Origin of the sequence: Microcystis sp. Msp_OC_L_20101000_S702 (assembly GCF_007095705.1) — a bacterium.
In the GTDB taxonomy this organism is placed as follows: domain Bacteria; phylum Cyanobacteriota; class Cyanobacteriia; order Cyanobacteriales; family Microcystaceae; genus Microcystis; species Microcystis ichthyoblabe_A.
In genome coordinates, this window is record NZ_SFBO01000123.1 from 1 (window position 1) to 44,763 (window position 44,763).

The window sequence follows — 44,763 nt, forward strand, 5'->3', positions numbered from 1 at the left end:
AAAGAGCCGTAAACTTGATTAACAATCGTCCTCGAAAATGTCTTGACTATCGTACCCCGAATGAGGTATTCTATAAAGGTAGATCAGACAGTGATGCAATTCAGACTTGAATTGGCCCTCTTTAATGCTATCTTTAATTTCTTTCAGGACAGATTCGAGAGAATAGGTAACGGTTTCGCCAGTTTGTGTCATAATTAACAACCTCTTACAAATAACTACTTTCTTGACATAAAAAATTAAGGTTTATTACCAAGAAAAAAGCCGCGCAATCCTAAAGTTACCACGGCACTTAAAAAAGCTACGACCATGGGGATAATCAGGGATTTAAACCCTTTTAAGTCCGCAATATCTTTAACTAGGATTGCATAACTATCTTCAACTTTTTCCAGTCGTTTATCTATTCTTTCGACTTTCTGGTCAAGAGTTTTAATATCTCCCTTGGTTTCTGTGACTTCCACCTTTAAATCATTAACGTCTTTTTGAAGACTGTCAAATTTTTGATCCATATCTCTTTGGAGACTGTCAAATTTTTGATCCATATCTCTTTGGAGACTGTCAAATTTTTGATCCATATCTCTTTGGAGACTGTCAATTTTCTGATTAACATCTCTTTGGAGATTGTCAATTTTCTGATCCATATCTCTTTGGAGACTGTCAAATTTTTGATTAACATCTCTTTGGAGATTGTCGATTTTACTCTCGATCCTTGTTAGGACAGATTCGAGAGAATAGGTAACGGTTTCGCTAGTTTGTGTCATAATTAACAACCTCTGGTCGATAAGGCCAAATATAATTAGGTTATACTGAAAAAGTTTGGCGTTGGTGTGGGGTTTTACCCATTTTCAGGGGAAAAGTCCCTGAATTTTCCCTCTGATCACTCCAATGGCCGGCACTGTTTGATTTGAAAAAAGCCTAAAGATATTATCCAACAAAGTTTTTAGATTTATTCAGCCAGCCCTAAGTATTCCCCTATTGCCTATTGCTAGGGACTAAGGACGATTACGCTACCGAAAAAATTCCATTGTGGCCAGAGATCGATCATGGTAATTTAAGAAAGCGATCGGGGAACTCTAACAGGGAAGATCCCGACCCTAACCAGGGAGTGACTGTTTAACCGTCTGTCCTATGTACAAGTCTATTACTGTTTTAACGCTGCTGACGGGAATTATCGCCGTTGACGTGGTTTTTGCTCAATCCACTGTTAATCTTCCCATCACAGTTCAACAGGGAGAATCCTACGAAGCATTATTGACTAGAGCATCGCAATTAGCCGAGAAAACTATCATCAGTCGTTTTAATCAACAACAGGGTATTAATAAAATTGATTTATTAATAACCGCCGAAAAATCAGGTGCGATCGCACCTCTCCTCTCGGTGAAGGTATCCCGTCAAGATTGGTTTGGTCATCCCAATATTCAACGCTGGAGAAATGTTTTTCCCTTTGGCAAAGATCTCCTCGGTTTTAGCTCTCCCGCACCCGTCGTCACTCCGAAAAGTCCCCCCGCTGCCGTTAATCCCAGTCCATCTCCAGCAGCATCTCCCGGCGCTACCACTCCTCCTCCTCCCCCTACTTTACTCTTCGAGGATGAGCCGAATAATGCTCCCCCAATCCCCATTCCTAACCAAAGATTAACCACTCCAGCTAATCGTTAATTGATAGGAAAAGGACGGGCTTTCGGAAGATATATTGACTTTTAAGTAGCAAAACGGGGCTGAAACCAGTCTAGGGGAAAAATATCATCTTCTTGGGCGGTTTCTGTCCAACCAGTGACACTCTCAAAACAAGTCCCCGTCAAGTTAGCACCCCTCAAGTCCGCTCCCTGTAGATTTACCTGTTGTAAACGCGCTCCCGCTAGATTAGCACCCGCTAAATTGGCCCCGCGTAAATCACTACCCGTCAGACGTGCCTCACTAAAATTAGCCCTTTCTAAATTGGCCCCTTGAAAGTCCACCTCTTTCAGAAAAGAGCCCCTAAAATTGGCTTCCCTTGCGGAAATCTGACGACATTTAGCCCCACTTAACCGCGCTTCCTGCAAATTGGCCCAATTGAGATTGACTTTATCTAGGGTTGCCTCCAAGAGATTAACTAAGTATAAATTCGCCCCGCATAAATTCGCCCCGCATAAATTCGCTCCCCGGAGATTAGCATGGGAAAGATCCGCCCCACTTAAGCGCGAGTTACGCAGGTTTGCCTGTACCATAAAAGCCCCGGTGAGATTGGCTTTGGTTAAGTCCGCTTCCACTAATTGCGCTTGACTTAATTTGGCATAGGTTAAATTCGCCCAATTCAAACTCGCTCCCCGCAGATTTGATTTAGTCAAAAAAGAGCGACTCAAATTAGTTCCGCGCAAATTGGCTGCAGCAAAATTGACAGCGATTAGAGTCACTTGTTGTAGATCTAGACTCATCAAGTCAATGGCTAAAAAATCCCGCTCTCCTTGTTCGTAGAGTCTTAGTAACTGATTAACTTTCATCTCCCTTCTTCTACTTATAAGATGGTGGTTAAGAAGTAATCAACAAAAGCACCTAAAAACTTTGTCCGATAACTCACTCTGCTTTTAGATGAGCAATTTACGATGCCCTCCTTTGAGTTTATGTAAAGTTTTTTTTCGATTTTTTAAGAGAAGATAACGCGAACAGCAAGTTAATTTTCATCATAGTTAAGTAGCTTGGCTAAAACAGTTGGACTGGTTTTTCCAATTCTACCCCAGTGCATCGGGTAATTAGTATCTAACACTACTCTTGTTAAAAAACTTATCTATTGTTTAAACTCGATTATATTTAACCCAGCCAATTCTCCCTATTTTCTCGGATCAGGGCGGTGGAGCCGAGAGGACTTTTAGGGTATTTTTACCCAAATCATATTAAATCCGGTTATTAAAGACTGATTATTCATTGCCCCTTTTGCCTATTGCAAGAGTGCTTTTTGCCTGTCCTGATATGTAGCCTATACTCAACGGATTTAGTATCAATAGAGACGTTGCTAGGCAACGTCTCTACAAAAGTGGTATTTAATCAAGCTACTCAGGAACAGACAGAGGGGAAACCTTTTGGGCTTGAGCGAGATAGTACCATCCCGACGGGACAAATACCAGTGCGCTTAGGGTGGTTCCGATTACCCCGATGGAAATACAGATAGCGAGGGGTTCCCAAAAAGCGCCGCCGTAGAGGAATAATGGCACAAATCCCGTCACGGTGGTTAAGGTAGTGGTGAGAATGTGACGGGTGGAAGCAATGACCACTTCCCGGATTGCCTTTCGTTGGCGTTGAAGATGGGGAGGTAAAGCTTGTAAAGCCGCCACCACGACAATAGAATCATTAACGGAAACCCCAACTAAGCCGATAGTGCCTAAAATGGACATGAATCCCAAGGGATATTCAAATAACCAGAGGGAAAATAAGGCTAGTCCAATTGAACTAATACCGACGACAGTAACTAGGGCAGCAAGACGGAAGGAGTTAAAAGAAAGAACAAGGGTTGATAGCATTAGAATCGCCAAGACTCCCACACTAGCAATTAGATTAGCCACAGCCGTATCTCTTTCTTCTTCCTCTCCGCCAAATTCGAGCCGATACCCTGCCGGAAGGGAAAATTTGCCCGATTCTAAGTTTTGGCGAAATTCGTCTAAAACCGTTGCAGCGATCGCATCAGCTTGAACATAGGCCTTCACCGTATTAATTCGCTTGCCATTTCGTCGAGGAATCGTGGCTAATTCGGGGAGAAAATCAAATTCTGCCACGGAGGAAAGGGAAATATTCGCCCGTTCAGCAGTGGCGGAATTACCGAGAATATTTAAAGAGGCAATTTGTGGCAGTTGCTCGCGATCGCGATTAGCGACTCGGACTCGTACGGGTAATTCTTCCGTTGCTTCTAAAATCGAGCCACCCACAGAACCTTCTAAAAGGTTATCCAATTGACTTGCGATCGCCGCATTATCCAAACCAATCAGTCGAGCTTTTTCTTCATTAATTTTTAAGGCTAATTTAGCTTGAATTTCACTTAAATCAGCAACAGAATAGGTTATTTCGGGTATTTTTGCCAGTTCTTCCCGTAGGGACTCGCCAATTTTCCTTAACATCTCCAATTCTGAGCCATAAACCCTAATTTCGATCGGGGCGCCCACCGGTGGACCCTGTTCTAGGGGGCTGACTAATACCCTTGCCATCGGTAGAGCTTGACTTAATTGTTTTTGTAAGGTTTCGATCAATTGGGGTTCATCAGAAACTTGCCGAAGTTGAATCAATGCTTGGGCAAAATTAGGAGAGTCTTTGACGCCATCGGAGAGATTATAGTAGAAGGGGGGAGCATTACGCCCTAAAAACCAGTGAACTTCCCCAATTTCTCGATGATCTAGCAGTATTTTTTCAGCTTGAGCCACTTTTACCTGAGTTACTTCTAGGGTTGTGGTGGGGGCCAGTTCGATTTCTAGGGTTAACTGATCTCGTTCTGCCGGGGGAAAGAATTCTTCTGGGAGAGTGCCAGCGACAACAAAGCCAGTAATTGGGATAATCAAGCCAATAACCAGACCTAATACGGGAAAATAGAGATTTAACTTCAAAATTTGGCGATACAAACCCGTTAGGAGCGGTAAATTAATTCCCGTATCCCACCAATGGGTTTTTGTCTGGTGCGAGCGATGAGTCAGTTGATATAAACGTAAACTGAGGACAGGAATAATCGTTAGGGACAAAATTAGAGAACTAACCAAGGCTAAGATCACTGTTTGGGCGATAGTACGCACGAATTCGCCAGTGCCTCCTTGCAAAAGAGCGATCGGCATAAAAGACAAAATCGTGGTTAGGGTAGAAGCTAAGAGGGGAATCCCTAACTGTTTAACGGTTTCAGCAACAATATGTTCGTGAGCTATTCCGGTCCGTAGTCCTTTTTGCAGTTCATCGACAATCACAATAGCGTTATCGATCAAAAGTCCCAAAGCAATAACAATTCCTGTCACCGACATTTGATGTAGGGGGATTTGCCAGAGATTCATACCGGCAAAGACCATCAGGATCGATAAAGGCAAGGATAAACTCACCACCAAGGCGGACTGCCATCCCATCATCACAAAAGCTGTCCCCATGACACAGAGTAACCCTAGGATCATGTTGCTGAATAATCCATCGAGTCGGTTAGCCACATAACGATTTTGGGCAAAAATTATCTTGAGGCTCACACCTTGGGGGAGAGAGGGTCGAAACAGGTCTAACTTGGCCTGGGCCGCCGCTGTCCATTCGTCTATGCGTTGGCCCGATTCCATCATAGCGGCCACCACAATAGCGGGTTTACCGTTAATAATGGTTAGTTCTGGTGGTGGTTCTTGAATTCCCTTGGTAACTAGAGCGATATCTCCTAAACGGGTAAATTGTCCCTCATTACTGTAACGAATCGGAATGGCTCGAATCCGAGAGAGTGATTCTAAACTGGTATCGACTTCCAATAATAAATTATTGCGATTACTGCGAAGTTGTCCGGCGGCAACCTTGGCATCACTGGTTTGAATTTGTTGGGCAACTTCGACGGCGGTTAGGCCCAGGGAGGATAATTTCACCGGATCGATTTCGACTAAAATTTCCTCGGCCGGAACCCCGACTAACTCGACCCTTTCGGTTCCCCAAAGGGCTTCTAATTCATCGAACAGTTCTTGGCCAAGTCGGCGTAAAATAGCGTAATTAGGAGCGGTATCTAGATCCCAAAGGATGGCAGTCAATAAACTAAAGGCTTTACTATATCCTTCTTCGTATAAGGGTCTTTGGGCTTCTGGGGGTAGTTCCGGGATGACATCGGTAATCCGATCGCGAATGCGTGACCAGACGGGATCCACATCAGTCACTTCATCTTTAAGTTCAATATTGACCGTGGAACGCCCTAATTCTGAGGAGGACTCAATCAGGCTAATTTCTTTGATGCTAGAGAGAGATTGTTCAATTTTTTCGGTCACTAGGGATTCGACCCGATAAGGACTGGCACCGGGTAAATTGGTGGTAATGGTGGCACCTCGATTAATTGTTTCGGGATCTTCCATGCGCGGCAAAATTTGAAAGGAAGACAATCCCCAGACAATAATCAGAATTAAGGTAAGAATTAGTAATCTAGGTTTACGTTCAAATAAGTTATTCATCGGAGATTATTAGGGATAATAAAGCTGATTAATGACCGCTGACTACCAAATTTCCACCATTTGCCCGGGTACAATGCGGTGAACCCCTTCGACGATCACTCGATCACCGGAGGTGAGAGTCCCGCGCACCAACAAGCGATCGCCTTGAATCGCTAGAACTTCTAAATCTTGGCGTTTGACGGTAAACTGTCGAGGATTATCGGGATTAGCTTCTCCTAGAACATAGGAAGACCATAATCCTCTCGTGCCTTGTACTAAAGCTTCTGTGGGCAACCAATAGCCCGATTGTGGAACTGATTGAGATAATTCTAGGCTGACCACTTGCCCCGGAATCAGGCCCTGAGTCTGATTTAAACTTAAAATAACCGTGGCGGTACGGGTAGTCGGATCGATTTGGGGCAAGGTTGAAGTGACTTGTCCTGTTAATATTTTGTTACCAATTTTTAAACGATGTTTACTCCCAATTGGTAAGTTTTCGGACTGGTCAATGGGAACCCCTATACGCGCTTCCAGTTTATTACTTTCCACTAAACGAACGATCGGATTACTTGCAGAAACAACAGTGCCAATATTGACGTGAAGGAGGGCAATAGTGCCATCGTAGGGTGCTTGAAGTTGGCTTTTCTCAATCTCTAATTTAATATTCTTCAGTTGGGCATCAAATTGGTCAATAACGGCTTTTTGCAGAGAAATCAATTCGGGACGAGTACCAGCTTTGAGTTCATCTAATTGACTTTGGGCTTCATCAATTCTCGCTTGTTGTGCATTAACATCTGTTTGCACTTCTTCGAGTTGTTCTCTAGTAATTGCCCCTTCTTGATACAATCCTAGCCGCCTTTGGTATTTAGATTGGGCTAAAGCTAATTGTTCCCTGAGATCTCGGACTTTTGCTTGGGCTGCGGCGATACTTTCTTTCCTGGAACCAGCTTGTAATTCTTGCAGTTTAGCCGTAGCTTGCGATCGCTGGGCGATGAGTTCTTGTTTTTGTGCTTCTAAATTGCGTGTATCTAGAGTAGCAATTAAAGTACCTCGGCGTACCTCTTGACCCTCTTGAACCAATAAACTAATTAATTGTCCCGAACGCTCAAATCCTAGTTCACTTGTCCGTTTAGCCACAATATTACCCGTATAACGGCGCGGTTCTTGGTGATGGGTGACAGGACTTAAAGTTAAGGTTCGCACAGGTAAGGCTGCCGTCTTGCTCTTATCGATTGCTAACGAAGCGGTTTCTTTTGAGGTGGTGGATTCAGAGGTGTCTTCTAAGAGGACATTACGCAGGGTAGGATAGGCAAAAACCGAGGTGGCCGCTAGGATCCCAGTAATAATTAATCGCCAAGGCAATCGCAGTTTTTTGATAGCAGTTTCTTGCTGTTTGGTGATGGGATTGGGGGAAGTCATAATCCAGTTCCAAATTAGTAGGGTTTTGTCAAGAGTAATAACAGATTAGCGAGGAAAGAACTATTTTTTTATGGCATAAGACCGTAGGGAAAAAGCCGCTGCTAGGGATAATATACCAGCGGACAAAAAGGCAATTTGTACCCCCCAGGGGTTATCAGGAGTTTTCCCGAAAGAAAGGATTAATCCTGTTAGAAAAGACCCCGCACCTTGGCTAAATTGAATTAGTAGCCCCCTGGTACCAAAAAATATTGCTTCTCGTCCCATTCCCTGTTGCTCCGCATCTTGATCGATAATGTCCGATAACATGGCATTCGGCAGACTAAAAAAGCTGGCTAGGGCTAAATTAGCGATGATCGAAAGGATTAACCAGGGAATCAAAGAATCTTGCCACCAAAAACGACCACAGGCCATGGCAATCATACCCAGACCAACCCAGATTAAAGAACCTTGAAAAACCAGTTTTTTGCCATATTTTCGCGCTAAGGGTAAAACCAGGGTAAATCCAGCCAAGGCACTACCGACGATAATAGTATTAATCACGGCGGCAAAACTTACCTCTCGTTTGAGGAGAGCAATTACTAAAAAAGTCGGAATCACCGAGATAATACTAATCACCATCCACGCCAAAATCATGGTGATCATATAGATACAAAAAGTCCGATTGGTAAAAGCCGCCGTTAAGGTGGTTTTAAAGTTAGGATATTTCCCCTTAGAAGGACTATATTCTTCTTTTTCTAGCAAGGGCATAGCTAGAGTAATTAGCCCAATAAGACTAATAGCAATACCCATTCCCTGAAAGCCATAGCTATCAGTTAACCAAGGGGCAATAATCCCACCAATGGTGGCACCAACTAAACCAAAAATTCCGATTTGAGTTGATAATTTAACCCTTCCTTCTGGGCTTTTAGCGAGAGTGGGCAACCAGGCTAAATAGGGAACATGATAGGATGCCATACCCACATAAAACACCCAAAGCATGGTGACTAAATAAATGAAGTAAGTGGTTTGATTTAAGTTATTAGGGGGATTAAACAACAGGATAAAACCACCAATTAAAGGGACTAAACTGGCCAGTATAAATGGTCTTCTTTTGCCCCAAGGACTCCAAAAGCGATCGGAAAAATAACCGACTACTGGCTGCACAAAAGCCCCAGCAATACGGCTAACCATTATCGCTATCCCCACTAAAGCAGAGGGCAATAAAATGGATAAGTTATAGTCATTGGGAATGCCGGGGTCGTAGCGATAGATTAGCATGGTTAGAAGGGCATTATTAACGATAAAGTTACCAAACCAACCAGTGATATAAGGGAGATAATCTATTCGGAGATGTTGCCATTTGCTAGAAGTGCTAGAAGTCATTATAATTGGGGGAGAGATGGGCAGTTAGCAGTAGATTGTTAGGCTTATTTAAAGAAATTCGTAGCGACCGGGTGAGAGAATGCGATGGGGATCCAAGCTGTCTTTAATTTTCTGGATTAAGCAACTATAATCGTCTTGGGCTGCGGGTAAACTATTCATAGAGTGGGTACTAAGACGGTAGGGATAATAACCTTGATTGATCAATTCTGCCAACATTTCATCGTGACAATTTAAGGCTTTTTGGTCTTCGCCTTCTAGCAATCGATCATAAAAAATGGCAGCATTGATGTTGATATTGCGCTCGGTAACACAGTTAATGCCGATATTGGGTTCATAACCATATTTTTGAGCGATGCTGCTGATAATATTGAGAGCATTTCTGAGATGATTTCCCAGAAAAGGAACAGCGGGAACACACCAAATCATGCCACAGGCATCCAGGTCTAAATTCAACCTATCGGTGGGGGGCGTTTTTTTGCGCCAATAGGCCATCTTCAGCACTTTTTCGGTAATCATTCCTCGTTGGGGATTTTTGTGATAAATTAAATCCACCTTGTCCTTAATTTCCACACCAGTAAATACTTTAAAAATGGGACTCATTTTGCTGGCCATTTTGAACTTATTTTCATCAAAAAACATAAGTTTATTGACAATTCCTTTCAAGGCTTTTTCAATTAGGTTTCTTTCGACTTTTCCCTGTTCTGGTGAAGCCGAATATAAAGCTCCTTCTCCTATCCAAACACCGCCACCCCATTGATGACTTAATTGTTCTAATAAATCGGGGGGTAAAGGAGTTTTTTCTTGGCATTCCTGCCAGGGATATTGTTGTTGAATAGACAACATTCGGTAGTTATTATTAATGTGGAAGGTGGTTTTAATTACCCCTGCCATTTTCAGTTGACGTAGTTTGTCGATCAATAACTCTAATTTATTTTCCTGATCGATGCTATAGAAAAAAGCCTGAAAATATTCAGGATAGGGGGTTAACCAAAAAGTCATTTTGGTGACGATTCCCAGGTTAGATTGGGTAAAAATTCCATCAAAATAAGGACCGACTCCCCAACGATTGACCGCCCCTATTTGGGAGTTTTCAAAGCGATTAAATCCCGTATGAACACATTCACCGGTGGGCAAAACTACTTCCATTCCACAGACATGATTAAAGCGATCTCCCAAAGGTCCTTTGGCTTCACCTCGTTCGAGAATATTGCCAATAATACTAGAATCAGGAGTCGAACCGGTGACACTCATTAATAATTTATTGCCATTTTTCTGCAAAAAATCGTAGAGTTGTCGCTGAGTAACACCCGCTTCAATAGTTACATAAGCTAGGGTTTCATTATAATCCAAAATCTGATTTAATCGACTCAAATCCATTAAAACCGAACCGGTGCGGCTAGGAACTCGCGAACCATAACCCCAATTTTTACCCGTACTAATAGGATAGACAGGGGTTTGATAGCGATTAGCAATTTTTAGAGATTCTTGGACTTCTTGACGATTACCTGGGCGAATAATTGCCGGGATTTTAGCATGGGTTTCGTAGGTAGCGGTCTCGGCTTCTAGGCGTTTTTTGTTATCGGTGCTGACATATTCGGAGCCTAATAAATTTTCCCATTCTTGTAGAGCGTTAGTTAAATTGTCGCTAATAATATTTTCGGAAACAATTAGAGAGTCCATAGTATTTTTTTTCTCCTTGAAATTCAGGTATGAGGGGTAATTAAAGGGCCCTAGGGAACCGGCCCTGCTATCCGTGGCAATTAACTTTTAAGCGGTTGCTGTTTGCGAGAGAAAATTGCGCTAAAACTAGGAATAAAACGGGGAGTATTGGCAAAAACTGCTTGATAATTGGTGTCTTGACTCAAAGCTTCTTCTTCAGATGGAATGCGTTGGATTAATAACCAAGCATTCAGGAGACTAAAGACTATAGATGTCAGATAAGCGGTATGAAACAAGGGAACCACCGCTAATTCCGTGATCATGGCCCACCAGTTAGGATGACGGATATATTGATAAATGCCATTGTCGATCACGGGTGTCTGAGGAACCGTGACCACCTGATGAATCCAGCGATCGCCCAAGGCTTCAATGGAGGCATAGCGGAGCTTTTGAGCTAAAAAAGTAGTAATTAGCGAAAATAAAGCCAATGCTGGAATAAAAGGTCGATCGAGCAGATAAACTTCCCCGATCATGCAAAGCATCCAGCTAGATTGGAAAATCTTGACGAATCCCACATAATTAGAACTATGCAGTTTGCCACCTTCCGCTAAGACTTTGGCCATATTCTGTTTACTCAGACGAGTAACGCGCACTCGTTGGACAATAATGTAACTAATCAGGGCAATGAAAACTATTTGGCTTAACATCCTTAAATATCCTTAGAATTGAACTAAAATGGCTTCTTGAGCAAATCCAGGCCCCATGGAAATTATTAATCCGTAGGAACCCGTGGGAGGATGGGGACGGGAGAGGGTTTCATCGAGAATGCAGAGGATAGTAGCAGAGGCAATATTGCCAATTTCTGCCAAAATATCCCAACTAACCTGTAAAACATCCGGTTCTAACTGAAATTCTTCAACTATTGCATCGAGAATCTTTGGACCCCCCGGATGCACCATCCAACAGACAATTTCCTCGAGGGAAACTCCTGTTTTTTCCAGTAAAGATGTCACCGCTTTTCTCACCCCACCCTTGACGTAATCAGAGACTTCTGGGCGAAGAATTTGGCGAAAACCGTAGTCTGTTAAAGGTAATGCCATTAAATGCTCTGTGTGGGGCATTAACAGCGATTGAGTGCCGATAATCTTCAGTTTTGCTTTACCTTGCTTGACTAAGGGATGTTCATCTCCCGCTAAGAGAACCGTGCCGACTCCATCGCCAAATAAAGCCGCTACCACAAGGGTCATAATGATATTGCTATATTGAGACGGATCTTCGGGTAATTGTCCCAATAATTCCGTTAAATCGCTATGAATTGACCCTTGCCAAAGGCCAGAGGAGGGATCGGTGGTAAACAAAATCGCTGTTTCGGTGGGATGTCCTTGCAGATAATCGTTTACTCTGGCTAATCCTTGGGCGCCTCCCAAACAGCCGACACCCGATAACGCTTGCCGCTTGATATCGAGGGAAAAATCTAGACGATTGAGGAGTAAACTTTCTAGGGAAGGAACGGAAGGAAGAACAGTAACGGAAGTAACTAGGGAGATTTCTTTGGGAGAAAGAGCGGCTTTTTTGAGCAAATTAGTTACTGTCGATGTTACTAAATCCATAGTTAGATCGACCATTTGACGAAAGGGTTGGGCGATTCCGGGAGGATTATCGGCATCGAATTCATCTAGGGGAATAGTGAAGTATCGCCCTTGAATTTTGACATTACTGAAAAAACGATGAATTTGTTCTAAATCAAAAAAGGTTTGTTCCTGGAAGTCGAGTTGATTTTCTCGGCAATAATCTTGAAGAAGATTAGCACAATGATTTCTGATATTGACTTCTAGAACTTCTTGGGGATAGTAATGTTCTGGAAAACCAGTAGCTGTCTCAATAATGTAGGGCATTGGAGTTAAGATAGAGGGATTTCAGGGGGTTAATTATGGTGGGAGATTTAAGCCAGTAATCGGCGAGCTAATCCTTGGGCTTGCCGTATATAACCCAATTTGTCAATCACTAAGGAGTGAGTACCGCTATGGTGTTTATTGTCGGCGCTTAAATTGGAGCTAATTTGACGTTTTAGCTTTTCAAATTTATAGACAAACCGGGATTTTTTATCCTGAGCTTGTAGATAAGCGGCCACTAAATTACTTTGTTCTTCAAATACTCGCCAGTGGGTGCCAGTGGGATGAACCATTCCGATGACAAACAGGTTATTTTCCTCTGGGTGAAAAACATTCATATAGAGGTTAGGCTGGGTGGTTCCTTCTTGCCAATTTAAATCAGATTTGTCAATAAAAGAAAATTCAATTTTGTAACCAGTGGCGTAGATAATCAGATCAATTTCTTCTGTACTGCCATCGGCAAAAATAACTTTCTTTCCGTCTAATTGTTGAATATTAGGCTTATGGGTGACATCTCCATGCACATAATAACGATAGATTTGTTGGTCACTATTGGGAATAATTAGACCGTTACTTTTACAGTCTGTAGGAATATTGAGTTTTTTGAGATTAACTCCTTGTAAGAATAGAGCTATTGGTGATAATAAAGCCATCATTTTCATGTGTTCTTGGGCTGGAATTAGATTCATGATTGGCGTGTTAATCATCACCCATTCTGGGGGCAAACCGAACAAAAATTTCGGCATACAGAGAAAGCCACGACGGGTACTATGGAAAGTTTTACTGCCATTAATAGCCGCTTCGACGACTAAATCCATGGCTGATTGTCCCGCTCCAACTACTAGGACTTTTTTAGCATTTAGTTGAGCGGGATTATCATAATCTTTTGAATGGATAATTTCCCCGTCAAAATGCCCAGAAAATTGAGGAATATTCGGTTTACTATGATAACCACTAGCGATTAAAACCCCTCGGTATCGTCTGGTTTCTTGGTTGCTAAGGGTGACATCCCAAAAGTTACCCACCTTTTTTGCTTTCTCCACGCTGAGATTAAATTCCATGAAATCATAGAGATTAAAATGAGCGGCATAATTGCGAAGATATTCATAGACTAACCGATGATTGGGATAATCTGGGTAATCTTTTGGCATGGGAAAATCGGAAAAAGGTTGTGTGGTTTTATGACCAATCAGATGTGTATTTTTATACATTGGACTATCGGGACGATCATAAATCCAAATACCCCCAACATCCTGGGCAGATTCGATAACATTAAAGGGAATTTTGGCTTTGCTTAAGGCTCTAGCCGCCGCTAATCCTGCGGCACCAGCCCCAATAATACAGTATTGCTCTTTGTAATCTAAAGTCATGATTTTTCTCCCTTGAATAGTTGGTTGATTAGGCAGTCATTTGTTCAGGAAACTCTCGTAAACTTTGGCCAATTATTTTCATAATTTTCTCCGTATGTTGATTGATAAAGAAATGTCCTCCCGGTAAGGTATGCAGGACAAAATCTTGATTGGTTTGCAGTTGCCATTGTTGTAATTGATCGGCAGAAACCTTGGCATCGTTGTGGCCTCCAAAAACGGTAATAGGACAATTTAAGGGTTGACCTTGTTGATAAGAATAGGTCTCTAGGAGTTTGAAATCTGCTCGTAAAATTGGCAAAAAAGCCGCCATTAAATCGGGATGTTTGAGGAGAGTTTCTGGGGTTCCTTGAAAATGACCTAAAGCTGCTAAAAATTGCTCATCTCCCAGACGATGAATGGGTAAATCGGGATTGACAATTTGAGGCGCTCGAAATCCAGACATAAATAAATGTTGGGGTAGATTTTGCCGAGTTTTAGCTAATTCTCTGGTTAATTCAAAACTGATTAAAGAACCCATGCTATGACCAAAAAAAGCATAAGGTTGGTCTAAATAGGGAGTCAGAATCGGAATGAGACGATTAATCAGGGATTTTAGCGATGTAATCGCAGTTTCCTGAAGACGCGTTTCGCGTCCGGGTAGTTGAATCGCCCACAATTCCACTTGCTTGGGGCAGTAATTCAGCCAATTTTGGAATAGGGAGGCACCCCCACCGGCGTAGGGAAAACAAAATAGACGAATGCTGGCGTTAGGATTAGCTTGTTTGCGAATTAGCCAAAGTTTCGGATCATTAGAGATATTTTCGGCTTTAGTCGTCTTGATTGGTTTTTTCTGTTTTGAGGGGAGAGGAGTTTTGTGGCTAGTTGCAGGTTGGGAGTTTTGGGTGATTAAGTTGAATATTTGCGGTAAAAACTGCTCAATACTCAATCCCGCTAGGTATTCCACGGGAACAATAATTTTTAAATCCTCCTCTAGTTGACGTCGTAATTGACTGGACATGAGAGAATCTAAGCCTAAACTAGAGAGCGGTTGCTTGGTATGTAGCTTGGCCACGGATAAACCGGTAATCTGTTCTAAAACACCGATAATGTAGGTTTCTAGTTGTTTAAGCTGTTTCTCTGCGGGTGTGGCCAAAAGAGAGTCAAGGGTAATTAGATGACCAGAAGATGATGCGGTGGTGGTTTTGACAACTTCTGGCGGTTGCGGCGGTGTTTCTAGGAGATATTTCGACAATTTAGGCAATAATTGCGCTTCTTCTGGGGTCAAGTCGCCTGTTTTTAGCCAATAACTACTTCTTTCAAAGGTGTAGGTCGGTAAGATACAGGGTTTACTGTCTTGATTGGCCGTTATCTCTTGCCAATTCAGGGCGAATCCCCGCAGATAAAGCTGACTGACACTCTCGAGGATTTGTTGTCGGTCAGAGGTTTGACGACGCAAACTGGGCAACCAAAGACAAGGATAATTTTTATCCAGTAGGCTGCCCATGGCCGATAAAACGGGATGAGAGCCGCATTCGACAAATAGCTCATAACCGTTGTCCAGTAAGGTTTTTATCCCATCGGCAAAGCGAACAGAAGACCGGAGATGACGACACCAATAATCGGGAGTAGTGACCTCAAAATTGACTAACTTGCCATTAAGGTTAGAAATTAAGGCTCGTTGGGGGGGATGATAGGTGATAGTTTCAGCAATTTGTCGGAACTCGTCTAAAATCTCCTCCATCAGAGGGGAATGAAAAGCTTGAGAGACATTTAACCGGGTAATTTTCAGATTTTTGACCTGAAGCTGTTTTACCAGGGTTTCTATGGTCTCTGCAGCACCGGACAGGACAATATTATCCTGACCATTAATAGCGGCAATAGCGACCTGAGATTGATAGGGGGCAATTAAGGGACTAATTTCAGCTTCACTAGCCGAGATAACGACCATTGAACCACTTTTTCCCACAGAATCCATCAATTTAGCCCGATAGAAGACTAATTTTAAGGCATCTTCTAAACTAAAGACTCCAGCAACACAGGCGGCCACATATTCCCCTAAACTATGACCCATAACCCCATGGGGGCTAATTCCCCAGGATTCCCAGAGTTTAAAAAGGGCGTATTCGAGAGCAAATAGGGCAGGTTGGCTGTAAAAAGTTTGATTGAGATGATTTTCTTGGTCAATAATCTCCGTTAGGCAATAGTCCCCATATTGACGGAGAATCTCAGCACAGCGATCGAGTGTTTGACGAAATAGAGGATAGGATTGGTATAGTTCCCTTCCCATACCGGGGTATTGAGAACCCTGTCCTGGAAAGAGAAAGGCAATTTTTGCCCGATTTTTGCCATTAAATTCACTTTTTTGGCGAAAAGAACTGGGTTCACCTTGAACGAAAGCGGTTAATTTTTCTTGAAGTTGGCAGTGACTAGAGACAATACAGGTGAAACGATGGGGTAATTGGGAGCGACTGCGATTGCTAGTGGCACAAATGGAGCTTAAAGCAATATTTTTCGCATTTTCTAGGTAATTTGCGTATTTTTGGGCTAGTTTGATTAAAGCCGATTCGCTCTTGGCTGAGAGGGTGAACAGATAGGGCGATGAATCAGGTGCCGCAGTCGTTTGAGGTTCGTAAGGGTATTCTTCGAGAATAATATGGGCATTAGTGCCATTTAAGCCAAAAGAACTAACTCCAGCTAAACGAGCAGAATTTTCACTAACCCATTCACGGTTTTTAGTCGGAACTTTCAGCGGCTGATTTTCCCAGTCTAGATGGGGTGTCGGTTGCTGGAAGTGGAGATGGGGGGCAATTTGTCGATGTTGCAAGCATAAAATCACTTTCATCAGTCCGGCAATACCAGCGGCCGCTTCTAGATGGCCGATATTGGTTTTGACGGAACCAACCCAAACCGGTTGGGGATTTTTAGCAAAAACTGTCGATAATGCACCTAATTCAATGGGATCGCCCAAAGAAGTGCCAGTTCCATGGGCTTCAATATAGCTAATATCCTCTGGCTTGACCTGAGCATTTTTTAAAGCTTGACGAATCAATTGTTCTTGACTAAGTTGATTGGGAACTGTTAAACCGCTACTCGTACCACCATGGTTAACGGCCGAACCTTTAATTAGTCCTAAAATCAAGTTATTATCCCGAATAGCCGCAGATAAAGACTTTAAAACTATAATACCGCCGCCTTCTCCCCGCACATAGCCATTTGCTGTTCTATCAAAGGTTTTACAACGACCGTCAGGAGACAACATCTGGGCGCGGGATTCCATGATAGTAACGAAGGGAGTTAACATTAGGTTGACTCCCCCGGCTAGGGCAACTTCACACTCGTTATTGCGTAAACTTTGGCAAGCTAAATGAACAGCGACTAAAGAGGAGGCACAAGCAGTATCAACCGTTAAAGTTGGGCCATGAAATCCAAAAAGATAGGATAAACGTCCCGAAGCTACACTTTTAGCATTTCCCGTTCCCGTATAGGCATCAATCAGATCGGGATGATGGCTAAAATGGGAGTAATCTTGAGTCATCATGCCGATAAATACCCCCGTTTGACTTCCTCGCCGATTTAAGGGTGATATTCCCGCATTTTCCAGAGCTTCCCAGGCTAGTTCCAGCAGTAATCGCTGTTGCGGATCCATTTGTGCTACCTCCCGGGGAGAAAGACCAAAAAAATCAGCGTCAAATTGATCTATCGGTTGATTTAAGAAGCCACCGTGACGGGTATAGACTTTTCCCCTTGCATCGGGCTTAGGATCGTAATAATTGTCAATATTCCAGCGTTGCGGCGGAATTTCGCTGATGGCATCGGTTCCTGATTGCAATAATTCCCAAAAAGTTTCCGGTGAATTAGCTCCCTGGGGAAAGCGACAGGACATACCAATAATTGCAATTGGTTCATTCTTAGCTTTTTCTAGGGTATGTAGCTTAGTTTTTAAGACCTTAATTTGATTTAAGGCATCTTTTATTAAGCTCATTTGATCGGTTTTGGCAGGTATTTGTGTCATGGTAAACAGGTTATTTAGATAGGGTTTGAGGTCTGCTTTTCTAACCTAAGGAATTTAATTCCTGTAGCAGTAAATCGGACAATTCTTCTAGGGATAAGTCTTCTTCGTTGAGGGGATCAATATTGCTATCTTGATTTGCTCCTATTGCTAAGGGTTTTAAACTAAAGTCAAGGTCAATAACTTCAGTTACCAGATAATCGACCAAACTGGTCACTGTTGGGTATTTAAAAGTGATAGTTGCCGCCAGAGATTTACCTAAATCCTTGGCTAAACGATTGCGTAATTCCACCGTCATTAAAGAATCCATTCCCAACTCAAAAAAACCTTGGTCAACTTTGGTAAATTCTCTAGCCGGAATACCGAGAATTTCCGCTACAATCCCTTGAACATGAGCAGTCAAAGCCGCAAAACGCTCCTCAATTGGTACTGTAATTAAGACATCAATAAAATTATTGTCTGGGGTTAATTTTTGGGCTGAAAAACTCTGGAAATCTCGTAATAAAGGCGGAATTTTTTGATTCTCGAAACTGTTAAAAAAGCTATTCCAATTGAGAGAAGCGACAGTTACCTGTGTCCGAGAAGTCGTCAGCAATGTTTCGAGGAGATGCAAACATTTTTGGGGATCAAGAGGGGTAAAACCCTGTTTAATTAGCCTTTTTTTCGCTTTTTCGCCTAAATTTTCGGCCATACCACCCTCTGCCCAGGGACCCCAATTAACGGTCAGGGCCGGCAGTCCTTGCGCTTGACGATAATGGGCTAGACTATCTAAAAAGGCATTAGCACTAGCATAATTACTCTGTCCAGAAGACCCTAACACCGAGGCCATCGAGGAAAAATTAATAAACCAGTCTAAATCCACTTCTTGACTGAGGAGATGCAAATTCCAAGCGCCGAGTATTTTGGGGGAAAAGACGCGCTCAAATTTCTCCCAAGTCTGTTTGGATAAGCTGGCATCCTCTAACACCCCGGCCGTGTGAATAATTCCTTTTAAGGGGGGTAACTGTTGCTCGATTATCTCAAAAGCCCGACGCATTTGGCCAAAGTCGCTAACGTCGGCGGCAAAAACTTCTACATTGGTTCCCTCTTGTCGCCATTGGTCTATAATTGGTTGGGTTTCTGGAGTTATTCCCCGGCGACTCAGTAAGACGAGGGATTTTGCTCCTTTTTTCCTTAACCAATTAGCCACTTGCTGCCCTAAGGCCCCTAGACCACCAGTAATAAGATAGGTGGCATTTTCGGCAATTTCTCGGTTTTTTAGCGACGATTTCGGGATAAACCGCCCTAAACGAGCCACATAGCTCTGGCCTTGCCGCCAAACGATTTGATTTTCCTCCTCCGAACTTTGTAAAGATTGGAACACCTCTAGGGCTAAGATGTGGCTATCCTGAAATTTATCTCCATCTAGACACAGACAGCGCAATTCTGGGTGTTCTAGGGCAATAGTCCGTCCTAATCCCCAGAGGGAACTTTGGGCAAGGGCAATCACTGTGGGTTGAGAAGGAATGTATTGAGCCGATTGGGTGACAATATAGAGGCGAGGAGAGTAATTAACCTCTATTTTGCCTAGTTCTTGCACTATTTCCAGCAAAGTTCCACAAATTCGCTCCTGAGTGACGGCTAGGTTTTGATTATTTTCTAAAGCTTGGTCGTCATCGATTCCCCAGAGATAAATTAGACCTTGATAGGGTTTTTTGAGGAAATATTGCCAAGTCTGGCGATTGTTTTCGGTGATAAGTTGGCATCTATGCCCTTGTTGCACCAATTTTTCGGCTAATTGTTGCCCTACTCCCTTTTTGTCAGCAAAAATTAACCAATCTCCTGTTTCTATCCAATCCATTCCCGTCAAGTCCGTGGCTTGCCAAGTAATTTCGTATAAACTATCCTTGAGGTCGTTGGTCTGGGAAAAGAGGGTTTCTGGCCGGGCCTGTTGAAAGGTTAATCCGTCAATTTGGCTAATTAATTGACCCGATTCGCTGAAAATAGTCAAATCAGCGATTAAGATGCCGTTTTGCAAATTGCTATGGCTGAAGCGACCATGACAGTATATAGAGGTGTCCTTAACTCCCGAAAAGGTCAATCGGTCAATATTAGTGGGAAGATAGGTGCTATTCCCCGCGGGAAATAGTGCCGACATAGCGTGAAAGCAACCATCAAGTAAGACAGGATGTAGCTGGTAATCCACCGCTTGCGAGAGTAGATGGGAAGAAAGTTGAATTTTTGCGACAATTTCGGACTGATTGCGGTAAAGTTGCTGGATAACTCGAAAACTTTCCCCGTAGTTCACTCCTTTACTTGAACAGTCCTGATAATGCTGTGCAATTTCGATTTTTTGGTGACAACGGTTCCGGATATCTGTCCAATTGCAGCTGGGTAAGTCCTGGTTTTCATTGGTTAAATTACCGGATAGATGCAGTAGGGAAACTTCCCCTTCCCCAAGACTGAGAATCTGAAATTGTCCCCCCGCTAGTAAGCTTAACTGTACCTTTTTACTCTGGTTGTCTGAGAAAATTAAGGGTCGATTCAGACTCAATTGACCAAGAGTAAACTGCTGATTGGGATATTGTTGACCGGCTGCCACTATAATCATCTCTAGATAGGCTGCGGCTGGGAAAACTACCTGGCCAAAAACTTGATGTTCTTGCAGATAGCTCGGAGAGCAGGGAGAAAGAGAGGATTGATAGTGAACATCCTTTGACCCCAATAGATGCAGCGGTTGCTGTAGGAGAGGGTGGAAAGCTGCTACTGTCGGGGTTTTTAGCTGAGAATCAATGTAATCTAACCAATAGCGTTTTCTTTGGAAGGGATAGGTCGGTAAGGGGATTTTTTCGCGTAAATAATCCAGGTCGAATCCATTCCAGTCAATTTTGACCCCTTTTACATAAAGGGTTGCTAAACTTTGGAGTAGGGTTTCCCAATTCGACTGTTTTGGGGATAAACTAGCTAACCAGAGACCTTGGTCGGGGAGATTTTGCTGACCTAGGCTAATTAAGGTGGTTTTGGCGCCAATTTCTAGGAATATTTCCGTATTTAACTCTCCTAATCTTTCTATACCCCGGGCAAACTCTACGGGAGACAGTAGATGATTAACCCAATATTGGGAAGTTGCTATCTCTGCATCGATAACATCCCCAGTCAGGTTAGAAATAAGGGGGAGACGCGGGGAATTATAGGTGATAGTTTCGGCAATCTTGGCAAATTCCCCCACCATACCCGTCATTAAGGGAGAATGGAAAGCATGGGAAACCGCTAAAGTCTGACTTTCAATGCCTCTCTGATTGAAGTTAGCGATTAAATGGTTAATAGCCTCAGTTTCGCCAGAAATGACTGTATTTTCTCGACTATTGACCGCAGCAATGGTACAGATGCCCCTAATCTTCCTCAGATGATTGGTCACGGTGTCGGAATCGGTAAAAATTGCCGCCATTATGCCGTTTTTCGGTAATGTCTGCATTAAGCGTCCCCGATGGGCAATTAACTTCAAACCGTCTTCTAAGCTAAAGACTCCCGCTAAACAAGCGGCCACATATTCCCCTAAACTATGACCGATGAGAGCATCGGGTTTCACTCCCCAAGATAACCAGAGTTGGGCGAGGGCATATTCCAGAGAAAATAGGGTAATTTGACTGTAAAAAGTCTGATTAATCAACTGACTGGTTTTTTCGTCCCCATATAACACTTGCAGTAAGGATTTCACCCCATAGCTCCGTAAAATTTCGTCACATTTCTCTAAAGTTTGGCGAAAAGTCGGTTGCGTTTCGTAGAGTTCCCTAGCCATTCCGGGATATTGTGAACCCTGTCCCGTACACATAAAGGCCAGTTTAGGGGCTTTTTTCGAGGTTAAAAGACTTTTTTGACCTGAAAAGCGATTTTCACCCCTAATAAAGTCTTTTAAAGCTTGCTCAAGCTGTTTTTGAGCCAGAAAGGGAATAGCTAAACGATGCTCAAAATGCGATCGCCCAGTATTAGCGGTGTAGGCCACATTTGCCATGACCGTCTGGGAATTTTGACCGAAAAAATCGTAGTAGCGTTGAGCTAATTCCCGTAAGGCCGGCTCACTTTTCGCCGAAAGGGTAATTAAATGACAAGGACGTTCTAAATGAGGTTTTTCGTCACCAAGCCGCTCAAAATTGCTTTCCTCAACGATTAAATGGACGTTAGTGCCACTCATCCCAAAAGCGCTCACTCCAGCCCGTCGGACTCCTTCTCTGACCAACCAAGGGGTAAGAGTGGTGGGGATTTTGACCGGCAGTTTTTCCCAGGGAATATAGGGATTAGGGTTCTTAAAATGAAGATTAGGGGCGATTTGCTGATTTTGTAGCTGTAAAACTGTCTTAATTAACGCCGCAATCCCCGCAGCTCCTTCCAGATGCCCCATATTAGTTTTCACGGTTCCCAAAATCAGGGGATTATCTTGGCTATGACCCTGGCCATAAATTTTCCCTAAGGATAAAACCTCGATGGGGTCTCCTAAAGATGTACCTGTACCGTGAACTTCGACGTATTGCAGATCTTTAGGTTGAATTTTCGCTCTTTCGAGGGCTTGTCTGAGTAAAGCTTCCTGTGCCTGACCATTGGGGGCGGTTAAGCCATTACTTTTTCCATCGTGATTGACAGCCGAACCGCGAATTTGGGCGAAAATAAGATTGCCATCTCGGAGAGCATCACTGAGACGTTTTAAGACCACGACACCGCAACCTTCGCCCCGACCATAACCATCGGCCGAAGCATCAAAGGTTTTACTGCGACCTTGGGGAGAAACGGCTTTTAATTTACAATTACTAATCGCAGTGGCCGGGGTTAACATCAGATTCACCCCCCCCGCTAAAGCGAGATTACATTCTTGGCCGCGCAGACTTTGACAGGCCAAATGTACTGCCAAGAGGGAGGAGGAACAGGCCGTATCAATTTGCAGAGTCGGACCGTGAAACCCAAATAGATAAGAGATTCTGCCGACGGCAATAGCGCGACTGGTTCCTAAACTGTTGTAAGCATCAATGTGATTGACTACGCCTTGATGAAAACATAATTGGGCATAATCATCGCGAAAAATGCCCATAAATACGCCAGTTTGACTATTAATCAAACTTTCTGGCGCAATAGCCGCATTTTCTAGGGATTCCCAACAGACTTCTAACAGTAACCGTTGTTGCGGATCCATGGCGGCGGCTTCCCGAGGTGAGATGCCGAAGAAAGCCGGGTCAAATTCGTCAACTTTGTCTAAAAATGCCCCTTCCCGACTATACATTTTCCCCGGAACATCGGCATCTTGGTGATAATAATCGGCAATATTCCAACGTTCTAGGGGAATTTCTGTTACTGCATCGATGCCATTAACCAATAACTGCCAATAACTTGCGGAATCATTGACTCCTGCGGGAAAACGACAGCCCATACCCACAATAGCGATGGGTTCGGTTTGCGCTTTGACCATTGCATCGAGGTGTTTGTATTGTTCTAAAAAAGCTTGTTTTTGTTGATTCATCTTCCTAACAACTCTTGTCTTGTTATGTCACGTCACTTTCATCTCAGGTTATGCTTGGGAAAAAGTCACGGATAAGCGGGAAAAACCTTGATACTGTCGGGATGGGAAAATTTAGTAGCATAGTCACAATTGTCCCCGTGACTCCGAGGTGGGGGATAGGACAAGGGAAATTAGCTATCCTATCCCCACCAGCGATTAACTAAAGAAAGCAGAGATTTCTTCTTCGGATATTTGGGGTAAAACTGCTAAAATTTCGCTTTCTTCTCGATTATTTGCCGATTCAGCCCCATTATTGCTTTGATTAATCTGGTTAGCTAAATATTCTGCCAAACTATCAATAGTGGGATAATTCCAAACAATGGTGGCTTCGACGGGGATTCCCGACCAATCGGCAAGATCTTGGGCTAATTCCACGGCAAAAATTGAATCTAAGCCAAAATCAGCAAAAGACTGGCTGGTTTGGATAGTGGCTGGATTGACCTTTAATTTCTGGTGTAACCAATTACCTAACCACGTTTCCACCTTTTCGGGAGTTTGTTGGCTAAGAAGGGACTTTTTCGGACTAGAGGGTATATTTACTCGGTCTTGCCGCGTTTGAATAGCAATTTCGACCAGAGAAGTTTCAGCTTGAGGATGAGTCTGTTTAGCTTCTGGTTCCAACGTCAATAACTCGTCGAGTTGATAATCGGAACCCTCTAGACGTTGTTCGATATCATCAATAGATTGAGTATAATCGAGGATACGATCGCGGATAGTCGCCACCGAAGAAGCAAAGTTTTCTTCGGGTGTTCCCCGGAGAGCTTTCTGCACACATAAATCAAACTGCAATTGACTCCAAGCTAGGGCATGACTGTACTTTTCCCCGGGGTGAATTTGGGACATTTTCGCTGTTGTTGCTACTAAAGCGGCGTAACAACCCAATTCTCCGATTAAAGAATAGGCCCAAGCTAAGGCGGCAGAACGATCACCCCAGAGATTAGACTGGAGACAACGCTGATTAATAGATTGGGCAGTGGTGTGGAGTTGCAGGGCAATCTCGGGCGCTTCCAGAACTTTTGTCAGAAATTCGCCTAATTTGTCCGTATGGGTGATACTTTTGCCCAAAAAGATTTTCAAACTTTCGTTAGGACCTTCGCCAATTCGTAAAACTCTGGCATCCCGGAGAATTTGCGGGGCAAGATTAGTTTCCATGTAACCTCTACCCCCGAGCATCTGAACGAGACTATCGGCCGCTTCCCAGAGGTAATCAGCCCCCGTAATCTTGGCAATAACGGCCATTTCCCTGGGAACGGCAACTTTTTGGTCTAAGGCGGTGGTGATACACTTTAAGAGACTGGACAAGGCCACCGTAGCCCCAGTTAAATGGTCAAAACGGGCTAAAGTAATCGGACTTTCTAGCAATTTACCGGTAGCGATCGAACGACGACTGGCATAACGTAACATTAATTGTAGACAGCGTTTCATGCCGCCAACTCCCATCATGCCAATCCCTAAACGGGCATAAAGTAAAGCATCGTCGGCGGGTTCAGTGCCATTGCCCAATTCTCCCAGCAATTGCTCTTTAGTGACTAAAACATCCTCAAAATAGATGGCATTTTGCATAATTCCCCGTAATCCCATAGTTAGGGATTCAGGTCCCAAACGCAGACCGGGGGTACCTTGACGGACAAGAAAACCTGTCAAACCGTTATTCCCCGGTTCTTCCGAATCAAGCAAACGGACAAAAACATTAATCATTCCGGCCCAAGCGGAACCATTCCAACGCTTAAGGCCGCGAATTCGCCATTTATCTCGGCCATCCGGCACGGCAACGGTACTAATTGCCCCGATATTCGCTCCTGCTTCCGGTTCCGTCATGCCAAAGGAGGATAATTGTCTTCCTGTCGCTAAAAGAGGTAATAACTCTTGCTTGAGGGAAATAGTCCCGTAGTTGAGCAGCGGACGGATACCTAAGCTGTTATTGAGACTCACCATCGTCGCCAGAGTTAAATCAATGGCGGCTAATTGTTCCATCACCTGCAAAAAATTGCGATTATTAAGGGCTATTCCCCCGTATTCTTCAGGAATCTGCATTCCCATCAGTCCTTGATTGCCAAAATCCATGACAATATAGGGCGGCACACAACGACGGTCATCAATCAGATGGGAATTAATGCGAGTTTTGGCGTAATCTCGCAACCAAGTCAAGATTTGCTCGGTTTTTTCTTGACTAGCGGTTGTGGGGTCAGCTTGGTGACTGCTGAGGGGGGGGGTTAGCGTCGGCATAGGGGATGAAATTAGTGGAAGTTGCTGGTTTAAATACTGTTGACGGCAAGCGTGGCGTTGAATTTTGCCGCTAGAAGTTTTGGACAGAGATGCGGGTTTGATAAAAGCGATATCATAAACTTGCAATTCGTGTTCTTGAAAAACCGCTCGACGAACTGCTTCTAGGGCTTTTTGCTGGTTAAAACGGCGAATTGCCGTTCTTTCTACCTCTTGAACTAGGACTAACTTTTCTTCTGCCTCGATTTCTACGGTAAAGGCGGCAGTTCCACTGGGGCAAAAGTCGGGATAGCATTGTTCTACGGTCTGTTCGATATCCTGGGGATAGTAGTTACCACCGCGAATAATCATCAGGTCTTTCAAGCGTCCGGTGATGTATAGTTGACCCTGATGAATAAAACCTAAATCCCCTGTACGCAAATAAAAACCCTGTCCGGTATCGGCGATAACTGCTTGAAAAGTTTTTTCTGTAGCTTCGGGATGTTGCCAATAGCCCTGGGCAACGGTTTTGCCTTTCACCCAAATTTCTCCCACCTGCTGGGAGGGACAGCGTTGACAGGTTTCAGGATTAACAATGGCAATTTCTGTGTCGATTTCTGTTTGTCCACAACTGACTAAGGATTGAGAATTTGGGCTTTTTTCCGTAAAAACGATTTGATGACGGTTTAACGCGGCTTTTTCAACCCAGCAGATTTGAGGAACTTGATTTTTCCTGACAGCAGCAACTTTTAAGGTGGCCTCGGCTAAACCATAACCCGGACAAAAGGCGGCAAACTCAAAACCACAGGGGGCAAATTTACGAGCAAATTCGCTCAAAATTTCCATTCTGACGGTTTCTGCGCCATTTAAAGCCACTTTCCACCTGCTTAAGTCTAAATCCGCCAGCTGTTCCTCTTTAATCTTGTCAAGACAACGTTTATAGGCAAAATTAGGGGCGGCAGTGTGGGTGGCCCTGTATTTGCTGATGGCATTTAACCAACCGAGAGGACGTTGTAAAAAGGAAACCGGGGACATGAGATAACAGGGAAATCCTCGATAAAAGGGCAGTAAAATGCCATAAATTAGCCCCATATCATGAAAAGTTGGCAACCATGTCACCATAACGCTCTTTTCATCGTGTTCCCAACCTAAATCTAAATCTCGGAGGTTGGTCAAAAGATTCTCGTGATTGACCATCACTCCTTTGGGAGTCCCCGTGGAACCAGAGGTGTATTGTAAAAAGGCTAAGGTCTCTGGTTTTATCTGAGTGGGGTGGTCTTCGGCTAAACTTTTGCCGATTAAGCTATCCGTAGCTAGAAAGGGAATATCTCTGTCTAGTTGCCTTTTTAATTGGTCTAATTCCGATTGTGTGCTTAAAAGTAAGCTTGCTTGCGAATTATTAATAATAGAAGTTAAGCGAGCCATCTTTTGGTTTTTCTTGGGCAAATTAACTGGAATTGCCACTACTCCTGCTAATAAACAGCCGAAAAACCCAGTAATAAACTCTAATCCCGAAGGGTATGCTAATAAAACTCGTTCCCCCGGTAATAGAATGGATTGGAGACTATTGGCAATCGCTTGAGCTTCCAGAAATAATTCCCCGTAGGTAAGGCGTTTTTCTTCGGTTTCGCCATCGACTAAAAAGGTATAAGCCGTTTTTTGGGGTTGGTATTGGGCGCGATAACGAATAATATCGACTAAACTGCTTATTTCTGACAAATTAAGCTTAGTATCTAAACAAAGAGTCATTTTTTTACTCCCTATTATTAAATGGAATCGAAGACAAAGATTTAATCCTCTCGCACCGGGAAAAGTTTCTGGTGACGGGGGGTGACTAGAATTCTAGGGGTGATTTGGGCTTAAATTAAAGGTTTCTCCGTAAATTTCGCCATAGCAGAGCTTCTGAGTCCCAAAACGTCCCCCATACTCGCTCAAGGGTTCATCAGCGTATCCCAAGGCTAAGAGACAACAGACATCGACCGTATCGGGAATTTGGAAATACTCGCGCAAGGGTTTAGCCACAAATCCTTCTAGGGGACAACTATCCACCCCCAAGCTTTGCGCCGCTATCATGAGATAAGTAACCGCAATCATAACCTGTCGGTTGCTCCAAGCTTCTGGAGACTGATAACAGGGTTTAAATTGGAAAAAAGGCGGAATGGCCATGTGCATGAACTTGGCCCGTTTTTCGGAAATCGTCCCCTCTTGTTTTCCTAACTCAATCACTTGATTAATGTAACCACGATGGTTAACTTGGCGATCGCCACAACAGATTAAAACCACGGGTGCATCGACTAATTTATCTTGTTCAAAGCCGAATTCTCGCAATTTTGCCTTATTTTCTGGTTCTCTAACCACAATAAATCGCCATGGTTGCAAATTATAACTAGAGGGAGCTTGGAATCCCAAACGAAAAATTTCGGCTAAAATTTCTTCGGGAATGGCATCGGTGCGAAATTTACGAGTAGAGCGTCTTTTTTGAAATATTTCAGCAATATTCATCATCTAAACCCTTTTATGAGACGTTTTCAACGGTTTAACCTAAAAAACTTTCGGGAATCGCCGGTCCCCATTGATAGAGAATATCTAACCCACCCGCGTGAAGTTCTGGCTCGGTGGTTTGCTCGAAAAGGTCCCCATCGGTAAAATGTTCAATGAGGCTACCGAAAGGATCTTGCCAATAGTCAAACACTTGACTTCCCAACAAATGGCGACCAATACCCCACACAGGAGTCCATCCTTTTTCTCGTAACCAATCGTGGCCGATTTTAATAGAGTCAAAATCTTGCACCTCGAAGGCAGTATGATGGACTTTGGGGTGAGAACCTTGCAACATGGCGATGGTGTGATGATCAACCCATTCGTCTCCCCGTTGACAACGAAGAAAACCCCCGACTCGTAAACTGGGATGGCCGTAATAAATTAAATCTGTTGCTTTTAAGCCAAAAGTCTGCTGATACCAGTGATAGCTTTCCTCAAAGTCTTTGACATCAATAGCTAGATGACCTAGACGTAAAATAGGTGCGGGTTCTTTTTTCGGCCTTTGGGTGCGACCTAAACGGGTTTTCCGACTAGCGTGATTCCATTCTAGGGGTTCAGGAATCGGCAAAGGTTCCACTTCCTCGATACCATAGACCAATTCTAGGTTAAAACCGTTGGGGTCAATAATTTTGATGCGCTGACCACCGCCGGGGGTGAACAGGGTTTCCACGGTCGAAGCGGAGGCTAAAGTGGCTAGTTCATGTAAGACGGATTCTGATGTCGCTTCTAGGGCAAAACTGACAAATTTAGCTTCTTTTCCCCATTCTACGACATAGACAAACTGTTTTTTGCCTCTAGCTCGCATATACAAGGCTGTATCGGTTTTAACTGCGGTAATCAGGCCAAAATCCCTCAAAAAACGTTCGCACAGGTCTAAATCCGGATGTTGATAGGTAACGTAGGCAATATCAGCAATTTTAGTCATAGTCGGTCATCCAGTGGAGTTGTCTAATTCGGCACAAAATAGCCAGACAGATATCGGTCAAAGTGCTGCCATAGCAAGGGGGAAAAGACTATATAAGAAAATCTGAACTTTGTTGTGGTTGATTATGGCATTGTGGGTACACCCACAGTCAAAGGCTAATTTTTCTTGCCCTCAATTGCTATCCCAGACTGGAGTGTGAGTAACTTGGGGGTGGAGAAAAACCTTGGGGAACTTCGGGGTTTTGCGGAAAATTTTTTTGAGAGATGTGGTCAAGGTTGTCTAGAGTACCTCGTTAAATTGGACTTATTGAGAAAATATTCACACTAATTGAGAATCAACAAAGGTTTCATCAGGGTTTCAGGCGGTGCAATGCTGAAGTAAATCTATTTTTTGAGGTACCCTCTAGAAAAATCCGCTATCGTTCGAGTAAGCAAGTCAGAGAATATTGGGATCAGTAGCAGCGGCAAGGATTATTTCTGTTTCCACTGCCCAAATACCCCTCTGAAATCAATCTTGTTGCACCTGAATGGCATCAATTGAAAACTCGCGAACTGACAGGTCAAATTTTTCTCGAACGGTTGGATTTAGCGCACGCCGTTAAACAGGGGAGCGAAGCTTGCACTCAAAAAGGAGGATAGGAAAGTCACTGTTTTAAGTTTAATCCGTAACCAAATTATTACTTAAATTTCTCAATTATCAGCAAAGTCCTTAATTACTAAACTTGAGATAATGTCTAGAAAAGTTACCTATGGGGATATTCCCAGGCAAAGAACCAAATATCTGCTTAATGCTCTGTTAAAGTTTGCTAACTACGAGGTAGATAATTGTGAAAATCTGGCTATTAAATTTAGCTGGATTAATGAGAAAAAATTGAAAATTCAAGCCGAACTTAATGCTTTAAAAATGCTGACTGAAAAATGTGGTCAAAGGCTGGAGTTATGGCAAATTCGTGATGCTTTGACGGAATATCTTAACGAAAAGTTTTTAGGTATTTTGGAAGATCATCGTCTCAATAATCAAGGAAAAATTCGTACTTTTCAAATTACTTTTTGGCAACGGGGTCATGATATTTTAACCAACCTAAGGAGCTTTGATCAAGAGTGGGCAAACAAAAGTAAACATCAATCTCCCGCAATTGCTGCTATTTTCTCCTCTTTAGATGAGGAAAAACAACAGGATTATCAGACCTATATTAAGGATTATGTAAAACGTCCACCTCTGGAGGAAAATTGTCTCAAAGTTCTTCAGCAAGAACAATCGTTGCTAAGAATTCGCGCACCTCATAATAGTGGCAAAACCCGTTTAGTTAATTGGTTAGTCCATCATCTCAAACAAGATAATTATCAACCAGTTATCATTGATTGTGAGGAGGAAAAAGCTACTATTGCCCTTAGTTGTGAAGACTTGCTGCTGTCGATTTGTCGTACCATTACCCAAGAATTAAAGATTAACGAATCTCTTCTCGATAAATTTTGGTCTCGTCCCGGAACTCCTGCCCACAAAACTCGACGATATTTAGAGGAATATGTTCTCCAACCCAGTGCTAATCCTCTGGTTTTTGTCTTTGAAAAATTTGATACAATTTTGGAAACTGAAACAATCGGTAATGAAATTTGTGGTATTCTCAGAAGTTGGCATGAAAGACGTTCCCAACCTTGGCGGAAACTGCGCTTAATTATTATTCATTCAACGGAATTTTATAGCAACTACGATTTTTATGCCTCTCCCTTAATTGGTGTAGGTTATGTGGCTAGTTTATCGGATTTTAATGCGGAACAAGTTCTCACTTTCGCTCAAGTTAATGGCATTAATTGGACGTTATCAGATGTTCATAAGGTCATGAACTTAGTGGGAGGTAATCCTTATTTAATTAAGTTAATCTTGGTAAAATTGCAAGAAGGGAAGTCTCTAGAAAAGGTTCTAGATGATGCCTTGCAGGGACGAGAGCCATTTCAAAGTCATTTTTTCCTACTGATGAGATATCTGAAAAGTAATGCTAACCTACGGAATATTTTTAGGCAAATTCTTCAGAAAAAAGCTCTGACTCCGGCTCAAATGAAAGGAGAATCTGTCCAATTTTTGGAACGATTGGGACTGATCCACAAAAGTTATGATAACCTAGAGGTTCGTTGCAATTTGTATCAAGTATATTTTGACGACTTGCTTGATTAGTCTCGTTGAGATTCCAATTGAAACTGAATTGAGTTTTCAAGTTTTGCTTCTAACTTACTCTTAACCCTGACAGTAATTGGTTCTCGATTAGATTCGGATTCATTATCTACAAACCTGAGAGAATTGCCTGAGGTCAAACTGGCCGAAAGATTGAGGTTTTCTAAATATTCTTGTATCAACTCTGAAGAAATTTTATTCTGGGATTGCAAGGCTCTAATAGCAGCTATAAATGATTGGGCTGCATCATAACTGGTAGCGGTTCGCCAACTAATATCTTCTTTCCATAAAGCTTGAGCATCTCTGACAAAATTTTGGGACTTAATTAGATGGGAAAACCAAGGCACAGCCAAAACTAAATTATCAATAAATTTACCGCTATCAACCAACATTTGATGTTCATACATGGAATGACTCCCTAAAAGAACTAGCTTATTTTTCAGTTCTGGAGTGGTGCTGGTATTCAACTGTTCAAGAGTATGGGATAATTCTACTACTACAGAAGCTGATTCCAAACTGGGAAATAAGACAATTCCTCTAACTTGATCTTGGGAAAATGCTTTTAAAACTTCTGCGTCAATATCTAGGGAAGATGATAAATCAATTACTTTAGTGATTTTACCGCCTTTTTTTTGGAAAGCTTGATGAAACTCTTGAGTAAGTTCTTGGCTATCAATCTGGTTAGAATTATTAAAAATAATTACTTTATCTAGATCATGTTTGCTGGCATAATTAGCTAAAGTCTCACCAATTTTTTCATTGGTGATAACGGTTCTAAAAAAGTATTCACTCTCAATTACATCCGAGGAACTTGTCGAAGAAATTAAAGTAATTTTGGCTCTTTCATAGATAGGTAAAGCTGCTAAGGTGGCTTCACTAGAATAATGTCCAATTACTCCAATAACTTGGGTGTCTTTAACGATTTCCTTGGCGACTATCTTAGCAACTTTTTCATCATTATTATCATTGGCAATAACGATATTTAAAAATAAATTATTCGCACTGGTCGGTAATTGGCTATTAAAAAAATATTGTGCTTGAGCAATCCCTTTAAGGATTTCTTGGGAAATTTCATTTTTTTTGCCACTGGGAATAACCACCGCCAAAGTCACATAATTATTACTTAAATAAGCGATAGCATTATTATAATAAATCAAGGTTTCTGCATCTTCAGGATGAGCAAGATAGGCTTTTTTGAATAACTGTTTAGCCTCTAGATAATTAGCATTTTTAAAAGCCAAAATACCCCCATCTTTATAAAAATTTTCCTGTTTAATAAGTAGCTTTTTTTCGCCTTGGCTAAATAGTTCAGGCTCCTTAGTATAGGGAATTTTATAAAAGTAAGGTAACAGCCATGACTGGTAGAATCCCAACCCAAGTAACCCTGTAACAATGCTAGTAAATATTCCCGCTGCTAACATAAATAAACGAGATTGTTTTTGACGAGTAATGCTTTCAGAGGCTGCTAAAAAACGATAATCGATACTATCTAATTCTTTATCTTCTTGCCATTTTTTAGATTCCTCTAACTTTTTACCTGTCAGTAAACAATTTGTATCGGTAAAATTTGAGTCTTCCCACTTAGCAATTTCCGATTGATAAGGACGACTAGCTGCTAATACATTATATAACCATTTTTGATTAAAAATTGCCTGATAAATAGCATTAGCCACCCTAAGATAGCCCTGATTATCGACGATAACTAATCCAGATAGCAATAATTCATCATGTTCTGGTGTGTTACTCGCTTTCACCAATTTACCTTTTAAAAGGTTGGCATAAACCCTTAGTAAATACCCTTGGTCAGGATGATAAATAAGTCGCTCTCTTATACTTGATAAAAAAGCAGGCTCATCTTTTTTTTCCCAGTTATCAATAATGTGTTTATAAACGAAATCTCGCACCCAAGCTGATAAGAGAGACTGAGGTATTTGAACTTTAAACTTGGCCATTAAATAACACAATTTTTGAGTTAGAAAAGGTTGACCATTAGTCCAGCTAAAAATTTCTTGTAGAATTTCTTGAGGGGACACACCCAACCCTTCTAGTCCTTGCATCAAGGGTTGACAGTTATCTTCTAACGACAGTCCATTTAATTCAATTGCTTTACCAATATTGAAAGGAGTTCTTTGACTATCTTGAATTAATTGATTGGGGGTAGCCGTGCCAATTAAAACAAATGAAATACGATTAAAATCTGCATTAATAACTCGCTTTTCATGACAAGACCTAATGTAAGCAAAAAAGTCATCAGTAGCAAAAGGTAGTTTTCTAACCACATCAATTTCATCAATAAAAATAACAATGTTGTTTGAAATTTTTATCAATAAAATTTCTTTAATAAACTGTCTAAGTAACCCAACATTAGAAACAGATTGACTGGCAATCCAAGATTCTAAATCCGTCATATTTAGTTTTAATTGTTCGGCAATTTCAATAATTAAGGAATGATACCAGCTAGATTGATCTACTGATGTCCCCAATTCATTTAAGTCTATACGGGAACAGGCAACTCCTTGGGCTTCAATTTGAGTTTGGATGCGTACCGTCAAACTCGACTTGCCCATTTTGCGAGAATTGAAAATATAACAATACTGACTGTTCATCAGAGCTTGGTACAATTTCAGATCAGCCCTTCTATCCACATAGCTTGGATCGGAAGGAGATAGGGTACTAGAAAACTTATAAACAGTTTCTGCGGTTCCGTTTTCTTGCATATTTCGGTATTTTATTGACCTGATAACCAAAACTTGGGTAAGTAATACCAGTTTAGACTACACTAACCCCGGTGATAAATCCAGAAAAAACCAAAAAACCGCGCTCACTCATAGCCGATTATTGGTAAGCTAGTTCTGCTCTGAATGAAATTGGCATATTTTCTTCGGGTAAACTCATCTAAGCTGAATTCTCTCAACTGCGCGAATCCCCACCCTCAGCAACGGGTTCGGAAGAGACTGAAAAGTCTCCTATCCCCTAATTCCCTACTCTAAAGCGTAGATACGACCATCCATGAGCAGACGGGTGATCCCTTTCGCTTCCAGTTGAGCGTGAGCTTTTTCGATCAGGCGACCGTCGGGAACTTTAATCACTTTTTCCTTGCGCTTGGAGAAACGACGAGCGATGCGATGACTTTCAAAGATGGGGAGAGTGCGCTGCTGGATTTCCTGAGGGGGAACCTTACCCAATTCGGCAAAATCCTTGAGGGGACGGGTGATTAATTCGGCAGCACGATCGATGACCAAGTAACAGGTTTTGGGAAAAGCCGCCGCCGAGAGGGGTAAGATCTGTAATTGGGCGGTTTTAACGATAGTCGGGCCTAAATAGCTGTCCGCTAGTTCCCCCTCCTCCTCATCTTCATCCTCATCCTCCTCTTCATCCCAATCCTCGTCAAGCTCATCTTCTTCCTCCTCTTCCTCGATAGCTTCGACGAAAAACTCGCTTAAATTAGCGGTTTCTAGGGTCTTATCGCCATTAATTTCTGTATCTTCTGGATTATCTGCTTCTGGCGGGTAAGCGGTATCCATTAACAGGGTTAATTGTTCCACAGAAGCGATCGGTGGCTCAAAAGCCTGCTCATCCTTAGCTGCGATTTGGGCTGCCCGAACACTAATCACCTCGATCGCTTTTTCTGGTAGATCCGCTGCTGCTTCCTCCTCCTCGAGGCCACGAGGATTGCGGGCCAAGCGTTTTTTCTGGATTAATTGCTCGTATTCCTCGCCAGAAAAAGAATTTTTGAGAAAACGACTGACCGTAGAACTACTCACGCCATAACGCTCGGCTAAGGTGGAAGTGGTGGCCTCCGTTTCCCGATAAAGCTTAAGAATTTCTTTTTTCGTGGCATCAGTCAGTTTTCTTGCACTCATATTACTTATATAGTTATTTTTTAAGCGATAGGATCTTGCCGATGGCTAGTCAGGGGAAGCTGTTGTCCTTGAGCGGATGTACTCTTAATCATAAAACGCTCTAGCCAATTAAAACTAAGCAATTCGTTTTCTAGTCCCTGTTCTAGTCTATCCTTGACTTCTGTTTCTCACCACTACTCAAGATTAAAAAATTGACGATGATATCAAGTGCCGCTAGTCAAAAAGCCTTATTAGTTCTGGCCGATGGTACAGTTTACGAGGGTTATTCCTTCGGAGCCAAGGGAACCACCGTCGGCGAAGTTGTCTTTAACACGGGGATGACCGGTTATCAGGAAGTCCTCACCGATCCCAGTTATGCTGGTCAAATCGTCACTTTTACCTATCCAGAATTGGGAAATACGGGGGTTAACCCCGAGGATGAGGAGTCAATTCGTCCCCAGGTGAAAGGAGCGATCGCCAAAAACATCTGCCACCGGCCCAGTAATTGGCGTTCCAGCCAATCTCTACCGGATTATCTGTCCGCTCATCATGTTATTGGCATCTATGGCATCGATACCCGCTCCCTGACCCGCAAAATTCGCTCGGTTGGGGCGATGAATGGGGCAATTTCCACGGAAATACTCGATTATCACGATTTACTGCGGCTGGTGCAGGCAGCCCCCAGTATGGCGGGATTAAATCTCGTCAAAGAAGTAACCACCAAGGAAGTGTACGAATGGACGACTCCCACTCCGTCCACCTGGGAATTTGCGCCAATTGATAGTGATCAAGAACCGTTAACGGTGGTGGCGATCGATTTTGGCATCAAACGCAATATTCTCCGACGTTTAGCCAGCTACGGTTGTCGGGTGATCGTGGTTCCCGCTGACACTCCCCCGGAAAAAATCGCCGCCTATAATCCCGATGGTATTTTCTTTTCTAACGGACCGGGAGATCCGGCGGCTGTCACCGAAGGTATTGCCCTAGCCAAGCAACTTTTGCAAGGGGAAAAACCCACTTTTGGCATCTGTATGGGTCATCAAATTTTAGGCCTATCCCTAGGAGCAGAAACCTTTAAACTGAAATTTGGCCATCGCGGGTTAAATCAACCCTGTGGACTGCAGCAACAGGTGGAAATTACCAGTCAGAATCACGGTTTTGCGGTGCAGGAGGCATCTTTAAATCCGCAAGTGGAGATTACCCATCTCAACCTCAATGATCGCACCGTAGCGGGTTTAAAACACAAGTCTCTGCCCTTTTTCTCGGTACAATACCACCCCGAAGCCAGTCCTGGCCCCCACGATGCTGATTATCTGTTTGGCAAATTTGTCGACTTAATGCGGCAAGCAAAAAAGGATCGGGCGTAAATTTTTAGGATATACTAGGGTTTTGATTTTTACGGCTCTAGAGCTAGGAGGCGATTATTCCAGAAGCAATTAACTTGACTGTCAGCTTGCGAGGCACCCGCGAGGTCAGAGATAAGTACCAAATTTTCCGTTTGACGGGTCTTTTAGATGCCTTTTCCGAACCGACTTTTTGTAAGGTGATCGAAGGCTATGTGGAGCAGGGTCCTAAGGATGTGATTATTAGCCTAGCTCAGATTGATTTTATCGATAGCTCCGGTTTAGGGGCTTTGGTAAAATTGGTGAAAAAGGCCAAAACCGAAGGGGGCAGTTTACAAATTGTTACCAATGCGCGGGTAACTCAAACCGTAAAACTGGTGCGATTGGAGAAGTTTTTTTCCCTGCGATCCACCCTGGAAGAAGCGATCGAATATCTAGAAAAAGCGTAAATCGTGGAATCTCCTCTCGAAAAACTTCGCTTACAGGTCAGTGGCCAGGGTTCACCAATCCTAGAGGGTCTTGACCGATTATCGCCCGCTTCTCTGGCCTATCTGGGGGATGCTGTTTATGAATTATACATCCGCACCTATTATTTACTGCCGCCCCAGCGTCTGGGAGACTATCACGCTCAGGTGGTGGGCAAAGTCAGAGCCGAACAACAGGCTTTAGATTTAGCGCAACTGCAGCCCTATCTGACGGACCAAGAAAAAGAAATTCTGCGCCGGGGACGCAATGCGGTCACGGGAAAACGTCGTCGTCTGACAGCCCAAGTCTATCAGCAGGCCAGCAGTTTAGAAACCCTGTTCGGCTATCTTTATCTACAAGACCCCTCAAGATTACATCAACTATTAGAAAAACTAGAATTATAGCCCTCAGGTATTTTACGAAAAGCATTCCCAAATGCGTTTAACTGCTATGGGATAGAGAGGTGCGTAGTTCACCCAAGGAGAATTAATCTCTCGAAGTAAAAGTGAAGGGAATTTCTGAAATGGAATTCAGTCTGTCTATATTTGACTATACTTTTACTAACTAGCGATCGACCATTTCGTAGCAAGTCCGATAATAGTAATTTTCGCCGGCCCTCGCGGTCAAAAACCGGGCCAATTCTGGCTAAATCCCCGACAGTAACTCCAGAAAACCAAGAAGCTGATGATCTGCTCTACGGTCGCCGGGTAGTTTTAACGGCCATGGAGGAGGAGCGCCAACTGAATCGGATTTGGGTAGTCAATCGACTCCGTTACGATCCCCGTTATCATACCCTTTTGGAAAAAGCCAAAGCCAACGGCACGGTAATTGATGAGGTGGACGATCTCCGTCTCGATCAGATTACCAGTAAGGCCAATCATCAGGGGATCGCCGCCCAGATGTCTCCCTATGAGTATATCGAATTAGCCGATCTGATCGAAAAAGCTAAGGGCAAAAGTCGCCACCCCGTCATCGTCATCGCTGAAGGTATTACGGATCCCCATAACCTTGGGGCAATCATTCGCACCGCCGAAGCTATGGGTTGTCAGGGGGTAGTTATTCCCCAACGTCGCGCCGCCGGGGTGACATCGACGGTGATGAAAGTGGCGGCGGGGGCCCTGGAATATTTACCCGTCGCTAGGGTGGTTAATCTCAATCGTGCTTTAGAGGAATTAAAAGCGGCCGGTTTTTGGCTCTACGGCACGGCGGCAAAAACTGGTAAATCTTTACACACAATCAATTTAACGGGTGCGATAGGATTGGTGGTAGGTTCGGAGGGAGAGGGTTTGAGTCTGTTGGCCCAAAAGTCCTGCGATGAGTTGGTATCTATCCCCTTGGCAGGCAAAACCCCCAGTCTCAATGCTTCGGTGGCGGCGGCTATGGCTCTTTACGAGGTTTACCGGCAACGCTGGCAAAATTCCCCCGATTGAAAATCTGTATTTTTCGACACTCCCAATAGCCAAAAGGAGAAAGTATAAATAGAATAGGAAGGAAGTTTGCGAAATGTAAACAAACGTAACAAAACCACCAGAGTAGATTTAGATGGGGAACGAAATGAAAGAATTTTTGATTAGCTTACTCGAAAGGTTCGGATTAGCCTACTGGGTCGAGATTAAAACCGACTATCCCAGATGTACTTATTATTTTGGTCCTTTTCTCGCTAAAGACGAGGCTGAAGTCGCTCAAGCTGGTTACGAAGAAGATTTGAAAACAGAAGGAGCGCAGGGGATTAAATTGCATATAAAACGTTGTAAACCCGAAGATTTAACTATTTTTGAGGAAAAGGAAGAAGGTAAGCTCCTCAATCCCTTAAAGGTCTTACGCAGTCAAGTTTCTTAACAATTTCCAGTGATCGGTAATCAGTGATCAGTGATCAGTAATCAGTGATCAGTAAACAGTAAACAGTGAAAAAACAGCATAAGGCTGCTACTTATGGCAGTTATCTTAAGGCTGAGATAGGAAGTTTTCGTTTTTGGGAGTCAGGATGAATACCGAATTAGGTTAAACTTCCCCTTGAGGATAAAGACCGTAATACTGCTCACTTAATATTCTATTTTCCTACTGATAACTGGTAACTGATAACTGATAACTGATGGCTAAATATCAATGGGAGCGATTTAAAAAACAGCTATATTCTGCTTCTGTCAGTCTTCCCGCTTCGTAGAGAGTATCGGTAATTTCTGCTAGGGTTAAAACCGAATAAGGTTGATAACCATGGCTACGAAGTTTATCTTTAACAGGGCCACCATGGTCGATAAAAACCACAATATCATTAACTAATAATCCCGCCGATTTAATCTTTTCTGCCCCCTCGATCGCACTTTTGCCAGAAATTAAAATATCGTCCACTACTACCACGGTTTCCCCCACTTGAAAATTACCTTCAATTACTCTTCTTGTGCCGTGGGCTTTTACTTCTTTGCGGGGGAAAATCATCGGATGATTTAATAATAAAGATAAACCCGTAGCTGTAGGTAAAGAACCGTAGGGGATACCAGAAATGCGGTCAAATGTCAAGGTTTTTAATATTTCTCCATAGGCTTCAATTACCTGCTGAAAAATATTAGGATTAGAGATAATTTTTCTCAGATCGATATAATAGGAAAAAGTTTCTCCCGATGCTTGCACATAATCGCCAAACATCAAGCAGCCAATATCAAATAATTGTAGAATTAAATCCTGATGAGGATGTTGTTTTAAAAGACAAACGTTAGCAGTCCAAGTATCATCTTGGCTCGATTCTTGCTGGTGATTTTGTTGAATTTTGTTGACTTCCTCTCGTAAATCCTTGACTTTTGCCCCCAAATCGGGTTGAGATAAAAAGTCTTGGGGTACAGGAATTAATAAACCCTCGCCATGACTATTTAAACCCACAGTAATTAACTCGGAGAATTGACTTTTTTCTTCCCAAATACTGCGTAATAAAATCAATCTTTCGGGAGCAAAATTGCGAATCCTTTTCAATATCTCCGGTTGAGTGGTTCCCACTTCTAAAAATACTTGTTCGGGAGTTCCCCAAGTGCAAGCTTCTTTGACAACTTGCAGATAAAAAGGATTGTCGCGACTGGGGAATTCTTGCAGATTAATCGCGCCTTGATTGGAAGTATGACAGAGGATAAAAGCGCCATGCTCGGGGTAAACTAAAAAAGGAGCAACGTGATCCTGTCCGGAGTAGGGATTGAGAGTAACCGCGTCCACCTGCCAAGTTTTAAAGATAGTCTCGGCTAAAACACTGCTGGTATTAATATCACCGTGTTTAGCATCCAAAATTACCGGGATATGAGGGGGAATTGCCGTTAAAATTCGCTGTAATAATTCTAACCCTGCCGCTCCCAAAGCTTGATAAAAGCCTAAAGTTGGTTTGTAGGCACAGACAAAAGGGGCAGTTTCATCGATAATAAACTTGAGCCACTGTTCTAAATTAACGATTAATTCTCCCGGGGTGGAGGGCATCATTTCGGGGTTAGCATCTAAACCGAGGACAAGTAGAGTCTGGTTTTGACTAATGGCGTGGTTTAACTTTTGAAAAAAATTCATCGGTTCCTAATCTCAGGATTCTGGATTAGTTCCTAATTCTACACTATTTGGCCGAAAAATAGGCTGTAAAATTGTCTGGTGCAGACTTTTTCTGGTGTCAGCGTCAAGGAATTTCTTTTGTAAGGGTTGCCATTCTTGCCATTTTTGGTGACGGATATTTTGGAAAATTTCTAGTAAGGTGGGCATTTCCTTGGCAAGACAATTAGGGAAAATTTGGCTAAGAAAATCCGAGAGAACACAACAATCCTGCATTTCTCCGAGAATACCTTGAAGGTTTTTAATATCCTCTAGATACTCTCGATACTTATCGCCATAAAACTGAGTGAATAACTCCATATTATAGCGAGAACGCTTGGCTTCTTTACGAAGATCATGCAGTAATAATCCTTCTTTTTCCAATAAGTCATCAATTTCTTGACTAGAAAACTCTCTTACTTTTTGATCTTCCTCCAAATTTACCCCAACTAACCAACCTTCGTGCAGTAAAAAGCGACTCGCTTGCGGTAATAATAAGTCTGGTAAAACTGTGGCAATATCTAATTTTCCTATCGGTTGATAGGTGGGATTATCCAACCAACTGGCAAAATCTGCCTTAAAATTGAGAAATTTATCGGACTTTAACAGCTTTTCTACCTTAGCAAATGCCTTTTTTCTTTGTTGTTCGAGAACTTGTAAAACTTTCTTTAGTAACCCCTGTTCTTGCGGGGGCAAAATTGGCTGATAATGACCGATAAAAGCCTCTTTTAACACATCTAAATCCCGCAATTCTCCTAAAATTCTGCCCAGATTACCCACCCGTTTTTGATCGGCAGATTTCGGCATGGTTAAAGCGGGGGCAAAACCAGTTAAAGTACTGCGAAGACGGCGCATTCCCACACGAATTTGATGTAATTCTTCCGTATCCTGATCGAGTAAAACCCCAGCTTCGTGTTTAAGAACTTTATGAAAATGTTTATCAATACCGATATAGGCCCAATCGGCAACAGTTTTAGCCCGAGGATTAAATTTGTTAGTCATTGGTCTTTAGGGAGGAAATAATGTCAAGATGGTGATAGAATCTTTAAATCAAGACTGGAACTAATAGATCCCATTTATTCTATACAATAGGATGAACCAGCCGCTTTAAGGGAAGTTTATGGATAGTTTTTGGCTAGATTATGGGGGGGAAATCGCTTTTCGCACAGGAGAGCATCTTTTCTTGACGGGAATAGCCATGGCTATGGGTAGCTTAATCGGGATTCCTCTAGGTATTTTAATTAGTCGTCAAGCTATTCTCGCCCCACCGATTATAGCGATCGTTAACACCCTACAGACTATCCCCAGTTTAGCCCTATTTGGTTTTTTAATTTCCGTGCCTTTTTTGGGAGGAATCGGCAAAATTCCCGCTATTGTTGCCCTAACTCTCTATACTTTACTGCCAATTGTTTTAAATACCTATCTGGGCATCAAAAAAGTTGATCCCGAATTAAAATTAGCGGGGTTATCCCTAGGCATGACCGACGGTCAAATCCTGCGCTATATCGAATTACCCCTGGCCAGGGCGACGATTTTGGCAGGAGTGAGAATTGCGACGGTGATTGCTATCGGTGTGGCTACGATCGCAGCTGCCATTGGTGGCGGTGGTTTGGGAGTGTTTATTTTTCGCGGTATTGCCACGGTCAACAATCAGTTAATTTTGGCGGGGGCAATTCCTGCCGCTTTTTTAGCCCTTGTTGCCGATTGGAGTCTCGGTCGGCTAGAAAAGACCTTTTCCCCTTCGCAACGTCCGAAAAAGCCCTCTAAATGGCAATGGGGCTTAGGTTTAATTGGGTTGGCCTTGCTATCTTTCCTCTTGACTCAAATTTTCCATTCATCCCCCGGCACAGTGGTGATCGGTTCCAAAAATTTTACCGAACAGGTGATTTTAGGGGAAATTTTGGCACAGGAAATCGAAAAAGAGACGAATTTACGGGTTGATCGTCAATTTAATCTCGGTGGTACTCTGATCTGTCATGAAGCGGTGAAAGCGGGTAAAATCGACGGTTATGTGGAGTATTCTGGCACGGCTTTCACGGGAATTTTGCAAGAAAAACCCCTTAACGATGCCCGATTAGTCTTTGAAAAGCTGCAAAAGATTTATCCAGAAAAATTTAATCTAGAAGTCTTTCCCAGTCTAGGATTTGAGAATACTTTCGCCATTGTTATCCGGGGAGAAACCGCCAGTCAATACAATCTTAAAACTCTCTCGCAGGTGGCTAAATATACCCCCAATTGGCAAGCGGGTTTTGGTTATGAATTTTTGGAAAGGGAAGACGGTTACAAGGGATTAGCGAAGACCTACGGCCTAACTTTTGCCGGACCCCCGAAAGTGATGGATTTAGGGTTAATGTACCGCGCTTTAGCGGCCAAACAAGTGGATTTAGTGGCGGGAAATTCCACCGATGGCTTAATTCCCGTGCTAGATTTAGTCATCCTAGAAGATGATCAACGCTATTTTCCTCCCTACGAAGCGGTGCCGATTTTTAACCGGGATAGTTTGCAAAAATATCCGCAATTGCGACAGGTTTTAGCCAAACTCACTGGCAAAATTACCTCCAGCACTATGCAGAAATTAAACTATCAGGTGGATGGACGCAATCGCAGGGTGGAGGAAGTGGTCAAAGAATTTCTAGTCTCCCTCTCTTAACCATTTAGTCACTCCCCCGGGTTGGTCGATTAAAGTAATGCCTTGGGCTTTTAATTCTGCACGAATATGATCGCTTTCGGCGTAATTTTTCGCTTTTTTTGCCTCTGTCCGTTGTTGGATCAGATTTTCGATATCCGCTGCACTAATTCCCTCAGAAACAGGGGTTTCTCCCTGGTCAGCGGCCATTTCTAAGCCCAAAACCCTAGACAATTTCACCAAAGTATGCCATTTTACCGCTAATTGGGCCAGATTGCTGTCTGTCTTACCCGCATGGGTTAAATTATTACCCTCCTTGCGTAATTCCTTAGCGATTTCAAATAACACCGCTAAACCACCGGCAAAGTTAAAATCGTGATTTACCGCCTCTTGAAAGCGATTTTCTAGCTCTTGGTCAGTAATTCCAGGATTATCGGGCGGAAGATGCTTATAACCAAAGGATAAACCCTCTTGTAAAGTATGCCAGCCATTAGTGGCCGCCTGCAATCCCTCATCGGAAAAATCGATCGGTTTGCGGTATTGGGCGCCTAAAATTAATAATCTCACGGCTAAGGGGTCATATTTTGCCAATAACTCGCGAATAGTGATGAAATTACCGAGGGATTTCGACATTTTTTCCCCGGCCACCTTAACCATGCCATTATGTAACCAATAGTGGGCCAGAGGTTTACCCGTAGCCGCTTCACTTTGGGCAATTTCGTTTTCGTGGTGGGGAAAAATCAGATCACTTCCCCCCACATGAATATCGATAGTTTCTCCCAATTGTTCTTTGACCATGGCCGAACATTCAATATGCCACCCCGGACGACCTTGGCCCCAGGGAGAATCCCAACTAGGTTCCCCCGGTTTTGCCCCCTTCCAGAGGGCAAAATCAAAGGGGTCTTGTTTTTTAATTGCTTCCGGGTCGTCGGTTTCTACCCGGCCGCTGGCCCCGGCTTGCAAATCATCCAGTTTTCGCCCCGATAGTTTGCCATAATCGGAAAAACGACGGACGGAATAGTAAACATCGCCATCGCTGGGGTAAGCATAGCCTTTTTGTTCTAATTCATAGACTAGGCGCTTGATACCGTCGAGGGTATGAGTGGCCCGGGGATAAGCGTCCGCCGGTCTGACTCCTAATTTTGCCATATCCTCAAAGTAGGCCTCGATAAATTTCTCGGCTACGGCTGCCATGGTGGTATGTTCATTTTTAGCCCGATTGAGAATTTTATCGTCAATATCGGTGAAATTCTGAATATAGCGCACTTTATAACCGAGATACTCCAAATAACGCCGCACCACATCCCAAACCACACAGGTACGCGCATGACCCAAATGGCAATAATCATAGACGGTAATGCCGCAGCAATACATGGAGACAATGCCGGGGATGAGGGGGGTAAAGGGTTCTTCGCGACGACTGAGGGTGTTGTAGAGGATTAAGGTCATGGATGGGGATTTTTTTCTGGGGAAAAAGGCTAGTCCAATTTTATAGCAGTTATTTTCAGTTATCAGTTATCAGTGATCAGTTATCAGTAACCGCTAACCACTTTCCCTGATTTACATACTATATTCTGTGTTTTTTGTCAAGGGGTTTTTGGGGTTTTAGTAAAGATGTGACGGTAAGATTCGAGGAGATAGGACTGTTTTGATGAGGACTATTATTGTTGACATCCTCGCCGCACTTTTAGGGCGGCGATTCCTAAACCTCACGATTTAAGTTTCTGCTTCCACCACCGTCGCATACCACAGTTAAAAAACCATGTACTGTCTTACACAGAGTCCA

The 44,763-nt window shown here is 43.0% G+C and carries 27 protein-coding genes and 3 pseudogenes; 10 read left to right on the forward strand and 20 right to left on the reverse strand.

The genetic code is table 11. The features are described 5' to 3' along the window. Positions 1-110: pseudogene (locus EWV60_RS13305) on the forward strand (IS30 family transposase); the annotation flags it as partial. A gap of 7 nt (positions 111-117) precedes the next feature. On the opposite strand, the pseudogene EWV60_RS23405 reads toward EWV60_RS13305, so the two are convergent. Together EWV60_RS23405 and EWV60_RS13310 are read right to left on the reverse strand one after the other, a co-directional pair. After that, positions 118-192 (reverse strand): annotated as a pseudogene (locus EWV60_RS23405) (coiled-coil domain-containing protein); the annotation flags it as partial. Positions 193-236: 44 nt separating this feature from the next. Then, positions 237-758, reverse strand: coding sequence for a hypothetical protein (locus tag EWV60_RS13310; protein ID WP_287232723.1), 522 nt, complete (start codon positions 756-758; stop codon positions 237-239). A gap of 367 nt (positions 759-1,125) precedes the next feature. Between EWV60_RS13310 and EWV60_RS13315 the strand changes: the two genes are divergently transcribed. Continuing rightward, on the forward strand, positions 1,126-1,653 hold the full coding sequence (locus tag EWV60_RS13315) for a hypothetical protein (protein WP_287232724.1): 528 nt from the start codon (positions 1,126-1,128) through the stop codon (positions 1,651-1,653). 41 nt (positions 1,654-1,694) lie between these two features. On the opposite strand, the gene EWV60_RS13320 is transcribed toward EWV60_RS13315, so the two are convergent. The 13 genes from EWV60_RS13320 to EWV60_RS13380 all read right to left on the reverse strand — a co-directional run bounded on the left by EWV60_RS13320 (position 1,695) and on the right by EWV60_RS13380 (position 28,980). Next, positions 1,695-2,474, reverse strand: coding sequence for a pentapeptide repeat-containing protein (locus EWV60_RS13320; RefSeq protein ID WP_002776869.1), 780 nt, complete (start codon positions 2,472-2,474; stop codon positions 1,695-1,697). Positions 2,475-3,020: 546 nt separating this feature from the next. Continuing rightward, complete coding sequence (locus EWV60_RS13325; RefSeq protein WP_287232726.1) at positions 3,021-6,119, reverse strand: efflux RND transporter permease subunit; 3,099 nt, start codon at positions 6,117-6,119, stop codon at positions 3,021-3,023. A 42-nt stretch (positions 6,120-6,161) separates the two neighbouring features. Beyond that, positions 6,162-7,517: an efflux RND transporter periplasmic adaptor subunit gene (locus EWV60_RS13330; RefSeq protein WP_002776863.1), complete on the reverse strand. Its 1,356-nt coding sequence runs from the start codon at positions 7,515-7,517 to the stop codon at positions 6,162-6,164. A 60-nt stretch (positions 7,518-7,577) separates the two neighbouring features. Next, a complete protein-coding gene (locus EWV60_RS13335; protein ID WP_287232729.1) occupies positions 7,578-8,879 on the reverse strand; it encodes an MFS transporter in 1,302 nt (433 codons plus the stop codon). Positions 8,880-8,927: 48 nt separating this feature from the next. Next, positions 8,928-10,559: an FAD-binding oxidoreductase gene (locus EWV60_RS13340; protein WP_002776861.1), complete on the reverse strand. Its 1,632-nt coding sequence runs from the start codon at positions 10,557-10,559 to the stop codon at positions 8,928-8,930. Positions 10,560-10,639: 80 nt separating this feature from the next. Beyond that, positions 10,640-11,245 carry an isoprenylcysteine carboxyl methyltransferase family protein gene (locus EWV60_RS13345; protein WP_287232731.1) on the reverse strand — a complete coding sequence of 202 codons (606 nt, stop codon included), beginning with the start codon at positions 11,243-11,245 and terminating at the stop codon, positions 10,640-10,642. 12 nt (positions 11,246-11,257) lie between these two features. Next, the gene (locus EWV60_RS13350; RefSeq protein ID WP_193976950.1) at positions 11,258-12,433 is read right to left on the reverse strand and encodes a type III polyketide synthase; all 1,176 of its coding nucleotides are present in this window, start codon (positions 12,431-12,433) and stop codon (positions 11,258-11,260) included. Between the two features lie 47 nt (positions 12,434-12,480). Continuing rightward, on the reverse strand, positions 12,481-13,800 hold the full coding sequence (locus tag EWV60_RS13355) for a flavin-containing monooxygenase (RefSeq protein WP_287232732.1): 1,320 nt from the start codon (positions 13,798-13,800) through the stop codon (positions 12,481-12,483). 28 nt (positions 13,801-13,828) lie between these two features. After that, positions 13,829-17,791 carry a beta-ketoacyl synthase N-terminal-like domain-containing protein gene (locus EWV60_RS13360; protein WP_287232734.1) on the reverse strand — a complete coding sequence of 1,321 codons (3,963 nt, stop codon included), beginning with the start codon at positions 17,789-17,791 and terminating at the stop codon, positions 13,829-13,831. A gap of 40 nt (positions 17,792-17,831) precedes the next feature. Further along, positions 17,832-23,273, reverse strand: coding sequence for a type I polyketide synthase (locus tag EWV60_RS13365; RefSeq protein ID WP_287232735.1), 5,442 nt, complete (start codon positions 23,271-23,273; stop codon positions 17,832-17,834). A 195-nt stretch (positions 23,274-23,468) separates the two neighbouring features. Next, positions 23,469-27,263, reverse strand: coding sequence for an AMP-binding protein (locus tag EWV60_RS13370; RefSeq protein WP_287232737.1), 3,795 nt, complete (start codon positions 27,261-27,263; stop codon positions 23,469-23,471). A 93-nt stretch (positions 27,264-27,356) separates the two neighbouring features. After that, positions 27,357-28,016, reverse strand: a complete 660-nt coding sequence (locus EWV60_RS13375; RefSeq protein ID WP_002741314.1) for a nitroreductase family protein — start codon at positions 28,014-28,016, stop codon at positions 27,357-27,359. Between the two features lie 34 nt (positions 28,017-28,050). Next, positions 28,051-28,980: a VOC family protein gene (locus EWV60_RS13380; protein WP_002776853.1), complete on the reverse strand. Its 930-nt coding sequence runs from the start codon at positions 28,978-28,980 to the stop codon at positions 28,051-28,053. Positions 28,981-29,709: 729 nt separating this feature from the next. On the opposite strand from EWV60_RS13380, the gene EWV60_RS13385 reads away from it, so the two are divergent. Then, entirely contained in the window at positions 29,710-31,152 is a 1,443-nt protein-coding gene (locus EWV60_RS13385) for an AAA-like domain-containing protein (RefSeq protein WP_287232739.1), read from the forward strand. Here EWV60_RS13385 and EWV60_RS13390 read toward each other — a convergent pair. Then, a complete protein-coding gene (locus EWV60_RS13390; RefSeq protein WP_287232741.1) occupies positions 31,149-33,866 on the reverse strand; it encodes an AAA-like domain-containing protein in 2,718 nt (905 codons plus the stop codon). The genes EWV60_RS13385 and EWV60_RS13390 overlap by 4 nt on opposite strands. Positions 33,867-34,130: 264 nt before the next feature. Beyond that, positions 34,131-35,012 carry a helix-turn-helix domain-containing protein gene (locus tag EWV60_RS13395; RefSeq protein ID WP_287232743.1) on the reverse strand — a complete coding sequence of 294 codons (882 nt, stop codon included), beginning with the start codon at positions 35,010-35,012 and terminating at the stop codon, positions 34,131-34,133. A gap of 197 nt (positions 35,013-35,209) precedes the next feature. On the opposite strand from EWV60_RS13395, the gene carA reads away from it, so the two are divergent. The 6 genes and pseudogenes from carA (at position 35,210) to EWV60_RS13420 (ending at position 38,638) form a co-directional block, all read left to right on the forward strand. Next, the gene (gene carA, locus EWV60_RS13400; RefSeq protein WP_287232754.1) at positions 35,210-36,358 is read left to right on the forward strand and encodes a glutamine-hydrolyzing carbamoyl-phosphate synthase small subunit; all 1,149 of its coding nucleotides are present in this window, start codon (positions 35,210-35,212) and stop codon (positions 36,356-36,358) included. Between the two features lie 74 nt (positions 36,359-36,432). Then, positions 36,433-36,783, forward strand: coding sequence for an STAS domain-containing protein (locus tag EWV60_RS13405; RefSeq protein WP_016515648.1), 351 nt, complete (start codon positions 36,433-36,435; stop codon positions 36,781-36,783). A 3-nt stretch (positions 36,784-36,786) separates the two neighbouring features. Then, positions 36,787-37,203: a Mini-ribonuclease 3 gene (locus EWV60_RS13410; protein WP_002734315.1), complete on the forward strand. Its 417-nt coding sequence runs from the start codon at positions 36,787-36,789 to the stop codon at positions 37,201-37,203. Between the two features lie 9 nt (positions 37,204-37,212). After that, positions 37,213-37,302: pseudogene (locus EWV60_RS23410) on the forward strand (IS200/IS605 family accessory protein TnpB-related protein); the annotation flags it as partial. Positions 37,303-37,350: 48 nt separating this feature from the next. Continuing rightward, entirely contained in the window at positions 37,351-38,229 is an 879-nt protein-coding gene (gene rlmB / locus EWV60_RS13415; RefSeq protein WP_287232756.1) for a 23S rRNA (guanosine(2251)-2'-O)-methyltransferase RlmB, read from the forward strand. A gap of 112 nt (positions 38,230-38,341) precedes the next feature. Beyond that, positions 38,342-38,638 carry a DUF1816 domain-containing protein gene (locus tag EWV60_RS13420; protein WP_004158539.1) on the forward strand — a complete coding sequence of 99 codons (297 nt, stop codon included), beginning with the start codon at positions 38,342-38,344 and terminating at the stop codon, positions 38,636-38,638. A gap of 264 nt (positions 38,639-38,902) precedes the next feature. On the opposite strand, the gene EWV60_RS13425 is transcribed toward EWV60_RS13420, so the two are convergent. Both EWV60_RS13425 and EWV60_RS13430 read right to left on the reverse strand, forming a co-directional pair. Further along, entirely contained in the window at positions 38,903-40,336 is a 1,434-nt protein-coding gene (locus EWV60_RS13425; protein WP_287232747.1) for a bifunctional orotidine-5'-phosphate decarboxylase/orotate phosphoribosyltransferase, read from the reverse strand. Between the two features lie 12 nt (positions 40,337-40,348). After that, positions 40,349-41,353, reverse strand: coding sequence for a CHAD domain-containing protein (locus tag EWV60_RS13430; protein WP_287232748.1), 1,005 nt, complete (start codon positions 41,351-41,353; stop codon positions 40,349-40,351). 118 nt (positions 41,354-41,471) lie between these two features. Here EWV60_RS13430 and EWV60_RS13435 point away from each other — a divergent pair, with 118 nt between their 5' ends. Further along, positions 41,472-43,001 (forward strand): glycine betaine ABC transporter substrate-binding protein, encoded by a 1,530-nt coding sequence (locus EWV60_RS13435; RefSeq protein WP_287232750.1) that lies wholly within the window; start codon positions 41,472-41,474, stop codon positions 42,999-43,001. Here EWV60_RS13435 and cysS read toward each other — a convergent pair. Further along, on the reverse strand, positions 42,984-44,426 hold the full coding sequence (gene cysS / locus EWV60_RS13440; RefSeq protein ID WP_287232752.1) for a cysteine--tRNA ligase: 1,443 nt from the start codon (positions 44,424-44,426) through the stop codon (positions 42,984-42,986). The genes EWV60_RS13435 and cysS overlap by 18 nt on opposite strands. Positions 44,427-44,763: the final 337 nt, after the last annotated feature.

What these genes read in the sequence shown, in the direction of transcription:
- EWV60_RS13310 (WP_287232723.1), bottom strand. Translation starts at nt 758, where the DNA reads ATGACACAAACTAGCGAAACCGTTACCTATTCTCTCGAATCTGTCCTA.
- EWV60_RS13315 (WP_287232724.1), top strand. Translation starts at nt 1,126, where the DNA reads ATGTACAAGTCTATTACTGTTTTAACGCTGCTGACGGGAATTATCGCC.
- EWV60_RS13320 (WP_002776869.1), bottom strand. Translation starts at nt 2,474, where the DNA reads ATGAAAGTTAATCAGTTACTAAGACTCTACGAACAAGGAGAGCGGGAT.
- EWV60_RS13325 (WP_287232726.1), bottom strand. Translation starts at nt 6,119, where the DNA reads ATGAATAACTTATTTGAACGTAAACCTAGATTACTAATTCTTACCTTA.
- EWV60_RS13330 (WP_002776863.1), bottom strand. Translation starts at nt 7,517, where the DNA reads ATGACTTCCCCCAATCCCATCACCAAACAGCAAGAAACTGCTATCAAA.
- EWV60_RS13335 (WP_287232729.1), bottom strand. Translation starts at nt 8,879, where the DNA reads ATGACTTCTAGCACTTCTAGCAAATGGCAACATCTCCGAATAGATTAT.
- EWV60_RS13340 (WP_002776861.1), bottom strand. Translation starts at nt 10,559, where the DNA reads ATGGACTCTCTAATTGTTTCCGAAAATATTATTAGCGACAATTTAACT.
- EWV60_RS13345 (WP_287232731.1), bottom strand. Translation starts at nt 11,245, where the DNA reads ATGTTAAGCCAAATAGTTTTCATTGCCCTGATTAGTTACATTATTGTC.
- EWV60_RS13350 (WP_193976950.1), bottom strand. Translation starts at nt 12,433, where the DNA reads ATGCCCTACATTATTGAGACAGCTACTGGTTTTCCAGAACATTACTAT.
- EWV60_RS13355 (WP_287232732.1), bottom strand. Translation starts at nt 13,800, where the DNA reads ATGACTTTAGATTACAAAGAGCAATACTGTATTATTGGGGCTGGTGCC.
- EWV60_RS13360 (WP_287232734.1), bottom strand. Translation starts at nt 17,791, where the DNA reads ATGACACAAATACCTGCCAAAACCGATCAAATGAGCTTAATAAAAGAT.
- EWV60_RS13365 (WP_287232735.1), bottom strand. Translation starts at nt 23,273, where the DNA reads ATGAATCAACAAAAACAAGCTTTTTTAGAACAATACAAACACCTCGAT.
- EWV60_RS13370 (WP_287232737.1), bottom strand. Translation starts at nt 27,263, where the DNA reads ATGACTCTTTGTTTAGATACTAAGCTTAATTTGTCAGAAATAAGCAGT.
- EWV60_RS13375 (WP_002741314.1), bottom strand. Translation starts at nt 28,016, where the DNA reads ATGAATATTGCTGAAATATTTCAAAAAAGACGCTCTACTCGTAAATTT.
- EWV60_RS13380 (WP_002776853.1), bottom strand. Translation starts at nt 28,980, where the DNA reads ATGACTAAAATTGCTGATATTGCCTACGTTACCTATCAACATCCGGAT.
- EWV60_RS13385 (WP_287232739.1), top strand. Translation starts at nt 29,710, where the DNA reads ATGTCTAGAAAAGTTACCTATGGGGATATTCCCAGGCAAAGAACCAAA.
- EWV60_RS13390 (WP_287232741.1), bottom strand. Translation starts at nt 33,866, where the DNA reads ATGCAAGAAAACGGAACCGCAGAAACTGTTTATAAGTTTTCTAGTACC.
- EWV60_RS13395 (WP_287232743.1), bottom strand. Translation starts at nt 35,012, where the DNA reads ATGAGTGCAAGAAAACTGACTGATGCCACGAAAAAAGAAATTCTTAAG.
- carA (WP_287232754.1), top strand. Translation starts at nt 35,210, where the DNA reads ATGATATCAAGTGCCGCTAGTCAAAAAGCCTTATTAGTTCTGGCCGAT.
- EWV60_RS13420 (WP_004158539.1), top strand. Translation starts at nt 38,342, where the DNA reads ATGGGGAACGAAATGAAAGAATTTTTGATTAGCTTACTCGAAAGGTTC.
- EWV60_RS13425 (WP_287232747.1), bottom strand. Translation starts at nt 40,336, where the DNA reads ATGAATTTTTTTCAAAAGTTAAACCACGCCATTAGTCAAAACCAGACT.
- EWV60_RS13430 (WP_287232748.1), bottom strand. Translation starts at nt 41,353, where the DNA reads ATGACTAACAAATTTAATCCTCGGGCTAAAACTGTTGCCGATTGGGCC.
- EWV60_RS13435 (WP_287232750.1), top strand. Translation starts at nt 41,472, where the DNA reads ATGGATAGTTTTTGGCTAGATTATGGGGGGGAAATCGCTTTTCGCACA.
- cysS (WP_287232752.1), bottom strand. Translation starts at nt 44,426, where the DNA reads ATGACCTTAATCCTCTACAACACCCTCAGTCGTCGCGAAGAACCCTTT.